Genomic DNA, 57,671 nt, shown 5'->3' on the forward strand with positions numbered 1-57,671 from the left:
AAGGAGGTGTAAGACATGTTAAAGATGAACCTTCAGTTATTCGCTCATAAAAAGGGTGTTGGTTCTACTAAGAACGGCCGTGATTCCGAGTCCAAGAGACTGGGCGCCAAGAGAGCTGATGGACAGTTCGTACTGGCAGGAAACATCCTGTACAGACAGCGCGGTACTCACATTCATCCTGGCAACAACGTAGGCAAAGGCGGCGACGATACCTTATTTGCATTAGTAGACGGAGTTGTTAAGTTTGAAAGAAAGGGCAGAGACAGAAAGCAGGTTTCTGTTTACCCAAGAGCAATCAACGAATAATTCTGAGGGGCCCCATACCTGGTGTATGGAGCCCTTTTTTTAGACAGTGTACCCGAAAAGACGGGGCATACAAAAACCATGCGTTCCGGATGACGGAGCGTGTGCCACACCATACAGGAGGTGCTGTTATATGTTTGCAGATCGTGCAAAAGTATTTATCAAGTCCGGTAAGGGCGGCGACGGCCATGTGTCCTTCAGACGGGAGCTTTATGTTCCTAACGGCGGTCCTGACGGCGGTGACGGCGGAAGAGGCGGCGATGTGATTTTTCAGGTTGATACAGGAAAAAATACACTGATCGATTTCCGTCATATACACAAATACATCGCAAAGGATGGACAGGAAGGCGGAAAACGCCGCTGCCACGGAGCAGATGCCGATGATCTGATCGTTAAAGTTCCAGAAGGAACTGTGATCAAAGATTTTGAATCCGGCAAGGTGATTGCCGATATGTCAGGAGACAACAAACGGGAAGTAATCCTAAAAGGCGGCAAGGGCGGACTTGGAAATATGCACTTTGCCACCTCTACCATGCAGGTGCCAAAGTATGCCCAGCCCGGACAACCCGGACAGGAGCTGTGGGTACAGCTGGAGCTCAAAGTCATTGCAGATGTAGGCCTTGTAGGTTATCCAAATGTAGGAAAATCCACCCTGCTTTCCGTTGTCAGCAATGCAAAGCCCGAAATTGCCAATTATCATTTTACTACATTAAATCCCCATCTGGGTGTAGTGGACTTAGGAGACGGAGCCGGTTTTGTTATGGCCGATATCCCCGGACTGATCGAGGGAGCCTCTGAAGGCGTAGGGCTGGGCCACTCCTTCCTGCGCCATATTGAGCGTACCAAGGTGCTGGTTCATGTGGTAGACGCTGCCTCTGTGGAGGGCCGTGACCCATTGGAGGACATCTGCACCATTATCAGAGAGCTTGAGAAGTACAATCCAAAGCTTTTGGAGCGCCCGCAGGTAATTGCTGCCAATAAGATGGATGCCATGTATTCCGAAGAAGACCAAAATCAGGTCCTGGATGCATTAAAGTCTGAATTTGAACCCAAGGGCATCCGTGTATTCCCAATCTCTGCAGTAAGCCGTCAGGGTGTAAAGGAACTCTTATGGCATATCAATGATCTTTTAAAGACGGTTGATCAGACTCCTGTCGTTTTTGAAAAGGAGTTTGAAATTCAGTATCAGGGAGACAGAAGCCTTCCTTATACCGTTACCAGAGCTGATGACGGCGCCTATGTGGTAGAAGGACCGAGAATTGAAAAAATGCTTGGCTATACCAACCTGGATTCCGAGAAAGGCTTTGACTTTTTCCAGAAATTCCTGAAAAATACAGGTGTTTTGGATGATCTGGAAAAGGCCGGGATCAATGAGGGCGACACGGTTCGGATGTACGGACTGGAATTTGACTATTATAAATAATGATATCGGGGTCAAAAAATCGTTTGGCCCCTGTGATTCAAGTATAAAGGAGCAGCTATGACAAGTAAGCAGAGAGCCTATTTAAAGGGCCTGGCTATGAATCTGGATCCTGTTTTCCAGATTGGAAAAGCCAGCCTCACGCCTGAAGTAACCCAGGCTGTGGCTGAAGCACTGGAAGCCAGGGAACTGATCAAGATTACTGTATTAAAGAACTGTCTGGATGATGGGCGTTCCATCGCTGATGTACTGGCGGAAAGAACCCATTCTCAGGTGGTCCAGGTAATCGGACGCAAGATTGTTTTGTACCGTCCTGCAAAGGATGAGGCGAAGAGAAAAATCGTACTTCCTAAATAATGCAGGAGGTCTATTATGGCAAATATAGGAATCCTGGGAGGCACCTTTGATCCCATACACAAAGGACATCTGGCACTGGGACAGCAGGCATATGAGCAGTTTAAGCTGGATCAGATCTGGTTTATGCCCTCCAGCCTTCCGCCTCACAAAAGAGCGCAGAAGGTGACTGAAGGAACCGAGCGTCAGGATATGGTAAAGCTGGCTATCAGGGATTATCCGTGGTTTCAGTATTCTGATTTTGAATTCAGGCGTCACGGAAACAGCTATACTGCTCAGACCCTTATGTTATTAAAGGAAGCATACCCCCATGATAAATTTTATTTTATAGAAGGGGCGGATTCTCTGTATGAGATCGAGGACTGGTATCATCCGGAAATGGTGATGCAGGAAACAACGATCCTGGTTGCGGGCCGCCCATATAAACATACCCACAGGCCTCTTGATCTTCAGATTGCCTATTTAAAGGATAAATACAGTGCCAGAATCGAACGGATACATTTTGAGGAAATGGACATTTCTTCAGAAACTGTCCGCAAAGCTGCGAAACAGGGCTGCGATCTGACTAAATGGCTTCCGGACGAAGTAGCGGAATATATAAAAGCTCACGGACTGTATCAGTAAGACAGGGCCGCAGCAAAGAAAGGCGGTTTCGGATGAAAATGGATCACCAATGCAATCAGGTTTTAATGTTTCGGAAAAAACTTAAATCCAGACTGGATCCCATGCGCTATGAACATTCACTCAGCGTTTCCTTTACCTGTATGAATCTGGCTATGCGTTATGGGTATGATATAGATAAGGCTGAGCTGGCAGGTCTTCTTCATGACTGCGGCAAGCGTTTTCCAGATTCGGTTATTTTAAAAAAATGCCTAAAGCATGGAATTCCCGTTACAGAAGGAGAGAGAAAGGTTCTTGCAGTGCTCCACGCAAAGTACGGAGCCTGGCTGGCCCGGCATAAATATCAGATTGAGGATTCTGAAATTTTGAATGCCATTGCCTGTCATACTACCGGAAAACCGGAGATGACCGTTCTGGATAAGATTCTTTATATTGCAGATTATATCGAACCCAGACGTTACAAAGCAGACAACCTGCCTCAGATCCGCCGTATGGCTTATGAGGATCTTGATCAGACCATGTATGCTATTTTAAAAGGCACGTTGGAATATCTCCAAAGAAAGGGCGGCTGTATAGACCCCATGACACTGCAGGCATATGAATACTTTAAGGCTCAGATGAAAGGAAATGAAGAATGACTTCTAAGGAAATGGTTAAAATCGCCTATGAGGCGCTCAGCGATAAAAAGGGACAGGATATCAAAATCATCGATATCCAGCCGGTATCTGTCCTTGCAGACTATTTTATCATCGCAGATGGAAGCAATGTCAATCAGGTTCAGGCAATGGCTGACAATGTAGAAGAAATGCTGGTAAAGGCTGGATGTGAATGCAGACAGATCGAAGGATACCAGAGCGGAAACTGGATCCTGATGGATTATAAAGATGTGATTGTCCATATCTTCTGCAGAGAGGATCGTTTATTCTACGATCTGGAACGTATCTGGAGAGACGGAAAGACATTTGTAGATGTAAATGAACTGTAATATATGATTTATAAAGGTATAATAAGCCGCAGCTTTTCGCTAGAATCCGGGATGGGGATTTTTCGAAAAGCTGCGGCTTTTATGCTGCTTTCATACCTGAGTACCCAGCACCGCTGGCTACATCATCCTGAGCAGACCAATGACCTTTCCTAAAATATCTACATGATCAGTAATGATCGGCTCCATAGCATCATTTTCCGGCTGCAGACGATAATGATCCTTCTCTTTATAATAACGCTTTACAGTAGCGGAATCATCCAGAAGAGCTACTACAATCTCTCCGTTTTCTGCAGTAGAACGCTGTTCTACGATCAGTTTATCCCCCGGAAAGATCCCTGCACCAATCATGCTTTCTCCTTTTACATGAAGCATGAAAATCTCTGCATTGGGAAGGGCTTCTGCAGGAAAGGGAAAATAATCCTCAATACATTCTTCTGCCAGAATGGGTTCTCCCGCGGCCACTGTGCCGATCACAGGAATATTTACCATCTCTCTCCGGTTAAAATTAAACGTATCATCCAGAATTTCAATGGTTCTCGGTTTTGTAGGATCACGGCGGATATATCCCTTATCCTCAAGTGCAGCCAGATGAGAATGAACGGAGGACGTTGACTTTAAACGAACAGCCTCGCAGATCTCCCGAACAGCCGGGGGATATCCCTTCTTTAAAATCGTATTTTTAATATATTCTAATATTTCCTGCTGTTTTGCAGTGATCTTATCCTGTTCCATAATCCTTACCTCCTGTCTGCTGTATAATACGGGCATCATTTGCTGATATTATAGTAACATATGTTCGAAAAAAATGCAAACCTTTGTTCGGATTTTTCTGCGCCCCATTGACAAACGTATGTTCTGATGTTATAGTATAACTGCATCTATGAGAACACACGTTCGAAGAACATACGTTTTACAGAGGAGGAGCTGGTATGAGACAAACCATTCAAATGACAAGGCGGCGCTTTTTTGCATCCTGTTTTATGCTTCTGATTCTCGTGATCGCAGTGACAGGGTACAGTATGCTGACCACACTGGCAGAAGAGGAGCCAGTTCAAGGGCTGCCTTATTACAGCAGCATCGAAATCCAGGAGGGTGACAGCCTGTGGAAAATTGCAGACCGTTATCGAAAAGGAAGCCGGATGACTACACAAGAGTATGTAAAACAGCTCCAGAGGATGAACCGACTGACAGGAGATACAATCCATGCCGGCGCGCACCTTACCATTGTTTATTATAAATAACAGCACCTCTGAAAACAGCCTTGCATTTTTTCCACACTTATGCTAAGATATAACTATAGTTAGATTAAACTAACTTATAATTTTGCAGATGTGAGGTATACTATGTGTAAAGAGACTCTCGAAATGATGCTTTGCCTTAACCGAAAGGAGCTGGAAACACAGGTTGTAATGCAGTGTGCTCCGCTTTTAACAGGTATAAAGATTTCAAACCTTCTGACAACTGATCAAAACAACCGGATCCATACAGCACGTCTGTTCAGCCGTACGCCGGTATCCTGCTTTTTGCTTTGCCAATCCCAAGGAAAGGCTGTTTTTCTCTTATATATGAAGGAGCAGTTGAAGGCATATCTGGATCTGCCTTCTGTCAAGGGACTGATGAAACGTTTTGGTTATACGGGGATGAAGCTGGATGAAATCCTTTCTCTTGTAGGCCAATGCTATAAGGACCATATGGAGGGCAGAAGAGAATTCCCCCATGAAATCGGCCTGCTTCTGGGATATCCGGCAGCGGATGTAGAGGGATTTATAGAAAATAAAGGTCAGGATTCTCTTTACAGCGGTTATTGGAAAGTATACTCCGATCCGGAAGAATGCCGGCGTATTTTTAATAAATATGATCACGCCAGAGAGCGTGTGATCCGTCTCATGGCTGGAGGTATGACCGTCAGACACATTATAGCGCTGCACCACCCATATTATTACAGCACAGCGGCTGTATAGCAAGGAGGACTATATGAAAACAATTCTCATTATATACTGGTCACAGACCGGCAATACAGAGGCCATGGCTCATGCGATCGCCCAGGGGATAGAAGAAGAGGGGAACCAGGCAAAGCTTCTGGAGGTATCTGAAGCGGAGCCAGAGATATTAAAAAAAGCCAATGTATTTGCTCTGGGCTGTCCGGCTATGGGAGGAGAGGTTCTGGAAGAGGACGAGATGGAACCGTTTGTAACAAAGTCTGAACCGTTTGTATCCGGTAAAGTAATCGGCCTGTTTGGTTCCTATGGATGGGGTGATGGGCAGTGGATGCGCGATTGGGAAGCGCGTATGGCTGCGGCAGGAGCCAAAATCCAGGGTGGAACAGGAGTAATCTGTCAGGAAGCACCGGATGAAGAAGCACTGGAGCGATGCAGGAAATTGGGACGTGAATTAAGTAATATATAGGGGGGATATCATTTCTTCCCCCCTGATTCTCGAAGCTGCACCTTATTACGGGCACTACGCCGTCTTTCATCTTCAAGCGCCGCATAATGACGTTTTGTTGTATTTACATCTGAATGTCCAAGGACATCTGCCACCAGATAAATATCACCTGTTTCACGATACAAACTGGTACCATAGGTACTGCGCAGTTTATGGGGCGTAATTGGCTTTAAAGGGGCCACTGTGCGGGCATACTTTTTTACCAGATTTTCCACGCTGCGTACAGCCATGCGTTTCTTTTGGAGAGACAGGAAGAGTGCATCTTCACTGCCTGTTTCCGGAATGATACGGTCCCTTTCCTCCAAGTAATCTAAAAGAGCCTCCTCAACCTCTGTTCCAAAATATACCGTTACTTCTTTGCCGCCTTTTCTGTAGATACGAATACCTCCATTTTTAAAGTCAATATCAGCAATATTTAATCCCACACATTCTGACACACGGATTCCCGTACCAAGAAGGAGCGTCATAATGGCCAGATCTCTAAGTTTTGTCTTATTATGATATGCCTTTTGTTTTTCTGTCAGATTTTCTCCTTGTTCCACCTCATCCAGCAGAAGAGCAACTTCATCTATATCCAGACGAATGATTTCTTTTTCATGAATTTTGGGTAAACGGACTAATGCAGCCGGATTATTTTTAATACGTTCATTTCGGTAAAAATAATTATAAAAGCTTTTGAGTGATGAAATCTTGCGCATGATTCCACGTTCTTTATTCATAATTTCCTGATTTTTGTCATTAAACCGATATTTCAGATATTCCATATATTCTTCAAAATCTGTTACAGAGAGCTGATCTAAAAGATCAAGAGAAAGATCTGTGATAGCAATCTGTTTCAGCGCCGGATTTTCTTTATGGAGAAAATCAAAAAATATATGTAGATCATATGCATATGCAATTCGGGTTCGTGAAGAAGTCCTGGGTTCAATTCCACGGAAGAAATCTGCGCAAAATCCCGGAAGATCCCGGATCAAACTGCGAAGGCGTATAATGTTTTCTTTGTCTTTTTGTTCGTGATAGGATAATGTACTCATAATAAAAACTCCATACAATTCATTTTATAAAAACAGTTGGAGTTATGTGATGAGAGACAGTGTTTAAACTATTCGCGAAACACAGCTTTAACGAATAGTTGAGGCGGGAATTACTGATTTTACTAAACCATCGACTTTTACTGATTTTCAGCTGCCCCTGCTTCCTTCTGTTTTATATCACATACTCTTCATTATTGTCAAATGAATAAAACGTCCCGGACAATTTTTATCCGGGACATATTCGTATCTTACATCTGTGCAGACAAACTTATTTTATTATAAAATCGTCCGAAGTAATCCATTTAAAAATCCGGCAGCCTGTTTTTCGTCCGGACCATCTATCTTTAGTACAAGGTTTTCTCCCTGTCTGGCGTTCAGACTCATAAGTGCCAGCACATTTTTGCAGTTTGCCTCTCCTTTGGCGCTGGATATGGTAATCTGACTCTGATAATCTGAAGCCGCGCGGCTTAAGCTCATAGAATTTGATGCATGAAGTCCCTGTCTGTTTGAAATAACATATCTGTAGCTAATCATTTTTTATCATCCTTTGCGTTTTAGTGTTTAAATTAAATCTTCAATATTACAGAAATAGACGGCATTGTTGTTTGATTTTAATCTTTTATTTATGACATTATTGAAAATCTCTATCCTTATAGTAACACAATTGTCTGTTAATGACAACCATTGATTATAAACACTTGACACCGGAGGAACGGACGATTAGAATAATTTGGTACAAATTTATGAAAGAAAGGATTATAAAATGAAACTCCAGCGTTTATTAAGCTTGGTCCGCCAGGCTCTCGATACATATCATATGATACAGGACGGAGATCATATTGCAGTGGGAATTTCAGGCGGAAAAGACAGTCTTGCACTGCTCTATGCGCTTCACCATTTAAGACGGTTCTATCCCCCAAAATACGATCTTACAGCCATCACTGTAGATCTGGGGCTTGGAAATCTTAACCTGGATCCGATAAGGGAACTCTGCAAAGAATTTGAAATTCCCTATTATGTGCTTCCCACAGAGATTGGAACCGTTCTCTTTGATATACGAAAGGAATCCAATCCCTGTTCTCTCTGTGCAAAAATGCGCAAAGGCGCCTTAAATGAAAAAGCCAAAGAACTGGGATGCAATAAAATCGCCTATGCCCATCATAAAGAGGATGTGATGGAAACAATGATGATGTCCCTTTTTTATGAAGGACGCTTTTACTGTTTTCCTCCCAACACCTATCTGGACCGGATGGATCTGACTGTAATACGTCCTATGATTTTCGTATCGGAAGCAGATGTTATCGGATTTAAAAATAAGTACCAGCTTCCAGTATGTAAAAATCCATGCCCTATGGATGGATACACCAAACGCCAGTACATCAAAGAACTGATCCAGAAACTGCAAAAAGACAACCCCCATATTAAGGATTGTCTTTTTCGTGCTATTACAGACGGAAATATACCCGGTTGGAGCAAAGCTGCCGATTCTGCAGATGCTTAAATCCCTGGTCCCTGGTTACTTACGGACTCTCCGGGCTTTGTATCTTTAGAGGCTCCCGGTAAGGCAGAGATACCGGGGCCTCCGCCCGGCTGCTGGTCTGAGGATGCCCCAGGTCCTGTACTTCCTGCTTCTCCTAAAGGCCTGGAAGTGTCCTCTTCTTCCTTTTCCTCAGAAAGCTTATTTTCCAGAGATCCCGTTTCTTTCTCTGATTCGGTTTCCTTACTGCTGCCCGGTCCCCAAATTCCCGGTCTCTTCTCTTCCTCTTTTGTTGTTTCTTTTTCACTTTCCTTTATACTGATCGTTTCCCTTGTTTCTTCCGTTTTTTCTAAGCTGCTGCTCTCCTCTTCTGTTTCCGTTTCTTCTGCAGAAGTCTCCGGAATTGTCTCCTGTGGCTTTGAAGCCTCTGTTTCCTTTGGAGCATCGGCGCCGCCTGTCTTATCCTTGGAATCTATTTTTCCGGAGCCCGAAGAAGATTTGGAGGGTGCAGCTGCTCCCTCTTCATACAGCCCTGTTTCTTCCGAAATGTGGGCACTGATCTTTTTTAATCCGGAAGATGGATGGTATGGCGTATCCTCTCCATACAGGAACTGATGCAGCTGGATCACATTACTCTCCAGAGTAGTTGCGATCACACAGTCCATTTTTCCAACCCGCTTTGTCTCCCTGGAAAAAGGAAAACCTGCCGTATCTGCAATATGAAGTTGATCAATATCTTTTACCAGAGGCAGCACATCTTCAATCCCTACACTGGTAGAAATCTGAGGTAAAATAGCTTTTGCAAGATTAGTAAGCGTGCCTGCATCTGCCTGTCTTGCTTTTTCCAACGCCAGAGCAATCACCTTCCTTTGGCGCTCTGTACGCTGAAAATCCGTATCCATAAGCCGCAGACGGCTGTATGCTACCGCCTGAACTCCGTCTAAATGATTGGCTCCGGCCTGTTTAAGCTGCGTCGATCCAATACCCGTGGAATTGACGGTTTCTGTAATAAATCCATTGATATATTTGAACTCTGCCGGAGTAATTTCCAAATCAATACCGCCTAAAACGTTAATCGCTTCAGCCACTGCCTTCCAGTTAAAGGCAGCATAATCATCTATTTTTAGATCCAGGTTTTCTTCCAGTGCATCTACGGCCTGTTTTTGCCCGCCTTTAAAATAAGCTTCGTTGATTTTATGGTACGTTCCCTTGGAGTCAATTTTTAAATATGTATCTCTGAATACACTGGCTAACCGTATCTCACCTGTTTCTCTGTCCAGTGTGCAGACCATCTGTACATCTGCCAGCGCTTTTTTCGTATTACCGTCACGGCTGTCTACACCAAATACAGCCACTGTCCAGATCCCTGTAGGACGATGAAGGTATAGAAAGCTTCCATATGCCGTAACCGCTAAAAGAAGGAATATCAAAAGCATCGGCCATTTTTTCTTTCTTTTACGACGTCTTTCTCTGACAGAACTGCCTTTCGGATTGCGGCGGGATTTCTCTCCTGTCCTAAACTTATTTCGGGAACGGCTATAGGATTCTCTGTGGTTTTTGGAAAAACCTCCCGCTCTTTTCGCAGATCGTCCCTGGGATGTACCTCTTTTGGAAGACTCATCTGAAAACGGTATATCCAGTCCGTCTTCACAGCCATACTCGTCTTCAAAATAAGCGTCATCTATGGAATCAAAGGATTCCCGTTCCCGAAAACTGCGGCCGTCATGGGAAGAAGAGGCCCTGGAGCGGGAAGGCACGTTTCCGTAAGAGCCCGCCCTCCTGCGCCTGGACTGCATTCGTAAAAGTTCATCCTCATTATCATGGTAATTCATGGATTTTCACCTCTGTTTCATTTTCTTTCATAACAGCTATTCTACCACAGGAAAACAGATAAATACAGCTGTAAAGTCTTACGGAATCATTAAATCTGATTCATTGTCCACTGATGGTAAAATTTGTAAATATAAAAAATATCCCCTTTCAGACAGACAGATGAAATACCAAAAAACTGCTGCCAGAAAGGGGCATATCAAAAACTTCATAAATTATCGTGATTGAAATTACTTCTGATCCTTCCATTGCTGTTTCAGCTTTGCAAAGGCCATAATAGCCTCTACAGCACCATCAGGACCTACCGAACTGCTGTTTAAACACAGATCATAGCTTCTGGGATCACCCCAGCGCTTGTTGGAATAATAGTTATAATAGCTGGATCTCTTCTTATCTGTCTTTACAATAACCTCTTTTGCTTTGGAATCATCCAGGTTATACAGCGTCTTAATCCGCTCCAGCTTATCTTTTTCATCGCCCGCGATAAATACGTTCAAAACATTGGGATAATCTTCCAGGGCATAATCTGCGCATCGTCCAATGATCACACAAGACTGTTCATCTGCCAGATGCTTGATCGCATCAAACTGCGCAAGAAAGATTTTGTGATTAATAGGCATATCCGAGTATCCTGCGGCTGTATAGCCCATAGAATAAGAATCCATCACCAAAGAATATAAAAAGCTGCTGGTAGGACGTTCATCGTGCTTTTCAAATAATTCCTGACAGAGGCCGCTATGCTTTGCTGCCTTTGAAAGAAGCTCTTTGTCATAGCATTTCACTCCCATCTTTTCCGCCAGCTTTTCTCCGATCAATTTTCCGCCGCTGCCGCACTGTCTGCCGATCGTAATAACAAGATTTCCTGACATTCTGCATACCCCTTTCTCTGGCCTCACAGCAGGAACCAAGCTGTTCCCTGCTCTCTCTGCCATATTTGTATTATAACTCAAAAATTCAGAAAAGTATATAGAAATATACAGAAAATTCTATTTTAAAAGCACATTATTAGACAAGAGTGATAAAATCCACTAATTGTGTCTAATTAATTCAGAGTCTTAAGCAGATTTTCAAAGTAATCTGGAAGGGGGGCGGAAAATTCCATATAAAGACCTGTTCTGGGATGAATGAATCCAAGGACACCTGCATGGAGTGTCTGACCTTTAAGACCGGAAATCGGACATTTAGCCGGGCCATAAACGGCGTCTCCCAAAAGAGGATGATGAATGCTGGCCATATGAACACGAATCTGGTGGGTACGTCCTGTTTCCAGTCTGCATTCTACGTGAGTAAACTGCCTGAAACGTTTTAATACATGATAGTGGGTCACTGCTGATTTTCCCTTGTCATAGTTGATGCTCATCTTTTTCCGTTCCACCGGATGGCGGCCAATGGGAGCGTCAATCGTTCCCTCCTCTTCTTTTATGACGCCATGAACGATCGCCTGATAGCGCCTGGTAATAGAGTGTTCTTTTAACTGAGCCGCAATCGAATTATGTGCCATATCGTTTTTACATACGATCAATACGCCGGTTGTATCCATATCAATCCTGTGTACGATCCCCGGACGCATGACTCCATTGATACCGGAAAGCTGCCCGCGGCAATGATCCATCAGTCCATTGACCAATGTATGGGAATAATGGCCTGCGGCGGGGTGGACAACCATTCCCTTTGGCTTATTGATCAGGATCACATCCTGATCTTCATACAGAATGTCCAGTTCCATATTCTCCGGCTCTATTTCTGGTTCCACCGCTTCTGGAATATCCATGGAAAGAATATCCTCATCTTCTACCACATAGCTTGCTTTTACCGGCTTTCCGTTTACCAGGATCCGTCCGTCCTTTAAAAGCTTCTGGATGTAGGAGCGGCTCAGCTGTCCGGCAGCTTCGGCCAGATATTTATCAATACGCAGACCGCCTTCCTGGTCGCCTACACAGATTTCCTGTTTCACTGCGTTTTCTCCTTTCCATGAGCCTTTCCGGGCTGGAAGCAGTCCAAATCTTCATCATCATAATAAAAAAGCACTAAAAGCACCAGTCCTGCTGCCGCTATGGTAACGTAGCAGTCTGCCACATTAAATACGGGAAAATCAATCAGGCGAAAGTAAAGAAAATCAACCACATAATTCTGGGTCATCCGGTCGATCATATTGCCGACTGCCCCTGCGGCTACCAGCATCAGGCATACTGCTAACGGACGATATTTCGGTGTTTCCGGCATCCGCCACATCATATACAGGATTGCTGCCAATACGGCTATTCCGATCAGGAAGAAAAAAAACTGACGGTTCTGCAGCATTCCAAAGGCGGCACCTCTGTTTTCAAGATAGGAAAATTCAAATACGCCTTTTATTACGGCTACCGGCTCCTGGTTCTTAAGAAACCGAACCGCCAGCCCTTTTGTCCACTGATCCAGCCCCACAAGAATCAAAAAACCGATTAAGAAGCTTACCAGAAGGGATCGTTTTTGTCTGCTCATCATTGTTACTCCTTCATATCAATCGTATTTCTGCCCCGGCCAAAGGCATAATATTTTTTACAGGGAAACAGCCTCAAAACCGGCACGGATTTCATCCTCTGAAAGGGAGTGATCCACATAAGCATCTCCGATTCCATTTAAAAGGACAAATTTCACCTTTCCTGCTTCCATCTTCTTATCACTCTTTGTAGCATCAAATACTTCCTTCCAGATCAGGCTATCTACAGTAGTTGGAAGTTCAAAGGACACCATCGTATGTTTAATATCATCTGCTTCCGTTTCACTCAAAGTACCCTTTAAACAGCTGATACGGGCTGCTGCCACACAGCCCAGGCCGACACAGTGGCCGTGAAGCATAGTAAAATTCTTTAACTTTTCCACAGCGTGACCCAATGTGTGGCCAAAGTTTAAATATGCCCGTTCTCCCTGCTCTGTAGGGTCTTTTTCCACCACTGCTTTTTTTATCTCATTGCTCCGAAAGACCATCTGCCGGCATGTCGTAAGATCACGGGCCATCACCGCATCACGATGTTCCTTTAACCACTCATAGTATGCCTTATCCTGAATCAGTCCATGCTTTATCACCTCTCCCATTCCGGAAGAAAACTGTTCCTCAGGAAGCGTCAAAAGTGTTTCCAGATTGGTATATACCAGTCTGGGCATATGAAAGGCACCCACCATATTTTTGTAATCCGCAAAGTCCACCCCCGTTTTTCCTCCGATGCTGGAATCCACCTGAGACAGCAGTGTGGTGGGGATCTGGATGAAGTCGATTCCTCTCAGATAAGTGGCAGCAGCAAACCCGCAGAGATCTCCTGTCACGCCTCCTCCCAGAGCTGCCAGCATATCTTTTCGGTCAAAATGCTCTAAAATCAGATGTTCATAAAGCATCCGAACCGTATCCAGGTTTTTATGTTCTTCACCTGCTGGAAAAATAAAAACAGAAACCATGCTGCAGCATTGGCTTAGGATTTCTTTTACCTTGTCCAGATAAAGGGATGCCACATTAGAATCTGTAACAATACATATTTTGCGCTTTTCCAGATGAAATGCCGCCAGCTCCTCCTTCAGTCCTTCAAATGATGTTTCCATACAAATATCATAAATGGGATCTCCATCCCTGCAAACCGTCAAACGTTCCTTCATACGTCAAGTTCCTCCTGATCTGTCTGAATTTTGTGTAGTATGAACAGAAAAACGGGGGCTGCTGCAGGAAATAAAATTCTCCCAGTGGCAGCAGCCTCCGCAAATCCTGTCCCTATGTAGTTTAAATGTGAATGGTCATACCTGACATCTCCATACCGGACACATCACCGGCTGCCAGCATGTCCTGAAAATCACCGGACAGCTCCACAGAATTAGGGGTTACAATGAAAATATAGTTGGAAATTCTCTGAAGATTGCCATCCATGGAATAAGCAGCTCCGGATACGAAATCAATGATCCTCTGTGCTACCTCCATGTGGATTCCTTCCATATTAAGAACCACTGCTTTTCCAGATAAAAGGTAATTACAGATATCCTTGGAACTGTCCATAGAGGTAGGCTTTACCATCGTAACCTCCATACCGGAACGGCGCATGGGAACCACCTTTGGCGTAGGACGTCCCAGAAAACGGGATTTGTCCTGAGGTTCATCGTAATACTCTTCATCATCCGCAGTATTCTTCCTTGAGAAAAAGCTCTTTTTAGGCGGCTCATCTTCAAAGTCATCGTCCAGGTAGTAATCCTCACCCTCCTCTTCAGGATTTAATCGCATGGTATCCATCAACTTACCTAACAGACTCATTTTACTCTCTCCATTTCCTCTCTATCAACGCTGCCTTACACAGCGCCGTAATGCCGCTCACCAAAAATACCGGTGCCGACCCTTACCATGGTAGCGCCTTCCTCAACAGCGACCTCATAATCTCCGGTCATACCCATAGAAAGCACATCCATAGTAACATTATCAATGTTTTTCCTACCTATGTCAACAGCAAATTCATATAATTTTTTAAAAATTTCCCGATTTTCCTCTGGATTCTCAACAAATGGCGCAATTGTCATCAATCCGCGGATATGCACATGAGGGAAGGTGCTGATCTCCCGTATGGCCGCCTCGGCATCTTCCATAAAAAAGCCATATTTGCTCTCTTCTTTTGCCACATTGATTTCCAAAAGAATATCCGCTTCCATATTCTTTTTTGCAGCCTCCTCCTCAATCTGTCTGGCAAGGCGCAGGGAATCCACAGAATGGATCAGGACGGCCTTTCCCAAAACCTGATGAACCTTGTTGCGCTGCAGATGTCCGATCATATGCCAGCGCACATCATCAGGAAGGCTGCCATATTTTGCCTGGATCTCCTGAACCTTATTTTCACCAAAATCCCTGGCTCCTCCCTCATAAGCTTCCTCAAGCATGGGAACAGGTTTTGTCTTGCTTACCGCAATAAGCGTTACCTCGGACGCATCTCTTCCCGCTCTTTGGCAGGCCTCCTCGATACGCCTTCTTACTATTTCCAGATTGTCTCTTATCTCTGACATCGTTTCATCCTCCTCTGTCAAATCCTGATTTAAAACAGCGATCCTATTGATACAGGATCTGGCCTTCCGTAACCAGAGAGGCATCCTGCACAATATGGTCATATACAGACAAACCGTAGCTTGCTCCTTTTTTTATGGTATAGTATTCGCTGTTGGAATCCAGAATTTCAATTTCTTTAAATACGGTATATCCCTTGTTAATGTTAAAAACACCCTTTAAAGCCCTGGTACTTCCCACCTGGAACCGCTCCTGGGAATCAGGCTTTACAATATAGTCGCCGGCTTTTAAGGGGCCGTCCTCCTGAACAGCAATATAATAAAATTCTTCATCATCAAAGCCGATTTCTATAGGGGTAAAGACAGCTGTTGTTCCATTTGCATCATAGATTTCTTTATTTACACCGCTGTCTGTACTGTCCCCGCCCTGAGTGACAAAATCTCTTGGGATCTGATAGAAATTTTTCTCAGTTACTGCACTGACAGGGATTTTAAGCCCCTTTGCCTGATCCTGGCGAATCTCAAAATTCACAAAACGGTCTGTGATAAACTGTGCCATGTATTTATTAAAATCCAGCTTACCGAAAACAGAGCCGTCCTTTCCCGTAAAAATGGAAAAAGAAGCGGTGGTTTCAATACTGTGATCCTTAAATTCCACCTCAAGCGAGGACTTGTCCCCATAGAGGACCCTGTCCTCCTCTGTAAGAGGGAATACAACCGACCAGTTTTCAGAAGTTGCAATCTTATAGGCAGGTGTTCCGCTCTCGATCAGATCTCCTGATTTATGAAAGGTTTTCGTATAGGCAGACCGGTCAAAAGATGCCGTCTCCACTTCCTCAGGCTTAAGACTTTCATAGGAATCAAAGCCATAGGATACCACACCTGACTGAGGCGATACCACCTGTTCAAAGACAATGCCGGATTCCCTGGCAATCTGATCCAGCTGATCCAGAGCACTGAAGCTGGAATACTCCATCACTGCCGCTTCCAGGGTATAACGGGCATCATAAATCGCCCCGAAATCCTCGTCCGAACGGCTGGTAACAAAGGAGGACAGCTGTTTTTTTAAATCAGCCAGGTTTTCATCACTGAGCGTCTGATTCTCAACCCCATGCTCCTTTAAAAGGGAATCTAGGCGGCCGGTTTCGTCCAGAGAATAAACCCTGGAACCTACGGAGGCACGTTTGCCTTCCCGTAGGTAATAGTTGATATACCCGCTGTTATCCGCATTATAGACTTGTTCTTCTCTCAGGATCAGTCCTGTGTAGGGACGGTCATTTACAATACCGCCTTCTGCCACCTCATAAAACTGGATTTTTTCATGTCCCATATAGATAAAAATATTGATCAGAAGATACAGAAAGATAACACCGAATATCAGCTTGCCGATATCATTGCGTGGCCGCCGGTAAGGAATGATCTTTCTGTTTTTTCTGTGCTTTTTACTGGCCATGAATAACGGCTCTCCTTTTAAAGTCTTGTTTCGTAAAAAAGCTGCCCTCCGCACCAGGCGTACTTCAAAACCTCGTGCGGCAGGCAGCCTAAGTTCTGTCTGCTATTTTATCACAGAATATGTATCATTACAATGAAATAATCACATCACCCTTTGCATTCTCCGGAAGCTCATCCGCGTCCATGGAAATGCTTAATACGAAAGTAACATGATATTTGTCACTGAGTTTTTTCAATGTCTCGTAGGTCTCGGAAATGTCCGCTCCCTCTAAGCACGCTAGCTTTAAGAAGCTGTCAAGATACATAGTCTCAAGATCATGATCCTGAGAAAGAATGCCACAGATAAATCCTAAAAATCCTTCGCTGTGTGTGATCGGAAATTCGTTCACATTGATAAGACGGATCCGGTTGTTCAGCTCATACATATGCTGAGCGCTCTTATCCAGATATACAACGGTGCCGCTGGCTCCCTTGATTGCTGCATTGGCCATGTCTAACAGATGTTTTGTCTTGCCTTTACCTTTTTTTCCTGCAATAATCTGAACCATACCTATCTCCTCCTTGAGTTATATATGTTGTATAAAAAATCAATTAAGATTACCTTGATTATAGTACAAATTCATGCGGAACGCAATCACTATTTGACGATTTTAGAAATTATATTTGTCATATTATCATAAAGATGGGCGCGGCTGTCCGATTTCAGCACAACAGATATAAAATTTCCTTCCGAGGCATCATCCTTTGATGCAATAATTAAGCAATAGCCGGCTGCTTTTGTGGTACCCGTCTTTCCGCCTAACACGGTAACTCCCTCCGGCGTATCCCGTTCCCCTGTGATAAACTGGTTGCTGCATTTCCAGGTTCTGGATACACTCTCTCCGGCCCCATTAATGTAATCTGCCGTGTACGCCTTCGCCTCAATAATCTCCCGAAATTGGGGGTATTTGAAGGCCTCGTTGAATATCAGATAGAGATCATAGGCTGTGGTATAATGATCCTCATCATGAAGTCCGTGCGGATTTACAAAATGGCTGTCCACTGCGCCCAGACGTTTCACTTCCTCATTCATCCGGTCTGCAAATGCCTCTATACTGCCATCCATATGAACCGCAATGGCTGCACCCGCATCGTTTCCAGACGGAAGCATAAGACCATAGAGAAGCTGCTCCAGCGTAAGGGTATCACCCGGCTTAATGCCACAGAGTGTAGCGCCTGACTCTGTAATTACCGCTTCATCCGTAACCTTTACCTGATCCTCCAGATTGCCGTATTTGATCGCCACCAGAGCAGTCATTACCTTTGTAATACTGGCCGGATACATGGTCTCAAAGGCATCCTTGCTGTAAAGCGTCTGATGGCCGTTCAGATCAAAAAGCGCTCCCGCCTCAGAGGTGAGAAAATTCGGATCAAAGACACTCTCATCGGATACAACGCAGAGATCTGAGGCGAAACCTTCCATGACTTCTTCCTCTGAACCTGCCAAGGCAATCGCCGGAAGGCGCTCTTTCAGAGAATACGCATCAGAAAAGCCGCCAAAGCAGCCTCCCAGACACAAAGAAGCAGCCAATATGAGGGCATTCCAAGCTCTGACATACCCCCGCTTCATTATCTGTCAACCTCTCTCCATTCCATATCACCTCTGTCAAGAGCCTTGATCAAAAGCTCCGCAGTCGCCAGATTGGTAGCCAGCGGAATGTTGTAGGTGTCGCAGAGACGGACTACATCATTTACGTCCGGCTCATGTGACTTGGGCATCAGGGGATCCCTCAAAAAAATAACCAGATCCATATCGTTATGCTCAATCTGAGCCGCCATCTGCTGAATCCCGCCCAGATGACCAGCCAAATGTTTGTGGATATTAAGATTTGCAACCTCTTCTATGAGTCTTCCGGTTGTTCCGGTGGCATACAGAGAATGCTTGCTTAAAATCCCTCTGTATGCGATGCAGAAATTCTGCATCAGTTTTTTCTTTGCATCATGTGCAATTAAGCCAATTGTCATATTCAGACCCCTCCTTAGGAATTAGTAGTGTCGTGGTACCCGCTGCAGTCCTACATTGAGCACAAGCCCCATACCAATAAAAATACTGATCAGCGAACTGCTTCCAAAACTGATAAACGGAAGCGGAAGTCCGGTATTGGGAAAAATACCTGTAGCAACTGCGATATTGGCAAAACTCTGAAATGCAATGAGCGTAGCCATACCGGTACATAACAGCCTGCCGGCCATATCTTTTGCCCTGGCTGCCATCATAAGACATTCATATACAATCAGTAAAAACAGCAAAATCACGATGGCGCAGCCGATAAAACCAAGCTCCTCACCGATAACGGCAAAGATAAAATCAGTCTGCTCCTCCGAAAGAAAATTACCGTTTTTTACAGATGCAATCGTAGTGTTGTAAAGCCCCTTTCCATGCAGCTGACCGGAACCGATCGCGATAATGGAGTTATTCTGCTGATAACGTGCCTCTCCATACTGCTCTGGGTAAAACCAGGCTAAGATACGTCCCGCCTGGTATTCTTTAATAAACGGGATCATACCATGAAGAAGAAGGTACACGCCTGTCGCAATCATAGGGATGACAACTGCCAGTGTCCCCACGATCCAGCGGTAGCTGATGCCGCTGGCGAACACAATCCCCAACACGATCACCACAGTAACGAGACAGGTAGAAAGGTTTGGCTGTTCAAATATAAGCATGGCCGGAACGGCAAAAAGCGCTGCCGCCAGTACCACGGTAGAAACCTTGTCTACCTTCTCCTGATATTTCATAAAATACCAGGAGAAGGTGATGATAAGGCCAATCTTTACAAATTCCGAGGGCTGGAGCTGTCCCAAAACAGGAACCTCGATCCAGCGTTTTGCATTATTGACGGATCTGCCCCAAAACAGCACGGCCAGAAGGCTTCCGATGCAGATCAGATAAATGACCGTGCTGAAATTCAGTATCTTATGGTAATCTACCAGTGAAAGACAAACAGCAATAGCCATGCCAGCCAGTATGCCAAACATCTGTTTTGTCACTGCTTCCGAATCCATATTGGTGGCACTGCGCACGACCAGTATGCCAATGACGCTTAAAGCTGTCATATAGGCAAGAAGCCGGAAGCTGTAATTTCTGAAATCATAATCAAAAAGCATATCAGTAAAGCCCCTTATTGGAAATGGAGCGTATGGGTATATCTGCCTGGAGCACCGGCAGCCCCCGGCAGGAGGCGGAACCGTCTGTGTCCATCAAAAGGCGGACATTGTCCTTTTCTATCTCCATGTATTTGGAAATGACACGGATCATGTCATTTTTGATCAGCCTTATGAGTTCCGGCGAACAGCCTGCCTTATCTGCCACAAGGAGAAGCTTCAGCCGGAATTTGGCCGTATCTTTGGAACGTCTGGTCTTCACGTTGTTTCACCCCTCCTATGCCCGCTTCAGCACCCGGGCCAGCCTTACAAGAAAGCCTCTGGCCTCGCCGGGGGATTCGATGGGGATATTCTGCCCTAAGAGCCTGCGGCATACATTCAGGTAAGCCTGTCCGGCGGCGGACCCTATTCCTACCAAGGGTTCTCCCTGATTGGTGGAGACTACGATGTTTTCATCATCCGGAATAGCGCCAAGGATATCCACGGCTAAAATATCCCGTACATCTTCTAAAGACATCATGTCTCCCCGGCGTACCATATCCGCCCGGATCCGGTTGACTACCAGCCCGATTTCAGTAATGCCCGCGTGTTCCAGCAGGCCGATGATCCGGTCTGCATCGCGAATGGCTGAAACTTCGGGAGTGGTCACCACCAGAGCCCGTCCCGCTCCTGCAATGGCATTGTAAAAGCCCTGCTCAATCCCTGCGGGACAGTCCAGAAGGATATAATCAAACTCCTCCTTCAGGTCTTCTGTCAGCTTAACCATCTGCTCCGGATTTACCGAGGATTTGTCCCTTGTCTGGGCCGCGGGCAGAAGGTAAAGGCTTGGATATCTTTTGTCTCTTATCAGGGCCTGCTTCATACGGCAGTTTCCTTCTACCACGTCTACAAGATTGTAGACAATGCGGTTTTCAAGACCCATCACCACGTCCAGGTTGCGCAGACCGATATCGGTATCAACCAATACCACTCTCTTTCCCAGAACGGCCAGTCCTGTTCCCACATTGGCAGAAGTAGTCGTCTTGCCTACCCCGCCTTTTCCAGAAGTAATCACAATGACTTCACTCATATAGACCTCCTGAAAAAATGAACTTTACCCATCTATTGTACATTAAATTTTGTGAATTTACCAGTATTTTTTTCCATTCAAGAAAAATTTAATACAGTTCGGCAAAATTTTACATATATCAGCCCATATCCCCAAAAATGGATCGTCCTTTTACAGGCCGGAACGCTATTTCACCGTCCCTGATACAGGCGATTATGGCTCCTCGGCCGAACCGGCGGTGTTTTTCATTTGTTGGAATCGGACAGTTTCCGATACGAAGCTGAAAAGGCATCATGGAAAAGGCCATAACTACTGCCTGAGCATTTCCGGAAACACCTGCCGTCACAGAACCCTTTAGCTCGCCCAAGACGATCACATTTCCCTTTGCCGTGATCCTGGCCCCATGCTCCACATCTCCGATCACTATAATGCTGGACTCTGATTCCAGGGTATCTCCCCTGCGGAGTGTTCCACGGTAAAACTGTCCGGTCTGGGCACTCAGCTCCATAAGCTTTTCATTCAGAGCTTTTTCGCAACGTTCGATCCGCTGGGCATCCGTATCCAGAAGACAGAGCACATCAATCTGTGAATTTTCCGTAATAGTATTTACCACAGCCATCTCCTCTTCAGGTGTAAGCCTGCGCCCTTCCAGTGTAAGAGTCATCTGAACTGCCCCCCAGAAACGGGCGCTGTCTTTAAATTTTTTTGCAATAGCGGCAAGAAGCTCCTCAAAGGGGAGATTTGGATCCAGCAGCACAGTCATGCCTGCCCGGCTGCTTTTAATGACGATCCCGTTTTGCATATGATCACCTTCCTCCTGTATGATATCATTCTTCAACGGAGCTGTTTGATGCGCTTAAGGCTCCTGAGCCCACAATTTCTTCAAAGCTCGTATAGCCGTAATAGTATTCATAGATCTGTTTTCCAAGAGAAGCCGCATTGGTTCCCGCATAGCCATATGGGATATTGACCGTTACCGCGATCTCCGGATTGGAATAAGGAGCAAAGGAAACGAAAAATGCATGGTTGGACCGGCTCCGATCCTCCTGTGCCGTACCTGTCTTTCCTGCCACTTCTACATGGGAGCCTGCGAATACGCTTTTTGCAGATCCCTCTGTAACCACCCGGCGGATACCGGACTGGACAGCATCCCAGGTAGAAGTCTTTGCTTCAATCTGTGAACTGGTTTCAGGGGTATAATCTTCAATCAGATTTCCGTCTGAATCCGTAAGCTTGTCCAGGAGGCTCAGTTCAAAGACCGCACCGCGATTTGCCACAGCGGAAATGTAGCGGGAAAGCTGCACGTTACTGTAGGAGTTGGTTCCCTGTCCCATAGCTGAACGCTCCGGATCCTCTGTGGTCAGATGAGGCTCTGTTTCAGGAAGTTCAATACCTGATGTGTGATCCAGACCGAACATGGATGCATATTTGCGGATTGCCTCAAGTCCCTTTTCCGAAGAATAGGTTCCATCCTCTGTAAGGCTTAAACGGTGTCCAAGCTCTGCAAAGACCACATTACAGGAATTTTGGATTCCGGTCACAATATCCTCTACTCCGTGACGTCCCGGGAATACCCAGCAGTTAATAGGCGGGCTGGACAGATCATAGGAGCCTGTACACTCAATGGTATCGGTAAGAGATATCACGCCCTCCTCCAGAGCTGCCACGGCAGTAATCGGCTTAAAAGTTGAGCCCGGCGCCTTGATGGCCTGAGTTGCATTATTATAAAGAGGATTGGACATATCGTTCTGGAGTTTCGCAAAATACGCCGCATCCACACTGCCTGACATCTTGTTATTATCATAGCTTGGGTAAGAAACGAGGGCTAACACCTCTCCGGTGCGCACATCAGTCACAACCGCTCCGGCTGTACAGGGATCTAAGGCCAGCTGCGCTGGAGTCAGCTCCAGATTGGAAATTTTCTTTTTAATAAAGTTGTAGGCATATACACTGTCTCCTCCGGCTAAAGCCGCCTGTGCTCCGGGATCCGGCTCCAGTACGCCCTGGTCAAAGAGGGCCAGACAGAGTTCGCTGCCTCTGATCACCTCGTTATTGATCAGATAGCGGAACATACGCTTAGTAAATTTCCCATCTTCCTCCAGATGAACACAAATGTAGTCAACCAGCTGTGCAAAGCTGTCATCCGCATTGGAATACTTGTTCTCCGAGTCCAGCTTTGTAGTGTCGATCCAGTTGCCGGATATACCGCTGTAGATATAATCCCTGAGGCTGATGGTTCCTTCTTTCCAGGAAAGATACTCCTCTGAACTGGTATCAATCTTATCACGCTTGATGATTCCTGTTTCTTCGGAAGCCAGAAAACTGTAGATATAATTCATATAGCTTTTCATATCCTCCGGAAGATCATTCATCGCTCTGGCATGAGGACTTAAAAGCTCATTCTTTATATCTGTCAAAATCTGTGTTTTGGATGAGGTATAGGTGCTGTAAATCTTATTTTCCACAGAAGAGGCATCCGGCTCAGCCATAGCCTCCAGAGAAAGCACATTGTTATTGATCAACTGATAATACGCATTCTTAACAGGAATCGGCTTTTTAGATCCGTCCTTTACTGTGGCAGGATCTACATCCTCGTTTACAAGGAATTTGGTGATAATTCCTGCCAGCTGCTGCTCCATCAGCTTATAGGTGGCAATCTGAAGATCCCGGTCGATGGTCAGATACACATCATTTCCAGCCTTGGCGTCCTGCTGCTCAATGACCTCCCTTGGCCGTCCCATATTATCCACATACATTTTGGTATAGCCCTTTTCGCCCTGAAGATCCAGTTCCATATACTGCTCAATGCCGATTCGGCCAACCACATCATTGAGGTTGTATTTTTCATCCTCCTCGGTGAGATTTTTACCCTTTTTATTTTCTTCCTCTCTCCACTGCTCATTCAGTCGGTCTACCTGTTCTTCCTGAACCTTTCCCGTATATCCGATAATGGGGGAGAAATACAGGCTGTCATTGTATACACGGATATAGCTTTCTTCTACAGAAACACCCTTTAGATCAGCCGCATTTTCATGGATCTCTGTCATGGTCTCCCGGCTTACATTGGTGGCTACGGTAGTGCTCTCGTATTTCTGGTACTCCGTAAGCTTCATGGTATAGATGATATTGATCATATCGAGAGCCGTCTGATCCGTAAGCTCTAAGGGATTGCCTTCTTCATCCTTCATATCGTTTAAGTTATAGCCGTCACGGCCGGAGCTTTTTTTCAGCTCAAAGGCTTCTCTTGCTGTAATGTCCGAAGGATAACGGCCGCTGGCATCATCCAGCTTTTCGGAGCTGATTCCATAAAAATTAAGCAGAAAACGCTTGTGAGAAGCCTTAGAGGTGGTGGTGAAATACATCTCTCCCTGCTCGTTTATGGCAATCTCCAGCTTTCCTTCTACCTTTTCTCCTCTTCGCTCCAAAATTGTCACCAGGCGGTAGATCATGGCATTTCGATCTGCAGGCCTTGGATAATCGCCTAGATCCTGGATCGTAACCGAATAAGCCAGTTCATTATAGGCAAGAAGCTTTCCATTGCGGTCATAGATATTGCCTCTCGTTCCCGGCGCAGTAACCATTTTTTCCGTTCGCTGCATATAGGACTGCTGATATTCATCTCCGTGGATAATCTGCAGGTCAAACAGCTTTCCAATGAGCCCTGCGTACATCAGAGTGAAAATCACTGCCAAAGCAAATAGACGGGAGGAAAAAAGCTTTTTTAAAAATTCCTTTACAACTTCTTTCAGTTCATCAAACAATGGTGGTATCTCTCCTTTTTCCTATGTCCTCTACCCGCCGGCTGGCAGACAGGAACAGACGATATATGAGAAGGGTGGTAACGGCTGTAAAAATAATCTCCGGAAGCATGATCTTCGTAAAATAATAGGGAAGATCTAATCGTCCGCGGATCAGGAAACGGAATATATAAATATACATGCAGTACCACAGACCGTTTGCCACACTCAGGATTAAAGGCAGGGTAATGTAGTCTTCATAATAATATCGGGTAAAGATTCCGTTAAAATAACCGATATAAATATAGATCAGGGTATAAAAACCAAATGAGCCGCTGTAGAATAGATCCAGCAAAAGCCCCGAAATCACGCCGTAGAACATCCCTGCGTTTTTTCCATGGATAAAACCAAAGGAAAAGGTTAAGATCAGCAGCAGATTGGGCGTTGCCGCCAGAAAGGGAAGCAGGGGGAATACACAGTTCTGGACGGTAAATGCAAGGATAATAAAGCCGATGTTGATCGCAATCTGTTTCACCTTTGCGCTGGTCACTGTTTCTCCACCTCTTCTCCATCTTTCAGATCGGTCAGGATCAGAACCTCCTGGAGGTTATCGAAATTGGCTGCGGGAATCAGATAACCGGACTGGGTCAGATGATCCGGATCAATGGTAACGTCCACCGCATATCCGATCAGAATGCCAGGAAGAAACTTCGTACTGATATTGGAAGTGATGATCTGATCCCCATCCTTTAACACAGCATCCTTGGAAAAATCGGTCAGCTTTAAACGTCCCTGCTCATAGAGGGTTAAATCTCCCGCCACAATACAGTTATAGGAGGAATCCACAGACATGGCGCCTACACGGCTGGAATCGTCAATAATTGAACGCACGGTTGCATAATTGGCTCCTACGTCTGTAACGATTCCTACAAGGCCTCCGTCTGCCACTACATTCATATCCACAGCCACTCCATCGGAAGATCCCTTATTGATCCGAAAAACCTGAAACCATTTTTCAGAGTCCCTTGCAATCACCCGGGCGCCGATTTTATTATACTGCATGTATTCCTGATCCAGCTCATATAGCTGGCGCAGTCGGTTTAACTCGAACTGCTGGGCCTGGAGCCGGTTATTTTCCTCGGTCAGCCGATCCACCTGGATCTTTAAACGGTCATTTTCGTCCAGAGCCGTCTTTAAACGTGAAATATCCGTAAGCTCATTGTAAAGTCCTGTTCCCACACGGTTTACACCGGTCTGAATAGGAATCAGAAAATACCCCACACCGGTTCTTAGAGGCTCTAAGATACCGTCCTTTAAGGAGGTAATGCCGATCAACAGGACACAAAGCAGGGTAAGCCCTGAGAGGATATATTTGCTGCGTTTTGATTCCATGGATATTCATTCCTCTTTCATGTGTTATATGATTATATAAGTTTTTCCCGGCGAAAACTTAAATACCGCCGGTCTCCGATGATCAAATGGTCGATCAGGGTAATCCCTACGACCTCTCCTGCTTCCCGGATCCGGCAGGTTAAAAGCCGATCCGAGCGGCTGGGCTCAGGGTCTCCGCTGGGATGGTTGTGGACTAAAACCATACCTACAGCAAGACAACGAAGCCCTTCAATGAGGATTTCCCTGGGAGTAACCACAGAAGCGTTTACCGTTCCTTTGGAAACAAGGAAATCACGGATCAGATGCTGTTTGGTATTCAGAAACATGACATGGATTTCCTCCTGTTCCAAATGACGCATATCTTCCATGTAATAATCCGCAATCTGATCCGGCTGTGTAAAAGCCACAGGCTCTGCGCTTACCTTCTGCTTCCAAATCCTCCTGGAAAGCTCTCCGATGCACAAAAGCTGGATTCCTTTTACAGGACCTACTCCACGGATGGACTGCAGCTGTTCCAGAGAGCAGTGCAGAAGGCCTGTAAGTCCATCTCCCGGTGCATTTTGTGATAGGATGGCGTCTGCCAGTTCAAGAGACGTGCGTTCACTGCTGCCGGTTCGTATGATGACTGCTAACAGCTCGCTGTCCGTAAGCGTCTTTGGACCGTAAGCCATGCATTTTTCATAGGGACGCTGCTCTTTGGGCAGATCCTTCATTGTAATTCTTTCCATTTATCCTCCTGACTACGCACCTCTCCAAGTACATTTTCAGGATGAGCTTTTAAATCATTTTATAAATAAACAGAGCCACTGCCACTCCAATAATGCTTGCCATGGTAATCTTGATGGTAAGTCCGAAAGTAATGACTAAAAGGCCAAAATCAATGACCAAAGGAGTATCCAGCCCAAAGGACTGGCCATAATTCATCCATTTCAGCCAGGAAATACCATCTGCCAGCTGTCCGATAAATCCTCCCAGTACAATTCCGGCTAAGAGCATAATAAGAAGGATCCAGAAATTTTTACGTCCCATAAACAAACTCTCCTAAGGAAGCCCCGAAGGACGGGGCTGTTTATCATATTACCATAAGTTTTTTTAGGTGTCATCTGAAAAAATTCTTAAGAAACAAGGCTTTTAGGGGACACAACTCCATCATCCGCCAGCTGCTGGAGGGATTTTAAAATTCCAAGCTTGGCATGATACCAGGTAAGCCCTCCCTGGAAATATACGGCATAGGGCGGCTTAATAGGGCCGTCGGCACTGAGTTCAATAGAGGAACCCTGTACAAAGGCTCCCGCAGCCATGATGACCGGACTGTCATAGCCGGGCATATCCCAGGGTTCGGGGGTGACAAAGCTGTCTACCGGAGCAGCTGCCTGGATTCCCTTACAGAAGGAGATCACTCCCTCCGGAGTACCGAAGGTAATGGCCTGGATGATATCATGACGTGATTCGGAGCCGTTTGGCACTACGCCGTAGCCCAGACGCTCGTAGATATTGGCGGCAAAAATCGCGCCCTTTAAGGCTCCTGCTACAACGGTAGGTGAAAGGAACAGACCCTGATAGAGCTGCTGATTCAGTCCTAAGCTGGCGCCCACCTCTTTTCCAAGGCCGGGGGCACTTAATCGGTAGGAAGCACGGTCTACACAGTCCTTTCTTCCGGCAATATAACCTCCAATAGGGGCCAGACCGCCGCCCGGATTCTTGATCAGGGAGCCAACGATCATATCGGCTCCTACATCCGTAGGCTCGATGGTTTCCACAAACTCTCCATAGCAGTTATCTACCATGCAGATCACCTCAGGCTTGATCTTTTTTATAAAGGCGATCAGCTCCCCGATCTGCTTTACAGAAAAGGTAGGACGGGGATCATAGCCCTTGGAACGCTGAATGGTTACAAGCTTTGTCTTTTCATTGACAGCCTTTGCAATATTTTCGTAGTCAAAGGTTCCGTCGGGAAGAAGATCCACCTGGCGGTAGGAAATGCCGTATTCCTTTAAGGAACCCACGGAATCCCTGATACCGATCACTTCCTCCAGGGTATCATAGGGCTTTCCCACAGGGGAAAGGAGCTCATCTCCGGGACGCAGGTTTCCGGAAAGAGCCACATGCAGGGCGTGGGTTCCGCTCATAAGCTGTGGACGAACCAGGGCGCTTTCTGTGTGGAATACGTGCGCATATACCTCCTCTAAGGTATCACGTCCCAGGTCATTGTAGCCATAGCCCGTGGTAGCTGCAAAATGGATATCGCTGACGCGGCATTCCTGCATGGCATGAATTACTTTTAACTGATTAAATTCTGCCCGTTCATCAATCTCCTGAAAGCGGGTTTTTAAATGTTCCTCTATCTCTGCAGCAAAATCCAGTACCTTTTTGCTGATTCCCAGTGTTTCATACATATCGGTTAATACATTCTGTTCCATTGGTCTGACTCCATTCTTTCTTTTTGTGACCTTTTTCAAGGTTCGGTCTGTCATTGTAGCACGATTCCCTCGTCCATGCAATCCTTCAGAATCTGTTTTAACGCGTTTGACGTATCGTCTGGCGCGCCTGAAAGTTCAATCCAGCGCACCTGGCGCTCTCTGCGAAACCAGGTCAGCTGGCGCTTGGCAAAATGCCTTGTATCACGTTTCAGTATATAGACTGCTTCCTCCAGGCTGCAGCGCCCTTCCAGGTAGTCCAGGATTTCCTTATAGCCTAATCCCTGCATGGAGGTCTGCCCCCGATGGCAGCCCATTTCTTTTAAGCACTGTACCTCATCGATCAGCCCCTGCTCAAGCATCAGATCCACCCTGCGGTCAATCCTGTCATACAGTCTGGTCCTGTCTGTATTCAGCACATAATAGAGGAAATGATAAGGGGATTCCTTCTGGCGCATGGCTTCATTATGATGTGAGATTTTTTCTCCTGTTTGTCTGAAATATTCGATGGCCCGGATTACCCGCTTTATATTGTTTGGATGGATCTGGGCGGCTGCCTCAGGATCTGATTCCTTAAGAATATTGTGAAGCACTTCCGGGGCCTGGGAACCGGAACGGGCAGCCAGCTCCTCCAGCTCCTGTCGGAACGGATTTTTCTCACCATCATCTTCATTCTCTGTAAAATCAATATCATAAAGGAGAGCCTGTATGTAAAATCCCGTTCCTCCGGCTATAATGGGAATTTTTTCCCGCATCCAGATATCACCAGCCGCCTTTTTTGCCAGTTTTTGAAACGTCACCACATTAAAATCCTCATCCGGATCCAGAACGTCTATCAGATGATGAGGAATATTCTCCATCTCTTCCGGTGTGATTTTGGCAGAGCCAATATCCATATGGCGGTATACCTGCATGGAATCCGCACTGATGATCTCACCGTTTACAGCCTTTGCCAGTTCAATGGATAGGGAGGTTTTTCCCACAGCCGTAGGGCCGGTAAGAATGATCAGAGGTTTTTTCTCAGAAAACATACACTCTCTCCTTTGCTGTTATACAATACGTTTAAACTTCTTTTCCAGCTCATACCGGCTCATGGAAATGATGGTCGGACGGCCATGAGGGCAGGCGTAAGGGTTTTCCAGCTCCAAAAGCTGGTCAATGAGCCGGTCCGCTTCTGCAGCAGACATAGCATGGCGTCCCTTTACAGCTGCCTTGCAGGACATGGAAGCAATCTTTTCATAAATTATATCCGGGTTATGTACGCTCATATCCTCAGAAAGACCATCGATCATTTCAAGAAGAAGTTCCTTTTTCGCAATGGAAAAAAGATTGGCCGGCACTGCCCGCACTGCGTATTCCCGGCCGCCGAAGGGCTCAATTTCAAAACCGATCCCCTTAAAATATTCCAGATACTGCTCTAATAGCAGGGCTTCTCCCTGATTTAAGGTGAGGATAACAGGGGGATTTACCAGCTGGGAATCATACTGCCTGTCCTTTAAGGAACGGACTGTTTTTTCATACAGCACCTTTTCATGGGCTGCATGCTGATCGATAATATAGAGCTGGTCATTGTACTCCACCATCCAGTAGGTATCAAACAACTGGCCGATGAGCCGGTGCTTTAAACGGGATTTTGGATCCAGGAGCTTTCCGTCAAACAGTTCCAGCTGCTGCATCGGTTCTGCAGCCTGAGAAGCCGGTACAGAAGATCGGGAGATCGGAGCAGCTGCGGCAGGGGGATTCAAAGCCCGCCCAGCATCTTCTGTCTGTTTCGTTTGAAACACTGTCTGAGTTTTTTTCTCACCTTCAGCTGATTCATTTGCAGGCAGATCCTTTTTATCAACATGCTTCCAGCCGGGAGCTTCCTCGCAGAGAAGAGATGGCCGGGAGACACCGGATCTCTGTGCAGACGCTGTCTCTTGGAACACAGGATTAGAACCGGAAGATGACGACCTGTTTCCGGAAGACAAATTTCCCGCGTCCAGACTGCTCTGCCGGCGGATCTCAAAGGGCTCCGGCTGTCTGGGCTGGCGCTCCTCTCTCCGCTTTTTGGCATCCTCCTGCCGCTTTTTGGCTGCTTCATCCAGCGTCACCTGAGGAATCAGTTCCTTGTGTGCCAGCGCTTCTCCCACTGCCTCTAACGTTCGGTTAAACACATATTCCCCATCGCTGAAGCGCAGCTCCATCTTGGTGGGGTGTACATTTACATCCAGGGTTTCAGGATCGATAGAAAGGTGCAGCATGGTAAAAGGATATTTGTGCTGCATCATATAGGGCTTATAGGCCTCTTCAATGGCTTTTGAAATAATATTGCTGCGCACATACCTGCCGTTGACAAAGTAATTTTCATAATTCCGGTTGGATCTTGCGATCACCGGCTTTCCGATAAAGCCTGTAATATGGATTCCCTCATAAACCGCATCGACAGAAAGCAGGTTGGAAGTGATCTCACGGCCAAACACGGTGTAGATCAGATCTTTCAGATTGTTATTTCCGGAGGTATACAGCTTATTCTGGTTATTTTGGATCAGACGGATGGATATATCCGGATGGGAAAGAGCAATCTTTTCTACCACTGCTGCCACGTGTGTCCCCTCTGTCATTGGGGTTTTTAAGAATTTTTTCCGTACAGGCGTATTAAAAAAGAGATTTCTGGCAATGATCGTAGTTCCTTCCGGGGCCCCCACTTCTTCTATCCCGCGCTCCGTCCCGCCTTCGATCTGATATCGGGTTCCGGTAAGTCTGTCTGCTGTTTTGGAGATCATCTCTACCTGGGATACGGCAGCAATACTGGCCAGCGCCTCTCCTCGAAAGCCAAGAGACGCAACGGTGGTAAGATCATCGGCCGAACGTATCTTGCTGGTTGCGTGGCGCAGAAAGGCGGTGGGAATCTCCTCCTTTGGGATACCGCAGCCATTGTCCGTAATGCGGATCAGGCTGCAGCCGCCCTCCCGGATCTCTACGGTCACTGCCGTAGCCTGAGCATCAATGGCATTTTCCAAAAGCTCTTTTACCACAGAAGCCGGTCTCTCGATCACCTCGCCTGCGGCGATCTGATTGATAGTTGTCTGATCCAGAACTGAAATCACAGCCATATAGCAAACCTCCTTTACAGATCCATCAAGCCGTCCAGCACATGAACCTTCATGCGTCCGCCTTCCAGATCCACATTCAGGATGCAGTCCTTGATTGCAGGAAGAAGAAGTTCCTTTCCGCCGGTAAGTTCAACTACATATACGTCATTTGCCCCTGTTTCCAGTACATCCTTCACTCTGCCAAGAACCGCTTCTTCTTCATTTACAACCGTAAGGCCGATCAGATCTGTGATAAAGTATTCATCCTCTTTTAATTCAACCGCCTGATCTCTGGTGATCAAAAGGTCTCTCTGTCTCCATGTTTCCACATCATTGATATTGTCATATCCCTTAAATTTTAAGATTACCATATTTTTAAAGAATTTTACCTGTTCGATGGAAAGCTCCAAAGGCTCTCTTCCATCCAGAATTACCTTTTTTAATGTTTTAAAGCGCTTGGCATCATCCGTTGTAGGGAATACCTTTACTTCCCCCCGTACGCCGTGGGTGGAAGTAATTACGCCTACTCGCAGCATCTGTTCCATGTCTGAACACTCACTTTCTCTTTATCTTTAACGAAACAGACCGCCGGCCAAACAGCCGACGGTCCGTCCTCTTTACTGGATCTCAACAATTACTTTCCTGTCTTCCTTAGAGGCAGCGGCCTTGACTACGGAACGGATTGCCTTAGCGATCCTGCCTTGCTTGCCAATGACCTTGCCCATATCGGCAGGAGCTACCTTGAGTTCGATCAATGTATCTTCGCCTTTCATTGACTCGGTAACGACTACTTCGTCCGGATTATCGACCAATGCCTTTGCGATCACTTCGACTAATTCCTTCATCTCTCCACCTCGTCTGCAAAGAATAATATTACTGAATACCAGCGATCTTTAACAGCTTTGCAACTGTCTCAGTTGGCTGAGCGCCGTTTGCCAGCCACTTCTTAGCAGCTTCCTCATCAAACTTGATCACGCTTGGATCTTTGGTAGAATCATAGTATCCAACTTCCTCGATAAATCTTCCGTCTCTTGGGGATCTGGAATCTGCTACTACGATTCTATAAAAAGGAGCCTTCTTCTGTCCCATTCTTCTTAATCTCATCTTTACTGCCATTTTTCTTACCTCCGTAAAATCATTTTCTATTGATTGTTTTATTTTTCTATATTAGACATACAGGAGCCTTCCTGTGTGACTAGCTTATTTAAAACGGAAGCTTAAGCTTCCCGCCCATAAGGCCACCAAGACCTCCTAAGCCCTTTCGCTTTCCGCCGCCCATAAGGCCCGGCATCTGCTTCATCATCTTCTTCATCTGGTCAAACTGCTTTACCAGACGGTTCACTTCGCTGACATCTACTCCGGCACCCTTTGCGATGCGCTGTTTCCTGGAAGGATTTATAAGGCCCGGATTGGCCCGCTCCTCCTTTGTCATGGAGAGGATAATGGATTCCACACGGCGCAGGGAGCGCTCGCCTTCATCCATATCAATGCCGGAAAGCTGGCTTCCAACACCGGGCATCATGGAAAGAATACTTCCCATACCGCCCATCTTTTTAATCTGCTGCATCTGGGTTAAGAAGTCATTGTAGTCAAACTCTGCCTTGCGCAGCTTCTGTGAAAGCTCCTTTGCCTGCTCCTCGTCTACCTCAGCCGCCGCCTTCTCGATCAAGGACTGGATATCTCCCATTCCCAAGATTCTTGAAGCCATACGATCCGGATAAAACTGTTCCAGATCAGAAAGCTTTTCTCCCATACCAATGTAGAGGATCGGCTTTCCTGTCACGGAACGGATGGAAAGAGCCGCGCCGCCTCTGGTATCGCCGTCCAACTTGGTAAGGATTACGCCGTCAATGCCGACCTTGTCATTAAAGGTACCAGCTACATTTACCGCATCCTGACCGGTCATGGCGTCTACTACCAGAATGGTCTGATATACTTCTACTGCTTCCCGGATGCCTACCAGCTCGTCCATCATACTTTCATCAATATGAAGACGGCCTGCAGTATCCAGAATCACTACGTTAAAGCCATTTTTTGAGGCGTGTTCGATAGCGCCCTTTGCAATATCCACAGGACTGATCTTATCGCCCATGGTAAATACTGGGATTCCCACCTTTTCGCCATTGACCTGCAGCTGCTTGATGGCTGCGGGACGGTATACATCGCAGGCCGCAAGAAGGGGCTTTCTGCCCTTTGCCTTTAGCTTGGCTGCAATCTTTGCCGTCGTGGTCGTCTTACCTGCACCCTGGAGACCTGCCATCATAATGACCGTAATCTCACTTGCGGGTTTTAAGGCAATCTCTGTTGTCTCAGAACCCATAAGCTTTATCAGCTCTTCGGTTACAATCTTGATTACCGTCTGTCCCGGTGTCAGGCTTCCAAATACCTCTTCGCCGACCGCCCGTTCCTGAATGGAACTTATAAACTGCTTTACTACCTTGAAGCTTACGTCGGCTTCCAAAAGAGCCATCTTTACTTCCTTTAAGGCAGCTTTTACATCGGCCTCAGACAGGCGGCCTTTGCCGCGCAGGTTTTTGAAAATATTCTGCAATTTATCGGATAAGCTTTCAAAAGCCATTGATAACCTCCTGAAGGTCTTTTGCTGTAGGGATCACAGCGCTGCCATGATCTTTCCGGACAGGCTTCGGATCTCATCCATCAGCTGTATATCCCGGGTTTTGGTACAGGTCTCTGCCAGACCGTCCAGCTCCCTGACCATATCACGGATTTTCATGAATTTTGCCACAAGATGCAGCTTTTCTTCATATTCCTCCAGTATACGGTCACAGCGCTTTTTCAGATCATGGACGCTTTGACGGCTGATTCCCTGCTCCTTTGCAATCTCGCTGGGAGAAAGGTCATTAAACACCATGTCCTCATAGATGCGGCGCTGGTGCTCCGTCAGCAGTTCTCCATAAAAATCGTACAGCAGACCCTGTTCAACGATCTTTTCCATTTCAACCACCTGTGTTATCATACACGATAGCTGCAATCTTGTCAAGCATTTTTACTTGACGAACGGTACATTTCTGCAATTTCTTTTACAAGAGCTCTGTCCAGGATCAGATTTTCCGTCAAAGGATTGATAACAGCAGGATCTCCCGCTGCTGCCTGAAGTCCGTCTGCCAGGCTGAACACCATGCAGCCCCACTCTTCCCTCTTATATGCCTTTTGAAATTCCAGCCAGTCTGTAAACATAGGCAGGAACTGCTTATGCTCATTGTTTTCAATCCGCGGGAAGAAGAGGTTGTCCTGTTTCTCTGCATCAATGGTATTCTGTCCCTTATTTAACCCCTCTGTTTTCTCAAATTTTACCGGCACCAGAAGCTTTGCCTGCAAAAGTTCTTTCTTTAAGTGTTCCTTTTTCGCTTCCACATTGGCCTCGCGCTCTGAGTAAGACACATTCCAGCGGATTTCCTGCAGATACTCTGCCATGGCACAGCGCAAAGAAGGATTAACCACAGGCACTTCCAATGACTGTCCTGCTTCTTCTTCCGGATGTTCAAGGAGATCTGACCGATTTACAAAAAGCTGATAGGAGCCATTGTCAATAAGAAGTTTCTCCATGCCAAGATAGTACAGCCATGCAAAAAGGCTTAATCGGCCCGGAAGGCCGGTATGCTCCCTTGGAATCTCCCGAAGCACCAGATGACGGTGATACTGCTCTGCATAAAAATGAAGGGCTTTAAGAGCCAGCTCCTTTGCAGAATATACATCAACCGTATCTCCGATCATAAAAGGCATACTGGAGCCTTCATCCAAAAGAATAAACAGAGAAGGCGCTGCTTTCAGCTTTTCAAGAACCGTATCATAAAGCATCTGGATCTTATCTTCATATCCGCTTACAGGCTCCTGATGATTCATCTGCTGCAGACGGCAAAGCAGGAAAATGGATTCCTGAATAGAAAGCGGAACCAGAACTGCTTCTGAAAGTGTTTCTTCCAAAACAGCGCTTAACTGCTCCTCCCGCTCTGCTCCCAGGGGACCGGCGGGCCGGCCTGCTTTTTCCTGTGCTCTGGCTGCCATAAGAAGTGCATTCTGAGCCTGTGCATCCCGGACTACTACCGTATTTTCCACAGAAGCTTTGGCCTTAACAGAAGAAACAGGTGCTGCATCCTTTAATGCCTCCTCCAGCTCCTCTGTTACAGATACCAGCACAGCTCCCTCTGCCGGGATCTGCTCCTTTGTCACACCATCCAGTTTAAAGCCGTAATGAGCCCCATAGGTTCCCTTCATATCATAAGACGCAGCCCGCAAAATCTTGGTTCCCTGCTCAATACCGGAAATCCGGCACTTAAACACCGGCTCACCCAATTCATTTAAGCAGATAGCTTCTGTCCCTGGGATCAGACGCCCCCTTGTAAGCTTTCCCGCAGCCACGGCGCTGTTTCCCTTCAGAGCGTAAATGCCGTCAATGACAAATTCAAATCCGTCTTCAAGTTTTTTTCTTCCAAATGAAAATAATCCCATTGTTTCCTCCTGGTTGTTCCGGAATATCCATCATTCCGGTATGTCTGGTAGAGATTATACAACACTCCCGCTTAAAAGGAAAGACCTTTTAAAAAGTGCCCTTTTATGCCAGGAAGTTCTCTGCAATCTTGCGGATTCCTTCCGCATCCTTTGCATACCAGCCTTCAAAATCAAGGCCGCTTTCCTGTACCGCATGGCCTAAGGCCTTTAAAAATGCCGGAATGTTCTCTTCCAGTATCGCTCCCAGCTCTTCTCCCATCCGTTCTTTTCCCTGGAAGCAGCATCCCTTTACGAAAAGATTAAAAGCAGGTTTGACTTCTTTATTTACTGATTTTACACCACCTCTGAAGCCGATTACTCCTGTCTGGTGAGTGCCGCAGGAAGATGGACAGCCAGAAATATGGATCTGAGGCAGGATACCGTCTTCAAAGCCCTCTTCACGCTCCATTTCGATCAGACGGTGAAGCAGAGCCTGGGAATCTCTTACACCCTGCTGGCAGATTGATGCGCCGATACATGCTACCGATTCCTCAAAACGGCTGCAGGAGCAGACCGCCTTTTCAGAAGAGGTAACCTCTAACACCTTTTTTACATCCTCTGCCCGGCAGTTGATCACATAAAACATTTCTTCCGGAGACAAACGAAGTTCCGCGCCGGGAATAGATTCTATCACCTCATAAAGATCTGCAAAAAGAGAAGGCTCCGGGCTTCCTCCAAGCGGATGGCAGGCTACGCTGTAAAGCCCGTTCTGTTTCTGAGGGATTACCCGCTTTCTCATATAAGGATCTGAAATAGAGGCAAATAAAATCTCCCTGGAAGCAGCAAAAGCTGTACTCTGATCCTGTACCGCCTCTTCGGATAAGGAAGTCTCTCCCATTTCCAGAGTAAGATCTCCTTCCTCCGCATAAACCTCGTCCAGCTTCTTTAAAAATGCTTCCTTATACGCCTCAGCACCTCCCAGAGCTTCCTGCATAAAACGGCTTCTGGCTTTGGCCCTGTTTTCATAATTGCCATACGCACAGAACAGCTCATGCATGGCTCGGATATAGTAAAGGATCTGATCCGGAGCCACTCCCTCTGCCACCCTTACGCCAAAAGCAGGCTTATTTCCCAGACCACCTGCGCTGTATACGTCAAAGGTGCCATCCTCTCTGGCCGCAAAGCCAAGATCCCTGTACGTCGCATGCGTGACATTCTTTGGCGTATTAGAAAATCCCACCTTCAGCTTTCGGGGCAGTTTTTTCCCCTTGATAAAGCTCATAAGATAATCAGCCGCTTTTAAAGCATAAGGAAGAACGTCAAAATATTCTCCCTCCTCCACACCGGCCAGAGGAGAAACCATTACATTTCTCGGAAAATCTCCACCACCGCCTCTTGTGACAATCCCGCAGGAAAGGGCTTTTACAGCCAGCTCACAAACCTGATCCTTTGACAGATCGTGAAGCTGCAGTGTCTGACAGGTTGTTAAATGAACCCGTTTAACCTCATATTCCTTAATACTCTGTACCACAAAGGCCAGTTTTTCCTTTGTCATCACACCGCCCGGCATACGCAGACGAAGCATGCTGGCCTTTCCGCCCTTTTGAGCATAGCTTCCGAAACCGCCCGAAATGCCCTTATAAGTTTTGGCATCCATCTCTCCGCTGTAAAACTGCTCCGTGGCCTGTTCAAACTGTCTGTAGTCCTCTTTCCAGCTCTCCGGCTGAATTGCTGTCATCTTCATAGATAACCTTCCTTTCCTGTGTAAACTCTTTTAAGCGCCCCCGTTCAAATTCCTGAATGGAAATCGCTTTTTTGTTTGGATTTGCAAATACAAAGGTTCGATCCACATTTTCCAGATAGTTCTGGATCTTATCGTTGGTAGCGCTGATGATCGCCTGGAAGCCCAGTCCCCGGATCAGTTCAATGCAGCTTGCCACCTTTTCCGCATCCATCTTGGAAAAGGCCTCGTCTAAGATCACCAGGCGGATCGACGGGCTTTTTCGAAGTCCTGCAGGCTGTCCGATATGGTAAGCCTGTGCAAAGCTTGCAAGAAGCGCTACGTACAGGGGATTTTGCCCCTCTCCGCCGGAATTTTTCCGAAGCATTTTGCTTAAACGGATCTTTATAACCTCGTCTCCGTTCTGAACCAGCTGCTGCATATCAAAAGAAAGATAGGTCCGGTAATCGGAATATTTTTCCATATTCCGTCTGGCCTCCTCAAGCTGCTCCGGCGCAGCGTTTTCCGGCGGGATAAAAATGCTGATCAGCTCGTTAATCCTGTCTCCGTAATGATTTTCATGCTCCATGGTAAAAAGGTTCAGCTGATTTTCAAAGCTGTGATCCAGCCGGGAGGGATCTACCTCTAAAGATTCATCCATAAACATATCATAATACCGTCCGTCTGCTCCCTTAGACCGCGAAATCACAAACCTGTATTTATCCTTTCCAAAATCCAGACGGCTGATGATCCGGTTCAGTTCTTCAGTCCGCAGCATGGCCTCCTTAATAGCGCTGCGGATCTTGTACATAAAATCATCCTTAAAATGCTCCACTGCCGATCGGGCCTGCCTGGCAGCCTGCTCCTTAAACCGTTCCAGATCATCACAGGAAAGGCGGTCAAGAAGACTGTCATACGCCTCGTTATCTCTGGCACTTACCGGCACATTGCGGCCCGGATAGCTGCGGATATACTCGGTACGAAGATTCATAAGCGTTTCTCTGGCCTTATTACTCTGTTCTGTCAGGATCCTGCATTTATTTTCATAGGTTTCCCGCTCTCTGTCATAGCGTATGGCCTCCCTTTCTGCCAGATAAGCCGAAAGTTCCCTGTCGTGCTCCGCATTTTCCTCAAGCTGTCCATTCTGGGATGCTGCTGTTTCTTCCAGCTCTGTAATAGAATGGGAAAAACGCTCCAATTCATTTTTGCGGCCAAGGATCAGCTCCCTCAGGCGATCCCGTTCCCGTTTCACTCCTTCACACTGCTCAAGAACAGCCGACCGTTCCTCTTCCAGCTGTCCGATATTTTGGGCTTTCAGCTCCTCTAACCGTCTGGATAACTGCTTCTTTTCGGATTCCTTTTTCTTCCAGGCCTTAATTTCCTCCAGCCACTGCATATATTCCTCTGCCGGACCTTTTAACGCCTCAAGCCCTGATATCCGCCTGCAGTCCGCAAGAACCGCTTCCAGGGGCAGTCCGGCTTTTTTAGTCTCCTCCAGTTCTTCCTGAACCAGCCGGATCCTCTTTCGCAGGCTGTCCTTTCCAATGTACGCCATACGGGTATAATGCTCCGGATTGATATGCTGAAGACGGAGATTATGATATAAAAGGCATTCTGGAGTAATACCGATTTTGCAGTCTGAAAGCTCCTCAATGGAGCGGCATTTGATCACTTTTCCAAGCAAAAGCTCCATATATGGAGCAAGAAACGCTTCTTTAACCCCGATTTCCTCTGCCAGAGAATTTTTAAGTACCGCAGCCTGAGAAGAAGCAGCTTTCTCTGTATCGAGAACCGCCACACTGTAATATTTTTTGGGATCCAGCTCACTGTAAATCTTTAAAGCGGCCCTCGCATACCTGGGGGAAACCACCAGGCTTAATTTGTTGTTTCCCAGATACCCCTCTATGGCATTGGCCCATTCCGGATGCTTTACTTCCAGAAGGTCAGCCAGCACGAATACATCTGCGCTTTTTCCTGTTTCCTCAAACAGGCGCCGTTTTAAATACTCTCTTGCCTCCTCCAGATATTTCGGATAGGCCTTGCTTCCTGCCTGAAGCTTTTCAAGCTCCTCCTTTAACTGCTTTTCCCTACGCTTTAGCTCATTGAACCGGGCAGCCGTTTCCTGGCGGAGTTTTTCTGTATCCGCCTCCATAGAAGCAAGGGATGCCTTTAAGCGGATCATCGTTTCCTTTGAAATGGTGCGCTGTTCAAACTCCTCAATATCCCAGAGTGTCTGATTGGAGGTGATATCCTCCTCCTCCCATTTTTTCAGGGAAAGGGTGGTTTTCTGCCAGCGGGCCTCGCTGCGGCTTAACTGTTCGCAAAGCTCTCCCAGGGATGAAAGCTGTTCCTTTAACTCCCCGTATCCGGTAGAGGCAATCCGGCGCAGCAGCTCATCGCTCTGGTCTGTAAGCTCCTTGATCCGGCCTTCGGCACTCTTTAAGGCTTCTGTCTGGCGGTTCAGTTCTTCTTTTCCCAGAGCCGTCCGGTCATTTAAATTCCGGATCCGGGAACGAGTATCTAAAAGCTCCAGTTTTTTTACAAACCACTGATACTTGTCCAGCTTATCCTCCAGCATGGTAAAGGTATCAAATGCTTCACGGATTGCGGTAAGGCGGCGGATCTCCTGACTGGTATCTTCAATCTTTCTGCGCATCCGTCCGTACTGCATTACGCTTTCCTGCATATCCTCCATATGGATATCCTGCTCCGTACAGATATATTCCTTAACGAAGTCCTCCAGCTTGATATTCATCCGAAAGGGGATCGCCCGTTTAAAAAGCAGAGGAAACTTCTCGCTGTCAAGTCCTCCCAGATACGTCTCATACATGATCCGGCGAAACCTCTCATTATGGGAGGTGGAAAAATGCTCTTCCTTTCCATAATGGGTATCCAGCCAGTGTTCCACTTCACGGATGGACATGGTACGGGTTTCTGTGCGGTATTCATTTTCACACAAAGGGCCTTTATGCCAGAAAAAGCGGCGGGATATCTCATTGGATGCCGTTTCTACATCAAACACAATACCGATACACTGGTATTCTTCCGTATCGGTGCGTTTTAATTCCAGTACAATAGTAGAACTGAAATTGCGGTTTCTCAAATAGGAAAATTCGTTATTGTCCCCTATATTGACCATGCCCCTTAAATATTCAATGAGGCTTCGGTCCGAATCGTCAGCAGCCGCCTTGTTAAAAAAACCTCTGCCGTCCGTATTGGCATACAGCACCAGCTGCAGGGCGTCAATTACCGTGGATTTTCCGCTTCCGGAATGACCGGTAAAAAAGTTGATCTCCTCATTTAAGGTAAGCGTCTTTCTGGAAATGTAATGCCAGTTGTTCAGACAGATCCGCGTAAAGGCCCAGAACGGCCCGGCTGCCGACTTATATTCCGTTGTCACTTTCCCCTTCCTCCTCTCCTTCTTCAAAATCAGCTAAAAGCTCTCTCACATCATCCCCCAAAAGCACTACATTGATGCTGGGATAGATGATAAACGGGCTTTCATAAGACAGCTCATCCAAAAGATCCAGCGGCTCGATCAGCTGATATTTTTTCAGCAGCGTAACCGTGCGCCGGATCTCGCTGGGAGAAGGCTGGCGTTTAAAAAGCCGGTAATTCCCCAGTTTTTCATGAACCGCTCCCAGCGTAGTATATACGTTCACGCTGGCAGATACATTTTCCATCTGTTCATCATAGATCAGTTTGAGGATAAGAAGATAAAGGGTTGCCAGTCTGGGAAGCTTTTCACCCACCAGATCTTCTCCCTGGATATAGATCATCCCCATATGGCTATTTTCCAAAACCTCAATGCCGGCGACGGCAAAATACCGGCGGATAAATTCCAGGTGGAGACTGCAGCTGCGATACTCCTTTGTATACTGGAACCGGCCTGTTTTCTTATCATATTTGCGCTCCAGCAGAAACGTCTGGCGAAGCAGAAGGCGGATCAGATCCGTGATCTCCTGTTTCGTCTGGCCCATCTGTTCGTCATAGTAGGGAATCCCTGCTTCTGTCTTTATAATTTCCGTCACGTTCTGGTCCTCCTTACAAATACAAAACCCGGATAGGTGTAAGGCCCCTTCGTTACAGGCGCCGGATCCTCCGTCTCTGCCGTATAGGTACTTTTTCTCCGGATGGATTCATCATATGCAAGGATCAGCTTTTCAAAATCCCCGTCATTTTCCACCGTATCCTCCGTTACCTCCATCCGGCCGTCCTTCATCCGGCTGGTGATAAATTCCTCAATCTCTCTGTGGCTGTAGCGGTTCTTTACCCTGTTAATGTTAAGGATCTCCTCTGCCGAAAGCTCCGGCATTTCTTCCTCATCCTTTAGCTGCTCCGTAAAAGATGCCCTGGTATGCCTGCGCCTGTAAAGAGAAGCTTCCGAAACCACATTGGGCTGGGACAGGTTCATACGTTCCCCAATGGCCTTTAGCTCATCCTCTGTTCCTCCTGTTTTGGAAAGATGGTTTAACAGCTGGATCACCAGCCCCTTCATATCATCCTCCTGGTTTAAAAGATAGCCCATACGCGTCACAGTCGCCTTAACATACCGGGAATGTTCTTTGTCCATATTGGATATCCTGTGTTCAATATCGTCAAAGCCCTTCTCCAGCTGATCCAGCTTTTCAAGGATCTCACCCGTCCCCTCTCTGCCGGAAAGACGGGTAAGCCAGGGAATATCCTCCCGCATGGAAGCAATCCAGCTTTTAATATCCGTTTTATAAAGATAAAAATTATCGCTGGTCTTTAAAATGTGGTATTTTTTATTTACCACCTCTTCCACATACCCCTCCAGATGATCCTTTAAAAGAGAACCGTAATCCCTCTGCTCCAAAAGCTTTCCGAAAAACTTATCCATGTTGTGAAGCATATCCTGAAGGGACTTATTCAGTTTTTTCGTATTTACAAGAGCCGTATCCAGAAGGCTGATGCCGGATCTGGGGTCATGTTTTAATGAAAAAAGGATGGCATAGATATTCTGGATATAGATCTGCGCTTCATCCCCCTGCTCATTACAAAGCCTGGAAAAGCTTTCTATAAAAACAGCCGCATAATCCGGAATGATAATATTGACAGTCATGGTTGCATAGTCATCCACTTTTCTGAGCCATCCGGTCTTTAAAAGCCAGTTTAAAACCCGGGTGGCCGGAGGCTCAAACTGATCCTCTTCTTCCTCTAATTCATCCTGCCAGATCACACAGCGTTTTTCTGCAAAATATTCACTTAAAAGCTGAATACACATTTCCCTGCTTAAAAAATAATTGCTGTATTCGTATTCCTCGCTGATTTTTAACAGCGCTTCAATGTAAGCAGACCGGTTCACCGAGCGGAAAAGGCTCCAGAACCGGTCCGGTATCTCCTGTATCAGTTTCATTGGTTTCCTCCTGATTTAGATACCCCTATTATATCAGGAAAAACGCCTTATGGCAATGGAGCAGTCCCATCAATTACCGCTTTCACAAGTCCCGGAATATGATAAGACTCAGCAATGATATCCGCTGTTTTTCCGATCTCCTCTTTCATCGCCTCTGCAGTAACCGGGCCGATGGCCGCATACAAGGGTCTTTCTGAATCCTCCGGCCTGCAAAATCCTCCGGCCTGTTTAAATGCACGGACGCCGGAAGGGCTTGCAAATATCAGCACACGGCATAACGACAGCTGCTCTTCCATTCGTTTCGAGGGAACGCCCTTTACCGCATAAAGAGGAATATCATCAAAAGGGATCCCTGCCTTTATAAGCATCTGAGCCAGTTTCACAGAGGCTCCCTCTGCTCTTGCCATAAGAACGCGATCCTTTGAATGAAGCACTTTAAAAAGCGCCTGAGCCAGGCTGGCAGAGCAGTATTCCTCCGGCACAAGATCCGGCCGGATCCCCCGTTCCAAAAGCGCCCTGCAGGTTGCAGCCCCGATCGCAGCCACCTTCATATGCCCTAAAGCCCGGATATCCAGGCCAGATTCAAAAAGCCCTTTAAAAAACAGCCGGACACCGTTTACACTGGTAAGAACCAGCCAGGTATATGCTCCAAGCCTGGGATATACGGAAGCCATGGCATTTTTCCCTTTTTCTTCTAGGCATTCCATCCGAAGGAGCGTTTCTGTTTTAGCCCCCTCTTTTCGCAGTGCGATTTCCATCTGATCTGTAAAATGCTCCGTTCCGATCAATCCGACGGTCATTCCATCAAGAGGCCCTCTGGGATTTACCGTTTCCGGCTGCAGGTTAAAGGCAGCCGCCTCCCCCACTACGATAATGGCAGGCGTGTGAAAGCCCTGCTCCTTCGCTTTTGCGGCAAGCGTCTCTAGATCAGCCCGCAAAACCCTCTGGTTTAAAAGAGAACCGTTCTCGATCAGGGCAGCCGGTGTCTGTGGAGACTTTCCTCCCCGGATCAGTCCCTCTGTAATAGCCGACAAGCTGTGAAAGCCCATGAGAAAAACAAGGGTTCCCTCCATTGCAGCATATGCTTTCAGCTCGTTCTGCTCACGGCCGCCCGCCAAGGTATGACCGGTAATCACATGAAAGCTGCGGCTTATGCCCCGATGGGTGACGGGAATCCCCGCAAGCTCCGGTACGGCTACCGCAGAGGTGATCCCAGGAACGGTTTCCCATGAAATCCCGGCCTCTTTTAATGCCAGGATCTCCTCCGATCCCCTGCCGAACACAAAAGGATCGCCGCCCTTTAAGCGGACTACATTTAACCCCTCTTTTGCCAGCCCGATCAAAAGGCGGTTGATCTCCTCCTGAGGCATGGAGTGGCTCCCTGCTTCCTTTCCGGCATAAATGATCCTGCAGTCCTTTCGGACAAACCCTAAAAGCTCCTGGGAAGCCAGATGGTCATAGACCACGGCATCACAGGCCTTTAACCGCTCCATCCCCCGGATGGTCAAAAGTTCTCCCGCTCCCGGTCCGGCTCCTACCAGACACACGGTACCCCATTTTTTTTCATTCCTTGATACAGGTGTAATGGTATATTTCATGGCCAAAGTAATCCTTTCCCCGCTTGATCTGCTAATGTTGTCACTGATATTTCTGAAAGTGTTCCGCACAGGTCAACCCGGCGTATCTTATTTTTAAGCTCCGCGTCCGTAAGCTGTGAAGCATGTTCCGGTCCATTGATCCCGCGAAGGCGCAGTTTCGTTTCTCCATCTTCTTCAAAGAGGTTCGCATATACGGCCACCGGCGCATGACAGCCTGCCTGAAGCGTTTCAAGCACTGACCTTTCTGCTGTAAGGCACAGACGGGATGATCTGCAGTCGATCTGGCTGCAGAGCCTGTGAGCCTCTGTATCCGCTTTCGTCTCCACTGCAAGGATTCCCTGTCCCCCGGCAGGCAGAAACTGTTCCGGACTCAAGCGGATAAAACGCCATTCTTCCCCCTCTTCAATTCCCAGGCGCTTTAACCCTGCTGCTGCTAAAAGGATCCCGTCACAGGCACCCTCTTTCAGTTTTTTTAAGCGGGTCTGCACATTTCCCCGAAGCGTCACACACACAGGCCGGCTTTCCTTATCCAGCCATTTTGTACTGCCGCAGATACTCTGCCACTGCTCCCGGATCTGCAGCTGGCGTCTGGGACTGGAGGTTCCGATGACAAGCTCCTTTTTGTCTGTCTTTGAGGCAGTCTTTGGCAGTATCAGTACATCCCCCGGATCTTCGCGCTCAGACAGCGCTGAAATCACCAGCCCCTCTGGAAGAGAAACCGGCATATCCTTGGCACTATGGACTGCAAGGTCAATGGAGCCTTCTAAAAGAGCCTGTTCAAATTCGGAAACAAATGCTCCCTTCCCCCCAAATGCCTGGAGAGGAGAATGAAGGAGCTGGTCTCCTAGCGTATCCCTTGTAAGAATCTCTGTCTGAAGACCCGGAAACTTATTTTTCAGCTGTTCAGCGATCATTTCTGCCTGGCGCAGAGCCAGAACACTTTTCCGGCTTCCGATACGAAGTATATGGTTCATGTGTTTTCTTCCTCTTTTTTTATATACATGGTCTGAGAACATTCAGCCAGCAATGCCTGTATTTCCTCTGATGAAGGGAGCTTATCCATATTAAAAACTGCCTCTGCAAGCCGGACGGAAAGGTCACGCCGCAGCCCGCCTGAATCTGGAAAACGATCCTTCATCTCTCTGCGCAGCGCTCCTAAAAGCCCGGCCCGTTCTCCCATATGGTCCGGTATGGAATGGGAAATGCGCTCCTTTAAAAGATGGGCCAGCACAGGGCTTTCACCCCCTGTACATACGGCAGCTGTCACCGGGCCGTCCGTAAACAGCGACGGGAAAAGAAAGCTGCTGTCTTCTGGCCCCTGGACCGAATTAACCGGAATTTTCCTTTGTTTGCACCACCGGGAAATGGTCCGGTTCAGCTCAATATCATTAGTGGCAGCAATGACCAGATCTGCTTTCTTTAAATCCTCCAGGCAAAAGGGGCGCATGCTCCGCCTGAAACGCACTTCCTCCTGTTCAAGGCGGTCAAACTCAGGGATAAACTCCTTTGCCACCGCATGGACCAAAACTCCAAAGGGGAGAAGGCCGCAGACCTTACGGTATGCGACCTTCCCCCCTCCGACTGTCACACAGAGCCACCCCTCAATATCTGTAAAAAAAGGGAAATAACTCATAACAGATCCTCCGGTTCATCATTGGCTGTCCGTTTTCCCAAAGCAGCCTTTCTCTCATTTAACAGACGTTCAAACTCATCCTGGCTGCAGCCCATTTCCTCCAGACGCTTTCTGCGCCTTTCCTTCATCCGTGCCAGACGTTCCTTCTCTTTTCTTTGCTGAACCGCAGCGTAAATCCCGCAAACCGCAATCAGAAGCAGGACAACTGCGCCCGCTCCGGCGATGAGCCCGTCGGGTAAAGAAATCCCTTTCTTTTCAGACGGCTCTTTGGATGAAGACGGATCTGTCTGTTCAGGTGCCTCCTGTGAAGGCTCTGCCGCACTGCTTAAAGCCTTTGTGGTATACAGCCATGCCACTCCGATCTGTCTGTCATTATAGGAATAGATGATCCGGCCGACAGCCCCCTCTGGATGGTTCTCTGGAATCTCAGTCTGCAGATACTGATCTGCGTCTCCAAATTCTGCATCATTGGGAAGAGTGATCACCGCTGTATCATCCAGATACAGCTCGGATGGCAGATAGGATACGCCGTTTATTTCTACCGGCTCTTCACCGGTGATGTAATGGGTTTCATTTTCTGCCACATTTACATTTTTGAACCGTTTAAAACCAAAATCCAGAATGGTCTTTGTATCTGAATAATGGGTCTTTTGGGTACTCTTTAAAGTCACCGCTACCTGGCGCCGGTCATCCTTTACCGCGTAAGTTACAAGGGTCTGTCCTGCAAGAGAGGTATAGCCTGTCTTTCCTGCCACTGCTTCCGGATAATAGTATTCGCTGGTTCCGTCCTCTGTAACCACCAGTTTATGCTCAAGGGAATAGGTACGCCCTTCTGTATTGTTTTTGGTGGGAGGAAGCGTGGCTTTTTTTGCCGAACAGATTTCAAGGATCTCCGGATCTGAAAATGCTGCCGCGCCGATCAGGGCCATATCGTAGGCAGAGGTCAGCTGGGCCTCATCATTTAAGCCGGACGGGTTTTCAAAATTGCTTTCCCGGCAGCCTAATGCCTCTGCCTTTTCATTCATCATGTCCGCAAAAGCCTCTCGGCTCCCTGCCACATGTTCTGCCAGGGCGTTGGCTGCCTGATTGGAGGACTGCAAAAGCATAACAGACAGACTGTCCTTCACAGACAGAACATCCCCCTCTTCCAGGCCCAGCTTATTTCCGCTTCCCGATTCTACATTATAAACGGCATCATGAGAAAACGTAACCTGCTCGTCCATGGAAGCATGTTCAGCCACTACAAGAGCTGTGAGCAGTTTTGTAATACTGGCTGGCGGAAGCTGGACATGGATATTCTGGGCAAACAGCACTGCTCCTGAATCCATATCCATCACAATCCCAGCCTCGGACTGGACACCGGTATCCGCAGGCCAGTCCGGTTTTGCGAACACGGGAAAAGCTGTCAGGGAACAGCTGAGCGCAAGTGTCAAAAAGAAACCGCACAGGCGTTTCATCCGTCGGATCATCGTATATACCCCCAATATTATGATTCAAGCCTTGCCTTTAAAAGCTCCAGACCAGCCAGAATCAGCCCGCCCAAAATAAAGAACGGGATACTGAAGGTAGAAAGGCTTACAGGAGCTTTTGGCACATCCAGCGTAGTGGGCCCCATAAGAATGGCATATAGGGAGCCGATCATCAGGCCCAGAATGGCGTAGATCGTCTGGGAACGGTGGCGTTCCAGACATATTTTTACAAATTTTATAATCGCAATAATTCCTGTGACAACACCCAGGCCGAAGATGACCACCACGGGCAGATAACTGAAATTAAAATGGAGCAGCTCCTTGATCGCCCCGATAACGGGAACATAGAGTCCAAAGATCAAAAGAAGGGTAGAGCCGGAAATTCCCGGAAGTACCATGGCTGTAATTGCGATCATAGCAGCAAAGAAAATATAAATGCCCAATCCGAATGAAAGCTGATCCGCTGATACACGGATGCCCTCTCCGCCGGATGGATTAAACCAGGAAATGGCAAATACCAGAGCTGCGCCCAAAAGGGTAAAGACCAGATTTCCAGCCTGTCCTTTTATCACCGCCGCTTCTTCCTTTATAACCATCGGTATAGCAAACAAGGTAAGGCCAAAGAACACAGAGCTGATCTGATAAATGTGAGCTTCAAACAGACTGGCAAGAATTAAAACGGACAGACCAAAACCAATGATCCAGCCAATCCCCAGCTTTACCAGAAAAAGAAACGCCTTTTTGCGTTTTTTGCTGTCACGCCCCATTAAATCATTTAAAGAATTGATAAATTCATCATAAAACCCAAGCAAAAACGCAATGGTCCCGCCGGAAACTCCGGGTACGCTGTCTGCCAGAGCCATGCAAAATCCTCTCACTGCATTTAAAAACACCTGCATCTTCCTCCTGTTTCGTTCGAAAATTTCAAATCGGACCGCTCTGGCTATACTACCACGGCAATCCGCACATTGAATTATTATACATGAAATAGGAGGAAATTCAAGTAAATCTTATGAGGTCTGATGATGAAGCGCCGCTTTCCACCGCTCCTTTTCTTCTGTCAGACGTTCGTTGATCCAGTCAACGCCGCGGGCGATCCCGTCCGCATCAAAGGAGGTTTTTAAATGCTCCTTTTCCTCTTCCGGTGTAAAATCATAGCTGTAGGGTTCCGGCCACACACTTACGAAAAGAAAGGTTTCCTCATTCTCCTCCAGTTTTTCCATCCGAAACCGCAGTCCTTTATGACTACCGGTAAATTTTTCCTTTTTTAGGAAATTTATCGGCATAAAATCCTTTAACTCCAGCATAGCCTTCTCCTACCGCTGAGAGATCAGCTCTAATAACATAGTTACCATTGATGAAATATCCGCATCCGATACGTTCGATGCCGTATAGAGCGTATATGACGTATCCTTCCATTTCCAGGAAGCAAAGCGGCCTCCACTCTGGGTAGTACGGATCTGGGCAGAAACCGTTTCTCCCCCTTCCAAATCCTTAAATTCAACGGTCAGGATCTGATCCGTAAAGCGTTCAAAAATCCCGGCAAAATCCTCTGCCGTGTTGGAAGCACGGTAGGAATAGGGAATTTCATGATATGAAAACTGAATTTCAGCTACCTCTCCATTCAGGATAAAGCAGAGAGGATCTTCTGCCTCCTCCGGAAGAGCCATATAAACCCCAAGAGACTGAAAGGCAGTTTCATCTGTTACCGCAGTCATGGGATTAGGTCTCTGCACGGCAGACGAGGTTTCCGTACCGGATGCAGACGTCTCCTCTTCTGTCTGCATCGTACTTCCCTCCTGCTGTTTTTGTCCGCATCCGGAGGTCATAATAACGGCAGCCGCTATAACCGCCGCCGCTTTATATGGTTTATACGTTTTTTTCATCATACTCACTCCTTTTTAAGCCGTACCTATCCTATCCGTTGGATCTGCGATTGATAAATTCTGTCCTTGTTTTGGAATAAACAAACTTCTGGCTGGCATACAGGCCATAATAGCCCGACAGGGCAAATGCTACCGCAATAATAATAGAGAAATACTCCATCCCTTCATAACCAAAAAGCTCCAGAGCAATCACTAAGGATGTGATAGGACAGTTAGTCACTCCGGCAAAAAGAGCCGCCATGCCGCAGGCCGCACAGAGAGAGGGAGCAAACCCCGTAATCTCCCCAAACGCACAGCCTAACGCTGCTCCCACGCAGAGGGTAGGCACAATCTCTCCTCCCTTAAATCCTGCTCCTAAAGCAACTGCTGTAAAGAGCATCTTCATAAGAAAAGCCTCATAGCGAACACTTCCCTCTATGCTGCTTTCGATCAGTCCCATACTGCTGCCGCAGTAATCTCTGGTTCCTGATAAAAGGGTAAGGGCGATAAAAAGGAAGCTGCCAGCCAGGATCCGCACTCTGGCGTCTGGAAAATACTTCCGGTAAGCATGTTCTGCCGTATGAAGCAGAACACAGAACAAGATGCTTACCGCAGCACAGAGTATACCTAAAAGTACCAGAAGCCCCATTGCTTTCAAATCCAGCGCCGGTATCATTTCCACCGGGAAATGTTCTCCTTCAAGTCCGGCCGCCCTTGCGATCCCCACCGCCAGAAAGGAGGAAAATACGCAGGGAACCAGGGCTGCATAGTAGAGGACACCAATGCTGACTACCTCCAGGGAAAAAATCGCCGCTGCCACCGGCGTTCCAAAAAGAGCGGAGAATACTGCGCTCATGCCGCACATGATCGCAATCTTTTTATCCCGCTCATCCAGTTTAAACCACTCCCCAAAGGAATTTCCGATGCTGCCTCCCAGCTGAAGAGCCGCCCCCTCACGACCAGAAGAGCCACCCCCCAGATGAGTTAAGATAGTAGAAAAAAAGATTAAAGGTCCTGTGGCAGGCGTCACCCGTTCATTGGAGGAAATTGCATCAATAACCATATTGGTTCCCCTGTTTCCTTCCTCATGGAAGGAGTGGTACATCCAGACGATCAAAAGGCCGGACACCGGAAGAAAAAACAGCATGGACGGATGGGACAGCCGAAAACCGGTGGCCCAGGAAACTCCCATGGAAAAAATCGTGCCTGCCGCTCCAGCCACAGAACCGATGACCAGAGCAAGGGCACTCCATTTGATAAAGTAACGGATATTGGCCTTCATTCCGGCTTTGGTATCCCCACGTTTCATTTAATACACCCCCACATGCCCTACATCTCGCTGTAGGTACCCTTTACCTTCACAAGCTTGGGGCGGTATCCTGCATCTGTCAAAGCCGTTACGATCTGATTTTTATGCTCTGTCCCAAATGCCTCCATGGTAATCCGAAGTTCCACAGCCGCATTGCGGTTGATGCTGATAAACTGGTTGTGCTCCAGCTTGATAATATTGCCATGCTGCTCTGCCAAAAGAGAAGATACCCTTGCAAGCTCTCCCGGCTTATCCGGAAGCAGCACGGATACGGTAAAGACTCTGTCTCTCTGGATCAGGCCATGCTGTACGATAGAGGATAAGGTAATCACATCCATATTTCCACCACTTAAGATAGAAACAACCTTCTTCTTTTCCGCCTTGATGTGCTTTAGGGCAGCTACGGTTAAAAGGCCGGAATTTTCTACGATCATCTTGTGGTTTTCCACCATATCCAAAAAGGCTACGATCAGCTCATTATCATCAATGGTGATGATCTCATCTACATTTTCCTGGATATAGGGGAACAGCTTTTCACCCGGACGCTTAACAGCCGTACCATCTGCAATGGTATTGACCTGAGGAAGGGTTACAACTTTTCCCTGGCGCAGCGATTCCTTCATACAGCTGGCTCCGGCCGGCTCAACGCCGATTACTTTGATCTTTGGATTTAACATCTTGGCAAGGGTAGATACTCCTGTGCACAGGCCGCCGCCTCCGATAGGAACCAGGATATAATCAACTGTAGGAAGCTCTTTGATAATCTCCATGGCAATAGAACCCTGTCCTGCTGCAACGTCCAGATCATCAAAAGGATGTACAAAGGTGTATCCGTGCTCCTCTGCCAGTTTGTATGCGTGAGCGCAGGCTTCGTCAAATACATCTCCTTCCAGAACCACATCGGCTCCGTAGCCTTTGGTACGGTTAACCTTGATCAAAGGCGTTGTGGTAGGCATTACTACGGTTGCCTTTACCCCGGCCAGACGCGCGGCATAGGCCACGCCCTGAGCATGGTTTCCGGCAGAGGCAGTGATCAGTCCTCTGGACTTTTCTTCTTCGGACAGGGTACTGATCTTATAGTACGCGCCCCTTACCTTGTAGGCTCCTGTATACTGCATATTTTCCGGCTTAAAATACACCCTGTTTCCTGTCTGTGCAGAAAAATATTCACTGTACACCAGCTTTGTCTCCAGTGTTACCTGTTTTACGATCTCAGAAGCTTCCTCAAATTTCTCTAATGTAAGTTCATCCATACTCGTTCTCTCCTTGGCATTTATTGGTTACAACTATATCACTTTATTGTGATAAATTCAACAGAAAACCGAAAGAGGATCCTACTGTTTCTGTACATGGAACAGGGCGTTTACAAAGTCATCCGCATTAAACTTCTGCAGATCGTCAATCTTTTCACCGATTCCGATGTATTTTACAGGAATTCCCAGTTCCGCCTGGATCGCTACGGCAATTCCTCCCTTGGCCGTTCCATCCAGCTTTGTAAGGATGATGCCCGTGATATCGGCCACCTCCATAAACTGTCTGGCCTGAGCCAGGGCGTTCTGTCCGGTGGTTCCGTCTAAGACCACCAGCGTCTCCCTGTATGCATCAGGATACTCCCGGTCAATGATCCGGTTGATCTTTTTAAGCTCTTCCATCAGGTTCTTTTTATTGTGAAGCCGTCCTGCAGTATCACAGATCAGCACATCTGCCTTTCTGGATTTGGCTGCAGCCACCGCATCATAAATGACTGCCGCGGGATCGGAGCCCTCCTGCTGGGCGATAATATCCACTCCGGCCCGCTCCGACCACTCGGTAAGCTGCTCAATGGCTGCGGCGCGGAAGGTATCGGCCGCAGCAAGGATTACCTTATGACCACTGTCCTTTAACTGGCCGGCCAGCTTTCCTACAGAGGTGGTTTTTCCCACGCCGTTTACGCCGATCACCAGCACAACCGAGGTTCTGTGCTCAAATTCGTAGGCATTTTCGCCCAGATTCATCTGCTTTTTGATGCTTTCGATCAGAATCCCCTTGCACTGCTCCGGATCCTTTATATGTTGTTCCTTTACCTTATTTCTCAGGTCCTCTACAATGGACATGGTGGTCTGGATCCCCAGATCTCCCATGATCAAAGTCTCCTCGATCTCCTCATAAAAATCATCATCAATGGCAGAAAAACCGCTGAAAATAGAATCAATTCCTGATACAATGTTGTTCCGTGTTTTGGCAAGTCCTTCTACCAGACGCCCGAAAAATCCCTTTTTTCCTTCAGCCATAAGGCTTATCCTCCTTTTTATATACGGACAGAAAAACTACTCTGTCAGACTGTCCTCGATCAAATTTACACTCACCAGGGCAGATACGCCCTTTTCCTGCATGGTAATGCCGTAAAGGCGGTCGGCAGACATCATGGTACCCCTTCGGTGGGTAATGACAATAAACTGTGTATTTTCTGTAAGCTTATGGAGATACCCGGCAAACCGGTCCACATTGGAATCATCCAGAGCCGCCTCGATCTCATCTAACAGGCAGAAGGGGGACGGCTTTAAATTCTGGATGGCAAACAGCAGGGAAATGGCAGTCAGCGCTTTTTCCCCTCCGGAAAGCTGCATCATATTCTGCAGCTTTTTGCCCGGCGGCTGGGCGATAATCTGAATACCTGCCTCTAAAATATCCTCATCCTCCAAAAGCTCCAGAGTCCCCCGTCCTCCGCCGAAGAGTTCCTTAAACACCCGGTCAAACTCAGAGCGGATCTCTGAAAATTTTTCCTTAAACTGGCGGCGCATTCCCGTATCCAGCTCCAGGATGATCTTTTCTAACTCCGCCTGGGCAGCGGTCAGATCCTCATGCTGGGTTTTCATAAAGAGGAAACGCTCGGATACCTCCCTGTAATCCTCAATGGCATTGACATTGATCGGGCCAAGTGCCTTGATCCGGGTTTTTAATCCGCCTATGATCCGGCTTACTTCTCCCAGAGAAGGAAAATCCTCCTTTTTCATCGCCTCTGCCTGAACAGCCGTCATCTCATATTCCGACCACAGATATGCGGCCCCTGATTCCAGCTTTTCCTGCAGCTTCTCCTCCTGGGACTGAATGCGGAACATATCCTTATCCAGTTCCGAAGCGCGGGATGAAATTTCTTCCCGGACTGTAAAAAGCTTCTTTTGCTGTGCGAGAAACGCTTCCTTCTGCTCTGTTTTTTTTGCGATCAACGCTTCGCTGTCTGCCGTCTGAAGCAGGGAATCCTCAATCTCTCTGCGGATTTTTAAAATCTCCTCCTGCTTTTTTGCAATGGCTTCTCCTGATTCTGTGCTTCCTTTAGAGAGCTGGGACAGTTCCTTTTTAAGCAGCTCCCCTTCTCCCCAAAGACGTTTTTCATTCTCACGGATAAAATCCAGCCTCTGGGCCAGTCCTGCCTGCTTAATGCTTAACTGCGCCAGCTGCTCGCTGTCTGCCTCTTTTTCCTTCTTTGCCTGTTCCAAAAGAAGGCTGTGTGCATTTACAGTCTCAGCAGCAGCCTCACTCTCGCTGTCCAGAGCCTCTTTCTGTGTTTGCAGGCTTCTGCGGCTTTCGCTGATCTCCTTTGCCTGAATCTCCAGCTGATGATGCTCCCTTACCAGATCAGAGGAAGAATCGGCAATCTCTCCCTTTTTCTCCTCCAGTCTGGAAATAGTAACCCGAAGCGTATTCTCTTCCAGCGCCAGCTTCTGTCCGGCTCTTTTTAAGACAGCCGCCTCATCCTTTTTTTCCTGAACAATTGCCTCTTTAAGACTTAACTCTGTCTGAATGGTCTCCGCCTGCTTCAAGTAACGTTCGCAGGTCTGTTCCAGCTCCTCGATCTCCCTGCGGCGCCCTAAAAGATTACTGCTGTTTTTAAACGCGCCTCCCGTCATGGAACCGCCTGGGCTTAAAAGCTCACCCTCCAAAGTGACAATTCTCAGGCTGTAGCGGTATTTTTTAGCTAAGGCAATCGCTGCATCAATGTTAACAGCCACTACCACCCGGCCCAAAAGATACCGTACCAGTCCCCGATAGCATTCTTCTGTTTCTACCAGTTCGCTTGCAAGGCCGATCACGCCTGCTTCCTTTAACGCCTCAGGCCTTGAAAAGGCCGATCCGCTTCCCATACTGGTAAGAGGCAGAAATGTAGCCCGGCCATATTTATTTTTCTTTAAATATTCGATCAGCTGCTTGGCCGTAATCTCTGAGTCTGTGACAATGTTCTGGATACTGCCCCCAAGGGCTGTTTCTATGGCTGTTTCGTACCTTTTGCCAGTAGTGATCAAATCTGCCACCACGCCGTGGATCCCATGGATCTGGTCCCGGACCTCCATCACCCGGCGGATGCTGTTTCCGTAGCCGTCATAGCGCTCCGCCAGATTCTGCAGCGATTCCAGCCTGGTATGGGCCATGTGGTATTCCTGCTGGGTATCATTTAACCGACGGTTTAACCGGCGGACCTCGCTGTCTGCCTGCTCCATACCATCCTCGGCTTCCTGGGCTGCAACCTGCTTTTCCACCAGCTCCGCCTGTACCTGTGCAAGATGCTCCTTTTCCTCTGCGATCCTCTCCTCCTGAAGAGATTCGTCACTTTTAAACCGGAGAAGCTTCTGGGAAACCTCGCTGCGGCGCAGATTTACCTGCTCCGACATAGCCTCATAGCGCTGCTGTCTGGCCGTCAGCTCGGCCTTTTCATTCAGGAAGCGGAGCATCTGAGCGTTTGCCTCCTCGATCACCGCTTCCAGATGGCTGATATGATTTTCTTTTTCAGAAATCTCCTGTCTGGCACGGTTCAGCCGGTTTAATTCCTCTGTATTCTGCTCCCCAATTCGGTTTTGTTGCGCTTCAAAGTCCGCAAGCTGTTCCTCTTTTCCCTTCAGTTCCTCAGTGATGGCTTCCTTTCGGCTTTTAATATGCTCCTCATTCCGTTCTTCTGCGTGGATCTGTTCTCTTAAAACATTGATCCGGCCTTCCAGCGTGTTTTTTTCCATGGACGCCTCATTGAAACGGCTCCGTTCTTTTAAAACAGCTTCCTCCAGACTGCGGATTTCTGCTTCCAGGCGGTCATATTCCTTTCGGATGTCCTCACCTTTTTTTCTGGTCTCCTCCAGATCTCCTTCCAAAACCTGCTTTTTCCTGGAAATTTCGTTTAACTGGCTCTGGATGTGCTCTGCTTCCAACAGAAACTGGTTGGCATCACAGACCTTCAGATCTTCCTTTAACTGCAGATACTCCCTGGCTGCCTTTGACTGACGCTCTAAGGGTTCCACCTGCTTTTCCAGCTCATTTAAAATATCCGATACACGTACCAGACTGGCCTGTTCGTCCTCCAGCTTTTTCTGTGCAATGGCCTTGCGCCGTTTGTATTTCACAATACCTGCAGCTTCGTCAAAAAGCTCCCGCCGTTCCTCCGGCTTTCCGCTTAAGATCTTATCGATCTGTCCCTGTCCGATAATGGAATAGCCCTCTTTTCCGATTCCCGTATCATAAAAGAGTTCATTGATATCCTTCAGACGGCAGGCGCTCCCATTTATCATATATTCACTTTCACCGGAGCGGTAAAGGCGTCTGGATACCGTCACCTGCTCATAATCGATGGACAGCTGGTGATCGCTGTTATCCAGGGTGATCGCCACATATGCAAAACCCTGAGGCTTTCTTAGCTCGGTTCCGGAAAAGATCACATCCTGCATACTGGCTCCGCGCAGCTGGCGTATCCTCTGTTCGCCTAACACCCAGCGCACTGCATCTGCTACATTGCTCTTTCCGCTTCCGTTGGGTCCTACAATACCCGTAATGCCGTTATGAAATTCAAAGACCAGTTTATTGGCGAAGGATTTAAAGCCCTGGATCTCGATACTTTTCAGATACATGATTCGCCCGCCTTAAGCTTTAAAATACCGTTGTAGGCGGCTACCTGTTCCGCCGCCTTTTTTGTGCGTCCCACGCCCCGGCCGATCTCTTCCTCTCCCATGAGCGCCCGGACCTCAAAGGATTTATTGTGATCAGGCCCCTCCTCCTTTATGATTTCATAGGACAGAACACCGGTCTGCCGGCTCTGGATCATCTCCTGTAAGATAGTCTTGCTATCGTAAAAGAGCTGCTTGTGTTCGATATCATTTAAAATAAATCTGTGTATAAACTCTTTTGCATTAGTAAAACCACCGTCCAGATAAATCGCTCCGATCAGGGCTTCCATCGCATCCGATACCACAGAATTGCGGTTTCGCCCTCCAGTTGCCTCTTCTCCCTTTCCAAGGAGCAGGTACTCGCCCAGCCTGATATCTCCTGCACAGTATGCCAAAGTAGGTTCGCAGACAATACTTGCACGTATTTTTGTCAAGTCTCCCTCCGGAAGCGCATCGTATTTATGGTATAAAAAGTCACTGGTAACAATTTCAAGCACTGCATCGCCTAAAAACTCCAGGCGTTCATTGCAGCGGCTGTGATCCAGCCGGTGTTCATTCGCATAGGAGCTGTGGGTCAGCGCCTGGCTGAAGAGATTTTTATCGTGAAATTC

General features: G+C 47.1%; 58 protein-coding genes (1 of these 58 running past the window's edge). 10 read left to right on the top strand and 48 right to left on the bottom strand.

Annotation, left to right across the window (positions count from 1 at the left end):
* Positions 1–15 precede the first annotated feature (15 nt).
* The 6 genes from rpmA (at position 16) to rsfS (ending at position 3,683) form a co-directional block, all read left to right on the top strand.
* On the top strand, positions 16–306 hold the full coding sequence (gene rpmA / locus ACZM6M_RS05335) for a 50S ribosomal protein L27 (RefSeq protein WP_066548452.1): 291 nt from the start codon (positions 16–18) through the stop codon (positions 304–306).
* A 130-nt stretch (positions 307–436) separates the two neighbouring features.
* A complete protein-coding gene (gene obgE / locus ACZM6M_RS05340; protein ID WP_484078039.1) occupies positions 437–1,726 on the top strand; it encodes a GTPase ObgE in 1,290 nt (429 codons plus the stop codon).
* Positions 1,727–1,783: 57 nt separating this feature from the next.
* Complete coding sequence (yhbY, locus tag ACZM6M_RS05345) at positions 1,784–2,080, top strand: ribosome assembly RNA-binding protein YhbY (protein ID WP_066548457.1); 297 nt, start codon at positions 1,784–1,786, stop codon at positions 2,078–2,080.
* 15 nt (positions 2,081–2,095) lie between these two features.
* Positions 2,096–2,701, top strand: a complete 606-nt coding sequence (gene nadD / locus ACZM6M_RS05350) for a nicotinate-nucleotide adenylyltransferase (protein WP_340276298.1) — start codon at positions 2,096–2,098, stop codon at positions 2,699–2,701.
* A 38-nt stretch (positions 2,702–2,739) separates the two neighbouring features.
* Positions 2,740–3,336, top strand: a complete 597-nt coding sequence (yqeK, locus tag ACZM6M_RS05355) for a bis(5'-nucleosyl)-tetraphosphatase (symmetrical) YqeK (RefSeq protein ID WP_418926820.1) — start codon at positions 2,740–2,742, stop codon at positions 3,334–3,336.
* The gene (gene rsfS / locus ACZM6M_RS05360; RefSeq protein WP_417045782.1) at positions 3,333–3,683 is read left to right on the top strand and encodes a ribosome silencing factor; all 351 of its coding nucleotides are present in this window, start codon (positions 3,333–3,335) and stop codon (positions 3,681–3,683) included. Before yqeK ends, rsfS begins: the two co-directional genes overlap by 4 nt.
* A gap of 117 nt (positions 3,684–3,800) precedes the next feature.
* On the opposite strand, the gene lexA is transcribed toward rsfS, so the two are convergent.
* Entirely contained in the window at positions 3,801–4,415 is a 615-nt protein-coding gene (gene lexA, locus ACZM6M_RS05365) for a transcriptional repressor LexA (RefSeq protein WP_066548463.1), read from the bottom strand.
* Positions 4,416–4,612: 197 nt separating this feature from the next.
* On the opposite strand from lexA, the gene yneA reads away from it, so the two are divergent.
* From yneA to ACZM6M_RS05380, 3 genes are all read left to right on the top strand, one after another.
* Positions 4,613–4,924 (top strand): cell division suppressor protein YneA, encoded by a 312-nt coding sequence (yneA, locus tag ACZM6M_RS05370; RefSeq protein ID WP_242962997.1) that lies wholly within the window; start codon positions 4,613–4,615, stop codon positions 4,922–4,924.
* A 123-nt stretch (positions 4,925–5,047) separates the two neighbouring features.
* A complete protein-coding gene (locus ACZM6M_RS05375) occupies positions 5,048–5,644 on the top strand; it encodes a DUF3793 family protein (RefSeq protein ID WP_296038457.1) in 597 nt (198 codons plus the stop codon).
* A 13-nt stretch (positions 5,645–5,657) separates the two neighbouring features.
* Complete coding sequence (locus tag ACZM6M_RS05380) at positions 5,658–6,089, top strand: flavodoxin (protein ID WP_066548467.1); 432 nt, start codon at positions 5,658–5,660, stop codon at positions 6,087–6,089.
* Positions 6,090–6,097: 8 nt separating this feature from the next.
* Here ACZM6M_RS05380 and ACZM6M_RS05385 read toward each other — a convergent pair whose 3' ends face one another.
* On the bottom strand, positions 6,098–7,162 hold the full coding sequence (locus ACZM6M_RS05385) for a tyrosine-type recombinase/integrase (RefSeq protein ID WP_418926816.1): 1,065 nt from the start codon (positions 7,160–7,162) through the stop codon (positions 6,098–6,100).
* Positions 7,163–7,438: 276 nt separating this feature from the next.
* The gene (locus ACZM6M_RS05390; RefSeq protein WP_066548471.1) at positions 7,439–7,696 is read right to left on the bottom strand and encodes an HPr family phosphocarrier protein; all 258 of its coding nucleotides are present in this window, start codon (positions 7,694–7,696) and stop codon (positions 7,439–7,441) included.
* A 229-nt stretch (positions 7,697–7,925) separates the two neighbouring features.
* Between ACZM6M_RS05390 and ACZM6M_RS05395 the strand changes: the two genes are divergently transcribed.
* Complete coding sequence (locus ACZM6M_RS05395) at positions 7,926–8,663, top strand: tRNA 2-thiocytidine biosynthesis TtcA family protein (RefSeq protein WP_489489873.1); 738 nt, start codon at positions 7,926–7,928, stop codon at positions 8,661–8,663.
* Here the strand turns inward: ACZM6M_RS05395 and ACZM6M_RS05400 are convergent.
* The 45 genes from ACZM6M_RS05400 to rnc all read right to left on the bottom strand — a co-directional run.
* Positions 8,660–10,471 carry an LCP family protein gene (locus tag ACZM6M_RS05400; protein WP_489489875.1) on the bottom strand — a complete coding sequence of 604 codons (1,812 nt, stop codon included), beginning with the start codon at positions 10,469–10,471 and terminating at the stop codon, positions 8,660–8,662. The two genes, ACZM6M_RS05395 and ACZM6M_RS05400, sit on opposite strands and share 4 nt — an antisense overlap.
* Positions 10,472–10,699: 228 nt before the next feature.
* Entirely contained in the window at positions 10,700–11,338 is a 639-nt protein-coding gene (locus ACZM6M_RS05405; protein ID WP_066548476.1) for a cytidylate kinase-like family protein, read from the bottom strand.
* A 173-nt stretch (positions 11,339–11,511) separates the two neighbouring features.
* On the bottom strand, positions 11,512–12,423 hold the full coding sequence (locus ACZM6M_RS05410) for an RluA family pseudouridine synthase (RefSeq protein ID WP_418926878.1): 912 nt from the start codon (positions 12,421–12,423) through the stop codon (positions 11,512–11,514).
* Entirely contained in the window at positions 12,420–12,950 is a 531-nt protein-coding gene (gene lspA / locus ACZM6M_RS05415; RefSeq protein ID WP_340276289.1) for a signal peptidase II, read from the bottom strand. Before lspA ends, ACZM6M_RS05410 begins: the two co-directional genes overlap by 4 nt.
* A gap of 57 nt (positions 12,951–13,007) precedes the next feature.
* Positions 13,008–14,096, bottom strand: a complete 1,089-nt coding sequence (aroB, locus tag ACZM6M_RS05420) for a 3-dehydroquinate synthase (RefSeq protein ID WP_489489877.1) — start codon at positions 14,094–14,096, stop codon at positions 13,008–13,010.
* Positions 14,097–14,217: 121 nt separating this feature from the next.
* Positions 14,218–14,739, bottom strand: a complete 522-nt coding sequence (locus ACZM6M_RS05425) for a cell division protein SepF (RefSeq protein ID WP_489489879.1) — start codon at positions 14,737–14,739, stop codon at positions 14,218–14,220.
* A gap of 35 nt (positions 14,740–14,774) precedes the next feature.
* Positions 14,775–15,476, bottom strand: coding sequence for a YggS family pyridoxal phosphate-dependent enzyme (locus ACZM6M_RS05430; RefSeq protein ID WP_417045940.1), 702 nt, complete (start codon positions 15,474–15,476; stop codon positions 14,775–14,777).
* Between the two features lie 43 nt (positions 15,477–15,519).
* Entirely contained in the window at positions 15,520–16,926 is a 1,407-nt protein-coding gene (locus tag ACZM6M_RS05435; protein ID WP_418926876.1) for a biotin/lipoyl attachment domain-containing protein, read from the bottom strand.
* A gap of 127 nt (positions 16,927–17,053) precedes the next feature.
* Positions 17,054–17,473 (bottom strand): twitching motility protein PilT, encoded by a 420-nt coding sequence (locus tag ACZM6M_RS05440; RefSeq protein ID WP_066548488.1) that lies wholly within the window; start codon positions 17,471–17,473, stop codon positions 17,054–17,056.
* Between the two features lie 89 nt (positions 17,474–17,562).
* Complete coding sequence (locus ACZM6M_RS05445) at positions 17,563–18,534, bottom strand: D-alanyl-D-alanine carboxypeptidase family protein (RefSeq protein WP_337433308.1); 972 nt, start codon at positions 18,532–18,534, stop codon at positions 17,563–17,565.
* Entirely contained in the window at positions 18,534–18,929 is a 396-nt protein-coding gene (gene mgsA / locus ACZM6M_RS05450; protein ID WP_066548492.1) for a methylglyoxal synthase, read from the bottom strand. Before mgsA ends, ACZM6M_RS05445 begins: the two co-directional genes overlap by 1 nt.
* 21 nt (positions 18,930–18,950) lie before the next feature.
* Positions 18,951–20,072: an FtsW/RodA/SpoVE family cell cycle protein gene (locus ACZM6M_RS05455; protein ID WP_066548495.1), complete on the bottom strand. Its 1,122-nt coding sequence runs from the start codon at positions 20,070–20,072 to the stop codon at positions 18,951–18,953.
* Between the two features lies 1 nt (position 20,073).
* Positions 20,074–20,331: a cell division topological specificity factor MinE gene (minE, locus tag ACZM6M_RS05460; RefSeq protein WP_066548502.1), complete on the bottom strand. Its 258-nt coding sequence runs from the start codon at positions 20,329–20,331 to the stop codon at positions 20,074–20,076.
* Positions 20,332–20,346: 15 nt separating this feature from the next.
* Positions 20,347–21,138 (bottom strand): septum site-determining protein MinD, encoded by a 792-nt coding sequence (gene minD, locus ACZM6M_RS05465; protein WP_066548504.1) that lies wholly within the window; start codon positions 21,136–21,138, stop codon positions 20,347–20,349.
* Between the two features lie 118 nt (positions 21,139–21,256).
* Positions 21,257–21,919, bottom strand: a complete 663-nt coding sequence (locus ACZM6M_RS05470) for a septum site-determining protein MinC (RefSeq protein WP_489489884.1) — start codon at positions 21,917–21,919, stop codon at positions 21,257–21,259.
* 25 nt (positions 21,920–21,944) lie between these two features.
* The gene (locus tag ACZM6M_RS05475) at positions 21,945–24,878 is read right to left on the bottom strand and encodes a penicillin-binding transpeptidase domain-containing protein (protein ID WP_340276282.1); all 2,934 of its coding nucleotides are present in this window, start codon (positions 24,876–24,878) and stop codon (positions 21,945–21,947) included.
* The gene (gene mreD, locus ACZM6M_RS05480) at positions 24,871–25,404 is read right to left on the bottom strand and encodes a rod shape-determining protein MreD (protein ID WP_096807418.1); all 534 of its coding nucleotides are present in this window, start codon (positions 25,402–25,404) and stop codon (positions 24,871–24,873) included. Before mreD ends, ACZM6M_RS05475 begins: the two co-directional genes overlap by 8 nt.
* Positions 25,401–26,246 carry a rod shape-determining protein MreC gene (gene mreC, locus ACZM6M_RS05485; RefSeq protein WP_066548510.1) on the bottom strand — a complete coding sequence of 282 codons (846 nt, stop codon included), beginning with the start codon at positions 26,244–26,246 and terminating at the stop codon, positions 25,401–25,403. Before mreC ends, mreD begins: the two co-directional genes overlap by 4 nt.
* A gap of 32 nt (positions 26,247–26,278) precedes the next feature.
* Positions 26,279–26,974, bottom strand: coding sequence for a RadC family protein (gene radC, locus ACZM6M_RS05490; RefSeq protein ID WP_340276279.1), 696 nt, complete (start codon positions 26,972–26,974; stop codon positions 26,279–26,281).
* A 49-nt stretch (positions 26,975–27,023) separates the two neighbouring features.
* Positions 27,024–27,275: a DUF4321 domain-containing protein gene (locus ACZM6M_RS05495; protein WP_066548514.1), complete on the bottom strand. Its 252-nt coding sequence runs from the start codon at positions 27,273–27,275 to the stop codon at positions 27,024–27,026.
* An 86-nt stretch (positions 27,276–27,361) separates the two neighbouring features.
* Positions 27,362–28,666, bottom strand: coding sequence for a methionine gamma-lyase family protein (locus ACZM6M_RS05500; protein WP_337932594.1), 1,305 nt, complete (start codon positions 28,664–28,666; stop codon positions 27,362–27,364).
* A 50-nt stretch (positions 28,667–28,716) separates the two neighbouring features.
* Positions 28,717–29,694, bottom strand: coding sequence for a tRNA (adenosine(37)-N6)-dimethylallyltransferase MiaA (gene miaA, locus ACZM6M_RS05505; protein WP_489489889.1), 978 nt, complete (start codon positions 29,692–29,694; stop codon positions 28,717–28,719).
* Positions 29,695–29,712: 18 nt separating this feature from the next.
* Entirely contained in the window at positions 29,713–31,758 is a 2,046-nt protein-coding gene (gene mutL, locus ACZM6M_RS05510; RefSeq protein ID WP_340276276.1) for a DNA mismatch repair endonuclease MutL, read from the bottom strand.
* A gap of 14 nt (positions 31,759–31,772) precedes the next feature.
* Complete coding sequence (gene rimM / locus ACZM6M_RS05515; protein ID WP_066548524.1) at positions 31,773–32,282, bottom strand: ribosome maturation factor RimM; 510 nt, start codon at positions 32,280–32,282, stop codon at positions 31,773–31,775.
* A gap of 72 nt (positions 32,283–32,354) precedes the next feature.
* Positions 32,355–32,582: a KH domain-containing protein gene (locus tag ACZM6M_RS05520; RefSeq protein WP_066548526.1), complete on the bottom strand. Its 228-nt coding sequence runs from the start codon at positions 32,580–32,582 to the stop codon at positions 32,355–32,357.
* A gap of 28 nt (positions 32,583–32,610) precedes the next feature.
* Complete coding sequence (gene rpsP, locus ACZM6M_RS05525) at positions 32,611–32,853, bottom strand: 30S ribosomal protein S16 (protein ID WP_337433303.1); 243 nt, start codon at positions 32,851–32,853, stop codon at positions 32,611–32,613.
* An 88-nt stretch (positions 32,854–32,941) separates the two neighbouring features.
* Positions 32,942–34,315 carry a signal recognition particle protein gene (gene ffh, locus ACZM6M_RS05530; protein ID WP_066548532.1) on the bottom strand — a complete coding sequence of 458 codons (1,374 nt, stop codon included), beginning with the start codon at positions 34,313–34,315 and terminating at the stop codon, positions 32,942–32,944.
* Positions 34,316–34,348: 33 nt separating this feature from the next.
* Positions 34,349–34,693 (bottom strand): YlxM family DNA-binding protein, encoded by a 345-nt coding sequence (gene ylxM / locus ACZM6M_RS05535; RefSeq protein WP_066548539.1) that lies wholly within the window; start codon positions 34,691–34,693, stop codon positions 34,349–34,351.
* A gap of 41 nt (positions 34,694–34,734) precedes the next feature.
* Entirely contained in the window at positions 34,735–36,207 is a 1,473-nt protein-coding gene (locus tag ACZM6M_RS05540; protein ID WP_489489893.1) for an SseB family protein, read from the bottom strand.
* Positions 36,208–36,310: 103 nt separating this feature from the next.
* Positions 36,311–37,930: a nitrite/sulfite reductase gene (locus ACZM6M_RS05545; RefSeq protein WP_417045609.1), complete on the bottom strand. Its 1,620-nt coding sequence runs from the start codon at positions 37,928–37,930 to the stop codon at positions 36,311–36,313.
* Complete coding sequence (locus tag ACZM6M_RS05550) at positions 37,875–41,306, bottom strand: ATP-binding protein (RefSeq protein ID WP_489489895.1); 3,432 nt, start codon at positions 41,304–41,306, stop codon at positions 37,875–37,877. Before ACZM6M_RS05550 ends, ACZM6M_RS05545 begins: the two co-directional genes overlap by 56 nt.
* A complete protein-coding gene (locus ACZM6M_RS05555) occupies positions 41,290–41,886 on the bottom strand; it encodes a DUF4194 domain-containing protein (protein ID WP_066550803.1) in 597 nt (198 codons plus the stop codon). Before ACZM6M_RS05555 ends, ACZM6M_RS05550 begins: the two co-directional genes overlap by 17 nt.
* Positions 41,887–41,933: 47 nt before the next feature.
* Positions 41,934–43,283: a Wadjet anti-phage system protein JetA family protein gene (locus ACZM6M_RS05560; RefSeq protein WP_340276268.1), complete on the bottom strand. Its 1,350-nt coding sequence runs from the start codon at positions 43,281–43,283 to the stop codon at positions 41,934–41,936.
* Between the two features lie 47 nt (positions 43,284–43,330).
* On the bottom strand, positions 43,331–44,881 hold the full coding sequence (gene cobA / locus ACZM6M_RS05565) for a uroporphyrinogen-III C-methyltransferase (RefSeq protein ID WP_337433300.1): 1,551 nt from the start codon (positions 44,879–44,881) through the stop codon (positions 43,331–43,333).
* Complete coding sequence (gene hemC, locus ACZM6M_RS05570; RefSeq protein WP_484076826.1) at positions 44,878–45,855, bottom strand: hydroxymethylbilane synthase; 978 nt, start codon at positions 45,853–45,855, stop codon at positions 44,878–44,880. Before hemC ends, cobA begins: the two co-directional genes overlap by 4 nt.
* A complete protein-coding gene (locus tag ACZM6M_RS05575) occupies positions 45,852–46,514 on the bottom strand; it encodes a precorrin-2 dehydrogenase/sirohydrochlorin ferrochelatase family protein (protein ID WP_417046055.1) in 663 nt (220 codons plus the stop codon). Before ACZM6M_RS05575 ends, hemC begins: the two co-directional genes overlap by 4 nt.
* Positions 46,511–47,971 carry a D-alanyl-D-alanine carboxypeptidase family protein gene (locus tag ACZM6M_RS05580; protein ID WP_484076178.1) on the bottom strand — a complete coding sequence of 487 codons (1,461 nt, stop codon included), beginning with the start codon at positions 47,969–47,971 and terminating at the stop codon, positions 46,511–46,513. The genes ACZM6M_RS05575 and ACZM6M_RS05580 overlap by 4 nt, the downstream gene beginning before the upstream one ends.
* A 29-nt stretch (positions 47,972–48,000) precedes the next feature.
* Complete coding sequence (locus ACZM6M_RS05585) at positions 48,001–48,882, bottom strand: DUF368 domain-containing protein (RefSeq protein WP_407408211.1); 882 nt, start codon at positions 48,880–48,882, stop codon at positions 48,001–48,003.
* A gap of 111 nt (positions 48,883–48,993) precedes the next feature.
* Positions 48,994–49,290 carry a hypothetical protein gene (locus tag ACZM6M_RS05590; protein ID WP_337433297.1) on the bottom strand — a complete coding sequence of 99 codons (297 nt, stop codon included), beginning with the start codon at positions 49,288–49,290 and terminating at the stop codon, positions 48,994–48,996.
* Positions 49,291–49,299: 9 nt separating this feature from the next.
* On the bottom strand, positions 49,300–49,872 hold the full coding sequence (locus tag ACZM6M_RS05595) for a hypothetical protein (RefSeq protein WP_296038562.1): 573 nt from the start codon (positions 49,870–49,872) through the stop codon (positions 49,300–49,302).
* 28 nt (positions 49,873–49,900) lie between these two features.
* Complete coding sequence (locus ACZM6M_RS05600; protein ID WP_337932569.1) at positions 49,901–51,157, bottom strand: chloride channel protein; 1,257 nt, start codon at positions 51,155–51,157, stop codon at positions 49,901–49,903.
* Positions 51,158–51,177: 20 nt separating this feature from the next.
* On the bottom strand, positions 51,178–52,410 hold the full coding sequence (gene ilvA / locus ACZM6M_RS05605; protein ID WP_066548565.1) for a threonine ammonia-lyase: 1,233 nt from the start codon (positions 52,408–52,410) through the stop codon (positions 51,178–51,180).
* Positions 52,411–52,491: 81 nt separating this feature from the next.
* Entirely contained in the window at positions 52,492–53,427 is a 936-nt protein-coding gene (gene ftsY / locus ACZM6M_RS05610; protein ID WP_337433295.1) for a signal recognition particle-docking protein FtsY, read from the bottom strand.
* Between the two features lie 36 nt (positions 53,428–53,463).
* Positions 53,464–57,024 (bottom strand): chromosome segregation protein SMC, encoded by a 3,561-nt coding sequence (gene smc / locus ACZM6M_RS05615; RefSeq protein WP_418926427.1) that lies wholly within the window; start codon positions 57,022–57,024, stop codon positions 53,464–53,466.
* Positions 57,015–57,671 carry the 3' portion of a ribonuclease III gene (rnc, locus tag ACZM6M_RS05620; RefSeq protein ID WP_337433293.1) on the bottom strand. It continues 42 nt past the right edge of the window, so 657 of the gene's 699 nt are visible here — the last part of the coding sequence; the start codon falls outside the window, past its right edge; it ends in the stop codon at positions 57,015–57,017. The genes smc and rnc overlap by 10 nt, the downstream gene beginning before the upstream one ends.

Source organism: Enterocloster sp. (assembly GCF_057861365.1).

Excerpts from the sequence above, each read along its gene's own strand:
- rpmA (WP_066548452.1), top strand. The coding sequence starts at position 16 with ATGTTAAAGATGAACCTTCAGTTATTCGCTCATAAAAAGGGTGTTGGT.
- obgE (WP_484078039.1), top strand. The coding sequence starts at position 437 with ATGTTTGCAGATCGTGCAAAAGTATTTATCAAGTCCGGTAAGGGCGGC.
- yhbY (WP_066548457.1), top strand. The coding sequence starts at position 1,784 with ATGACAAGTAAGCAGAGAGCCTATTTAAAGGGCCTGGCTATGAATCTG.
- nadD (WP_340276298.1), top strand. The coding sequence starts at position 2,096 with ATGGCAAATATAGGAATCCTGGGAGGCACCTTTGATCCCATACACAAA.
- yqeK (WP_418926820.1), top strand. The coding sequence starts at position 2,740 with ATGGATCACCAATGCAATCAGGTTTTAATGTTTCGGAAAAAACTTAAA.
- rsfS (WP_417045782.1), top strand. The coding sequence starts at position 3,333 with ATGACTTCTAAGGAAATGGTTAAAATCGCCTATGAGGCGCTCAGCGAT.
- lexA (WP_066548463.1), bottom strand. The coding sequence starts at position 4,415 with ATGGAACAGGATAAGATCACTGCAAAACAGCAGGAAATATTAGAATAT.
- yneA (WP_242962997.1), top strand. The coding sequence starts at position 4,613 with ATGAGACAAACCATTCAAATGACAAGGCGGCGCTTTTTTGCATCCTGT.
- ACZM6M_RS05375 (WP_296038457.1), top strand. The coding sequence starts at position 5,048 with ATGATGCTTTGCCTTAACCGAAAGGAGCTGGAAACACAGGTTGTAATG.
- ACZM6M_RS05380 (WP_066548467.1), top strand. The coding sequence starts at position 5,658 with ATGAAAACAATTCTCATTATATACTGGTCACAGACCGGCAATACAGAG.
- ACZM6M_RS05385 (WP_418926816.1), bottom strand. The coding sequence starts at position 7,162 with ATGAGTACATTATCCTATCACGAACAAAAAGACAAAGAAAACATTATA.
- ACZM6M_RS05390 (WP_066548471.1), bottom strand. The coding sequence starts at position 7,696 with ATGATTAGCTACAGATATGTTATTTCAAACAGACAGGGACTTCATGCA.
- ACZM6M_RS05395 (WP_489489873.1), top strand. The coding sequence starts at position 7,926 with ATGAAACTCCAGCGTTTATTAAGCTTGGTCCGCCAGGCTCTCGATACA.
- ACZM6M_RS05400 (WP_489489875.1), bottom strand. The coding sequence starts at position 10,471 with ATGAATTACCATGATAATGAGGATGAACTTTTACGAATGCAGTCCAGG.
- ACZM6M_RS05405 (WP_066548476.1), bottom strand. The coding sequence starts at position 11,338 with ATGTCAGGAAATCTTGTTATTACGATCGGCAGACAGTGCGGCAGCGGC.
- lspA (WP_340276289.1), bottom strand. The coding sequence starts at position 12,950 with ATGAGCAGACAAAAACGATCCCTTCTGGTAAGCTTCTTAATCGGTTTT.
- aroB (WP_489489877.1), bottom strand. The coding sequence starts at position 14,096 with ATGAAGGAACGTTTGACGGTTTGCAGGGATGGAGATCCCATTTATGAT.
- ACZM6M_RS05425 (WP_489489879.1), bottom strand. The coding sequence starts at position 14,739 with ATGAGTCTGTTAGGTAAGTTGATGGATACCATGCGATTAAATCCTGAA.
- ACZM6M_RS05430 (WP_417045940.1), bottom strand. The coding sequence starts at position 15,476 with ATGTCAGAGATAAGAGACAATCTGGAAATAGTAAGAAGGCGTATCGAG.
- ACZM6M_RS05435 (WP_418926876.1), bottom strand. The coding sequence starts at position 16,926 with ATGGCCAGTAAAAAGCACAGAAAAAACAGAAAGATCATTCCTTACCGG.
- ACZM6M_RS05440 (WP_066548488.1), bottom strand. The coding sequence starts at position 17,473 with ATGGTTCAGATTATTGCAGGAAAAAAAGGTAAAGGCAAGACAAAACAT.
- ACZM6M_RS05445 (WP_337433308.1), bottom strand. The coding sequence starts at position 18,534 with ATGAAGCGGGGGTATGTCAGAGCTTGGAATGCCCTCATATTGGCTGCT.
- mgsA (WP_066548492.1), bottom strand. The coding sequence starts at position 18,929 with ATGACAATTGGCTTAATTGCACATGATGCAAAGAAAAAACTGATGCAG.
- ACZM6M_RS05455 (WP_066548495.1), bottom strand. The coding sequence starts at position 20,072 with ATGCTTTTTGATTATGATTTCAGAAATTACAGCTTCCGGCTTCTTGCC.
- minD (WP_066548504.1), bottom strand. The coding sequence starts at position 21,138 with ATGAGTGAAGTCATTGTGATTACTTCTGGAAAAGGCGGGGTAGGCAAG.
- ACZM6M_RS05470 (WP_489489884.1), bottom strand. The coding sequence starts at position 21,919 with ATGCAAAACGGGATCGTCATTAAAAGCAGCCGGGCAGGCATGACTGTG.
- mreC (WP_066548510.1), bottom strand. The coding sequence starts at position 26,246 with ATGGAATCAAAACGCAGCAAATATATCCTCTCAGGGCTTACCCTGCTT.
- radC (WP_340276279.1), bottom strand. The coding sequence starts at position 26,974 with ATGGAAAGAATTACAATGAAGGATCTGCCCAAAGAGCAGCGTCCCTAT.
- ACZM6M_RS05495 (WP_066548514.1), bottom strand. The coding sequence starts at position 27,275 with ATGGGACGTAAAAATTTCTGGATCCTTCTTATTATGCTCTTAGCCGGA.
- ACZM6M_RS05500 (WP_337932594.1), bottom strand. The coding sequence starts at position 28,666 with ATGGAACAGAATGTATTAACCGATATGTATGAAACACTGGGAATCAGC.
- miaA (WP_489489889.1), bottom strand. The coding sequence starts at position 29,694 with ATGTTTTCTGAGAAAAAACCTCTGATCATTCTTACCGGCCCTACGGCT.
- mutL (WP_340276276.1), bottom strand. The coding sequence starts at position 31,758 with ATGGCTGTGATTTCAGTTCTGGATCAGACAACTATCAATCAGATCGCC.
- rimM (WP_066548524.1), bottom strand. The coding sequence starts at position 32,282 with ATGGAACAGATGCTGCGAGTAGGCGTAATTACTTCCACCCACGGCGTA.
- ACZM6M_RS05520 (WP_066548526.1), bottom strand. The coding sequence starts at position 32,582 with ATGAAGGAATTAGTCGAAGTGATCGCAAAGGCATTGGTCGATAATCCG.
- rpsP (WP_337433303.1), bottom strand. The coding sequence starts at position 32,853 with ATGGCAGTAAAGATGAGATTAAGAAGAATGGGACAGAAGAAGGCTCCT.
- ffh (WP_066548532.1), bottom strand. The coding sequence starts at position 34,315 with ATGGCTTTTGAAAGCTTATCCGATAAATTGCAGAATATTTTCAAAAAC.
- ylxM (WP_066548539.1), bottom strand. The coding sequence starts at position 34,693 with ATGGAAAAGATCGTTGAACAGGGTCTGCTGTACGATTTTTATGGAGAA.
- ACZM6M_RS05540 (WP_489489893.1), bottom strand. The coding sequence starts at position 36,207 with ATGGGATTATTTTCATTTGGAAGAAAAAAACTTGAAGACGGATTTGAA.
- ACZM6M_RS05545 (WP_417045609.1), bottom strand. The coding sequence starts at position 37,930 with ATGAAGATGACAGCAATTCAGCCGGAGAGCTGGAAAGAGGACTACAGA.
- ACZM6M_RS05555 (WP_066550803.1), bottom strand. The coding sequence starts at position 41,886 with ATGGGCCAGACGAAACAGGAGATCACGGATCTGATCCGCCTTCTGCTT.
- ACZM6M_RS05560 (WP_340276268.1), bottom strand. The coding sequence starts at position 43,283 with ATGAAACTGATACAGGAGATACCGGACCGGTTCTGGAGCCTTTTCCGC.
- cobA (WP_337433300.1), bottom strand. The coding sequence starts at position 44,881 with ATGAAATATACCATTACACCTGTATCAAGGAATGAAAAAAAATGGGGT.
- hemC (WP_484076826.1), bottom strand. The coding sequence starts at position 45,855 with ATGAACCATATACTTCGTATCGGAAGCCGGAAAAGTGTTCTGGCTCTG.
- ACZM6M_RS05575 (WP_417046055.1), bottom strand. The coding sequence starts at position 46,514 with ATGAGTTATTTCCCTTTTTTTACAGATATTGAGGGGTGGCTCTGTGTG.
- ACZM6M_RS05580 (WP_484076178.1), bottom strand. The coding sequence starts at position 47,971 with ATGAAACGCCTGTGCGGTTTCTTTTTGACACTTGCGCTCAGCTGTTCC.
- ACZM6M_RS05585 (WP_407408211.1), bottom strand. The coding sequence starts at position 48,882 with ATGCAGGTGTTTTTAAATGCAGTGAGAGGATTTTGCATGGCTCTGGCA.
- ACZM6M_RS05590 (WP_337433297.1), bottom strand. The coding sequence starts at position 49,290 with ATGCTGGAGTTAAAGGATTTTATGCCGATAAATTTCCTAAAAAAGGAA.
- ACZM6M_RS05595 (WP_296038562.1), bottom strand. The coding sequence starts at position 49,872 with ATGATGAAAAAAACGTATAAACCATATAAAGCGGCGGCGGTTATAGCG.
- ACZM6M_RS05600 (WP_337932569.1), bottom strand. The coding sequence starts at position 51,157 with ATGAAACGTGGGGATACCAAAGCCGGAATGAAGGCCAATATCCGTTAC.
- ilvA (WP_066548565.1), bottom strand. The coding sequence starts at position 52,410 with ATGGATGAACTTACATTAGAGAAATTTGAGGAAGCTTCTGAGATCGTA.
- ftsY (WP_337433295.1), bottom strand. The coding sequence starts at position 53,427 with ATGGCTGAAGGAAAAAAGGGATTTTTCGGGCGTCTGGTAGAAGGACTT.
- smc (WP_418926427.1), bottom strand. The coding sequence starts at position 57,024 with ATGTATCTGAAAAGTATCGAGATCCAGGGCTTTAAATCCTTCGCCAAT.